The 54388-nt window shown below is 68.5% G+C and carries 53 protein-coding genes and 1 riboswitch (2 of these 54 only partly in view); of the genes, 24 read left to right on the forward strand and 29 right to left on the reverse strand.

Going from position 1 to position 54388, the window contains the following annotated elements; all coding sequences use genetic code 11:
- Together NNJEOMEG_RS05340 and NNJEOMEG_RS05345 are read left to right on the forward strand one after the other, a co-directional pair.
- Positions 1-739, forward strand: the 3' portion of a protein-coding gene (locus tag NNJEOMEG_RS05340; RefSeq protein ID WP_173082045.1) for an amino acid ABC transporter permease. Its footprint begins 311 nt before the window's first position; the window shows 739 of its 1050 coding nt (coding positions 312-1050); the start codon falls outside the window, past its left edge; its stop codon occupies positions 737-739.
- A gap of 1 nt (position 740) precedes the next feature.
- Positions 741-1505: an amino acid ABC transporter ATP-binding protein gene (locus NNJEOMEG_RS05345; RefSeq protein WP_308464628.1), complete on the forward strand. Its 765-nt coding sequence runs from the start codon at positions 741-743 to the stop codon at positions 1503-1505.
- Between the two features lie 70 nt (positions 1506-1575).
- Here the strand turns inward: NNJEOMEG_RS05345 and NNJEOMEG_RS05350 are convergent, their stop codons facing one another.
- The 4 genes from NNJEOMEG_RS05350 to NNJEOMEG_RS05365 form a co-directional block, all read right to left on the reverse strand.
- On the reverse strand, positions 1576-2799 hold the full coding sequence (locus NNJEOMEG_RS05350; protein WP_173082047.1) for an aromatic amino acid transport family protein: 1224 nt from the start codon (positions 2797-2799) through the stop codon (positions 1576-1578).
- 2 nt (positions 2800-2801) lie between these two features.
- Positions 2802-4142 (reverse strand): L-cysteine desulfidase family protein, encoded by a 1341-nt coding sequence (locus NNJEOMEG_RS05355; protein ID WP_173082049.1) that lies wholly within the window; start codon positions 4140-4142, stop codon positions 2802-2804.
- A gap of 95 nt (positions 4143-4237) precedes the next feature.
- Positions 4238-5896 (reverse strand): aspartate:alanine exchanger family transporter, encoded by a 1659-nt coding sequence (locus NNJEOMEG_RS05360; RefSeq protein ID WP_173082051.1) that lies wholly within the window; start codon positions 5894-5896, stop codon positions 4238-4240.
- Positions 5897-5993: 97 nt separating this feature from the next.
- Positions 5994-9023, reverse strand: a complete 3030-nt coding sequence (locus tag NNJEOMEG_RS05365; protein ID WP_173082053.1) for a hypothetical protein — start codon at positions 9021-9023, stop codon at positions 5994-5996.
- 174 nt (positions 9024-9197) lie between these two features.
- Between NNJEOMEG_RS05365 and NNJEOMEG_RS05370 the strand changes: the two genes are divergently transcribed.
- The 5 genes from NNJEOMEG_RS05370 to NNJEOMEG_RS05390 all read left to right on the forward strand — a co-directional run bounded on the left by NNJEOMEG_RS05370 (position 9198) and on the right by NNJEOMEG_RS05390 (position 13236).
- Positions 9198-9830, forward strand: coding sequence for a LysE family translocator (locus NNJEOMEG_RS05370; RefSeq protein ID WP_173082055.1), 633 nt, complete (start codon positions 9198-9200; stop codon positions 9828-9830).
- Positions 9831-10112: 282 nt separating this feature from the next.
- Positions 10113-11324 carry a calcium:cation antiporter family protein gene (locus NNJEOMEG_RS05375; RefSeq protein WP_173082057.1) on the forward strand — a complete coding sequence of 404 codons (1212 nt, stop codon included), beginning with the start codon at positions 10113-10115 and terminating at the stop codon, positions 11322-11324.
- Positions 11325-11409: 85 nt separating this feature from the next.
- Positions 11410-11850 (forward strand): hypothetical protein, encoded by a 441-nt coding sequence (locus NNJEOMEG_RS05380; RefSeq protein ID WP_173082059.1) that lies wholly within the window; start codon positions 11410-11412, stop codon positions 11848-11850.
- An 11-nt stretch (positions 11851-11861) separates the two neighbouring features.
- Positions 11862-12059 carry a hypothetical protein gene (locus NNJEOMEG_RS05385; RefSeq protein ID WP_173082061.1) on the forward strand — a complete coding sequence of 66 codons (198 nt, stop codon included), beginning with the start codon at positions 11862-11864 and terminating at the stop codon, positions 12057-12059.
- Positions 12060-12360: 301 nt separating this feature from the next.
- Positions 12361-13236 carry an LAPAL motif-containing putative phage structural protein gene (locus NNJEOMEG_RS05390; protein WP_173082063.1) on the forward strand — a complete coding sequence of 292 codons (876 nt, stop codon included), beginning with the start codon at positions 12361-12363 and terminating at the stop codon, positions 13234-13236.
- A 22-nt stretch (positions 13237-13258) separates the two neighbouring features.
- Here NNJEOMEG_RS05390 and smpB read toward each other — a convergent pair whose 3' ends face one another.
- The 9 genes from smpB to NNJEOMEG_RS05435 all read right to left on the reverse strand — a co-directional run bounded on the left by smpB (position 13259) and on the right by NNJEOMEG_RS05435 (position 21822).
- Positions 13259-13729 carry an SsrA-binding protein SmpB gene (smpB, locus tag NNJEOMEG_RS05395; RefSeq protein ID WP_173082065.1) on the reverse strand — a complete coding sequence of 157 codons (471 nt, stop codon included), beginning with the start codon at positions 13727-13729 and terminating at the stop codon, positions 13259-13261.
- Positions 13726-15513 carry a phosphoenolpyruvate--protein phosphotransferase gene (ptsP, locus tag NNJEOMEG_RS05400; protein ID WP_173082067.1) on the reverse strand — a complete coding sequence of 596 codons (1788 nt, stop codon included), beginning with the start codon at positions 15511-15513 and terminating at the stop codon, positions 13726-13728. The genes smpB and ptsP overlap by 4 nt, the downstream gene beginning before the upstream one ends.
- Before the next feature lie 8 nt (positions 15514-15521).
- Positions 15522-15830, reverse strand: a complete 309-nt coding sequence (locus NNJEOMEG_RS05405) for an HPr family phosphocarrier protein (RefSeq protein WP_173082069.1) — start codon at positions 15828-15830, stop codon at positions 15522-15524.
- A 25-nt stretch (positions 15831-15855) separates the two neighbouring features.
- Positions 15856-16605, reverse strand: coding sequence for a PTS system mannose/fructose/sorbose family transporter subunit IID (locus NNJEOMEG_RS05410; RefSeq protein ID WP_173082071.1), 750 nt, complete (start codon positions 16603-16605; stop codon positions 15856-15858).
- 160 nt (positions 16606-16765) lie between these two features.
- Positions 16766-17869, reverse strand: a complete 1104-nt coding sequence (gene ald, locus NNJEOMEG_RS05415) for an alanine dehydrogenase (RefSeq protein WP_173082073.1) — start codon at positions 17867-17869, stop codon at positions 16766-16768.
- Positions 17870-18397: 528 nt separating this feature from the next.
- A complete protein-coding gene (locus NNJEOMEG_RS05420) occupies positions 18398-19456 on the reverse strand; it encodes a D-alanyl-D-alanine carboxypeptidase family protein (protein ID WP_217270482.1) in 1059 nt (352 codons plus the stop codon).
- Between the two features lie 44 nt (positions 19457-19500).
- A complete protein-coding gene (locus tag NNJEOMEG_RS05425) occupies positions 19501-20790 on the reverse strand; it encodes a DUF401 family protein (RefSeq protein WP_173082077.1) in 1290 nt (429 codons plus the stop codon).
- Positions 20791-20818: 28 nt separating this feature from the next.
- Positions 20819-21397, reverse strand: a complete 579-nt coding sequence (locus tag NNJEOMEG_RS05430; protein WP_173082079.1) for a hypothetical protein — start codon at positions 21395-21397, stop codon at positions 20819-20821.
- 44 nt (positions 21398-21441) lie between these two features.
- Positions 21442-21822 (reverse strand): carboxymuconolactone decarboxylase family protein, encoded by a 381-nt coding sequence (locus NNJEOMEG_RS05435; RefSeq protein WP_173082081.1) that lies wholly within the window; start codon positions 21820-21822, stop codon positions 21442-21444.
- A gap of 128 nt (positions 21823-21950) precedes the next feature.
- Between NNJEOMEG_RS05435 and NNJEOMEG_RS05440 the strand changes: the two genes are divergently transcribed.
- A complete protein-coding gene (locus NNJEOMEG_RS05440; protein ID WP_173082083.1) occupies positions 21951-22847 on the forward strand; it encodes a LysR family transcriptional regulator in 897 nt (298 codons plus the stop codon).
- Positions 22848-22887: 40 nt separating this feature from the next.
- Here the strand turns inward: NNJEOMEG_RS05440 and NNJEOMEG_RS05445 are convergent, their stop codons facing one another.
- From NNJEOMEG_RS05445 to NNJEOMEG_RS05480, 8 genes are all read right to left on the reverse strand, one after another.
- Positions 22888-25215, reverse strand: a complete 2328-nt coding sequence (locus NNJEOMEG_RS05445) for an ATP-binding protein (protein WP_173082098.1) — start codon at positions 25213-25215, stop codon at positions 22888-22890.
- 94 nt (positions 25216-25309) lie between these two features.
- Positions 25310-27046: a serine hydrolase domain-containing protein gene (locus tag NNJEOMEG_RS05450; RefSeq protein ID WP_173082100.1), complete on the reverse strand. Its 1737-nt coding sequence runs from the start codon at positions 27044-27046 to the stop codon at positions 25310-25312.
- Between the two features lie 4 nt (positions 27047-27050).
- Positions 27051-27599 carry a homoserine kinase gene (gene thrB / locus NNJEOMEG_RS05455; RefSeq protein WP_173082102.1) on the reverse strand — a complete coding sequence of 183 codons (549 nt, stop codon included), beginning with the start codon at positions 27597-27599 and terminating at the stop codon, positions 27051-27053.
- Positions 27600-27603: 4 nt separating this feature from the next.
- Entirely contained in the window at positions 27604-28329 is a 726-nt protein-coding gene (locus tag NNJEOMEG_RS05460) for an ABC transporter ATP-binding protein (protein WP_173082198.1), read from the reverse strand.
- Positions 28326-29093, reverse strand: coding sequence for an ABC transporter ATP-binding protein (locus tag NNJEOMEG_RS05465; RefSeq protein WP_173082104.1), 768 nt, complete (start codon positions 29091-29093; stop codon positions 28326-28328). Before NNJEOMEG_RS05465 ends, NNJEOMEG_RS05460 begins: the two co-directional genes overlap by 4 nt.
- A gap of 2 nt (positions 29094-29095) precedes the next feature.
- Complete coding sequence (locus NNJEOMEG_RS05470) at positions 29096-30112, reverse strand: branched-chain amino acid ABC transporter permease (RefSeq protein ID WP_173082106.1); 1017 nt, start codon at positions 30110-30112, stop codon at positions 29096-29098.
- A gap of 3 nt (positions 30113-30115) precedes the next feature.
- Positions 30116-31240: a branched-chain amino acid ABC transporter permease gene (locus NNJEOMEG_RS05475; RefSeq protein WP_173082108.1), complete on the reverse strand. Its 1125-nt coding sequence runs from the start codon at positions 31238-31240 to the stop codon at positions 30116-30118.
- Positions 31241-31332: 92 nt separating this feature from the next.
- Entirely contained in the window at positions 31333-32496 is a 1164-nt protein-coding gene (locus tag NNJEOMEG_RS05480; RefSeq protein ID WP_173082110.1) for an ABC transporter substrate-binding protein, read from the reverse strand.
- On the opposite strand from NNJEOMEG_RS05480, the gene NNJEOMEG_RS05485 reads away from it, so the two are divergent.
- From NNJEOMEG_RS05485 to NNJEOMEG_RS05505, 5 genes are all read left to right on the forward strand, one after another.
- Positions 32496-32750, forward strand: a complete 255-nt coding sequence (locus NNJEOMEG_RS05485; protein WP_173082112.1) for a hypothetical protein — start codon at positions 32496-32498, stop codon at positions 32748-32750. The genes NNJEOMEG_RS05480 and NNJEOMEG_RS05485 overlap by 1 nt on opposite strands.
- A gap of 134 nt (positions 32751-32884) precedes the next feature.
- Positions 32885-33502: a D-sedoheptulose 7-phosphate isomerase gene (locus NNJEOMEG_RS05490; protein WP_173082114.1), complete on the forward strand. Its 618-nt coding sequence runs from the start codon at positions 32885-32887 to the stop codon at positions 33500-33502.
- A 26-nt stretch (positions 33503-33528) separates the two neighbouring features.
- The gene (locus tag NNJEOMEG_RS05495) at positions 33529-33771 is read left to right on the forward strand and encodes an FmdB family zinc ribbon protein (RefSeq protein WP_173082117.1); all 243 of its coding nucleotides are present in this window, start codon (positions 33529-33531) and stop codon (positions 33769-33771) included.
- Positions 33762-34697: a hydroxymethylbilane synthase gene (hemC, locus tag NNJEOMEG_RS05500; protein WP_173082199.1), complete on the forward strand. Its 936-nt coding sequence runs from the start codon at positions 33762-33764 to the stop codon at positions 34695-34697. Before NNJEOMEG_RS05495 ends, hemC begins: the two co-directional genes overlap by 10 nt.
- Before the next feature lie 513 nt (positions 34698-35210).
- The gene (locus NNJEOMEG_RS05505) at positions 35211-36506 is read left to right on the forward strand and encodes a DUF2142 domain-containing protein (RefSeq protein WP_173082119.1); all 1296 of its coding nucleotides are present in this window, start codon (positions 35211-35213) and stop codon (positions 36504-36506) included.
- A 7-nt stretch (positions 36507-36513) separates the two neighbouring features.
- On the opposite strand, the gene NNJEOMEG_RS05510 is transcribed toward NNJEOMEG_RS05505, so the two are convergent.
- From NNJEOMEG_RS05510 to NNJEOMEG_RS05520, 3 genes are all read right to left on the reverse strand, one after another.
- Positions 36514-36708 carry a hypothetical protein gene (locus tag NNJEOMEG_RS05510; protein WP_173082121.1) on the reverse strand — a complete coding sequence of 65 codons (195 nt, stop codon included), beginning with the start codon at positions 36706-36708 and terminating at the stop codon, positions 36514-36516.
- Positions 36709-36794: 86 nt separating this feature from the next.
- Positions 36795-37865, reverse strand: a complete 1071-nt coding sequence (gene cobT, locus NNJEOMEG_RS05515) for a nicotinate-nucleotide--dimethylbenzimidazole phosphoribosyltransferase (protein WP_173082123.1) — start codon at positions 37863-37865, stop codon at positions 36795-36797.
- A gap of 128 nt (positions 37866-37993) precedes the next feature.
- Positions 37994-38109, reverse strand: a riboswitch (cobalamin riboswitch).
- A gap of 49 nt (positions 38110-38158) precedes the next feature.
- Positions 38159-39484 carry an ATP-dependent 6-phosphofructokinase gene (locus NNJEOMEG_RS05520; protein ID WP_173082125.1) on the reverse strand — a complete coding sequence of 442 codons (1326 nt, stop codon included), beginning with the start codon at positions 39482-39484 and terminating at the stop codon, positions 38159-38161.
- A gap of 67 nt (positions 39485-39551) precedes the next feature.
- Here NNJEOMEG_RS05520 and NNJEOMEG_RS05525 point away from each other — a divergent pair, with 67 nt between their 5' ends.
- Positions 39552-40547, forward strand: coding sequence for a glycosyltransferase family protein (locus NNJEOMEG_RS05525; protein WP_173082128.1), 996 nt, complete (start codon positions 39552-39554; stop codon positions 40545-40547).
- A gap of 11 nt (positions 40548-40558) precedes the next feature.
- Positions 40559-42547 carry an O-antigen ligase family protein gene (locus NNJEOMEG_RS05530; protein ID WP_173082130.1) on the forward strand — a complete coding sequence of 663 codons (1989 nt, stop codon included), beginning with the start codon at positions 40559-40561 and terminating at the stop codon, positions 42545-42547.
- Between the two features lie 6 nt (positions 42548-42553).
- Here NNJEOMEG_RS05530 and NNJEOMEG_RS05535 read toward each other — a convergent pair whose 3' ends face one another.
- Positions 42554-43009: a hypothetical protein gene (locus NNJEOMEG_RS05535; protein WP_173082131.1), complete on the reverse strand. Its 456-nt coding sequence runs from the start codon at positions 43007-43009 to the stop codon at positions 42554-42556.
- 287 nt (positions 43010-43296) lie between these two features.
- Between NNJEOMEG_RS05535 and NNJEOMEG_RS05540 the strand changes: the two genes are divergently transcribed.
- Positions 43297-44337: a polysaccharide deacetylase family protein gene (locus NNJEOMEG_RS05540; RefSeq protein WP_173082134.1), complete on the forward strand. Its 1041-nt coding sequence runs from the start codon at positions 43297-43299 to the stop codon at positions 44335-44337.
- Between the two features lie 2 nt (positions 44338-44339).
- Positions 44340-45500, forward strand: a complete 1161-nt coding sequence (locus NNJEOMEG_RS05545) for a glycosyltransferase (RefSeq protein ID WP_173082135.1) — start codon at positions 44340-44342, stop codon at positions 45498-45500.
- 490 nt (positions 45501-45990) lie between these two features.
- Here NNJEOMEG_RS05545 and eboE read toward each other — a convergent pair whose 3' ends face one another.
- Positions 45991-47088, reverse strand: a complete 1098-nt coding sequence (gene eboE / locus NNJEOMEG_RS05550) for a metabolite traffic protein EboE (RefSeq protein ID WP_173082137.1) — start codon at positions 47086-47088, stop codon at positions 45991-45993.
- Positions 47085-48224: a 3-dehydroquinate synthase gene (locus NNJEOMEG_RS05555; RefSeq protein WP_173082139.1), complete on the reverse strand. Its 1140-nt coding sequence runs from the start codon at positions 48222-48224 to the stop codon at positions 47085-47087. The genes eboE and NNJEOMEG_RS05555 overlap by 4 nt, the downstream gene beginning before the upstream one ends.
- A gap of 256 nt (positions 48225-48480) precedes the next feature.
- On the opposite strand from NNJEOMEG_RS05555, the gene NNJEOMEG_RS21090 reads away from it, so the two are divergent.
- The 6 genes from NNJEOMEG_RS21090 to NNJEOMEG_RS05585 all read left to right on the forward strand — a co-directional run bounded on the left by NNJEOMEG_RS21090 (position 48481) and on the right by NNJEOMEG_RS05585 (position 52270).
- On the forward strand, positions 48481-48984 hold the full coding sequence (locus NNJEOMEG_RS21090; protein ID WP_173082141.1) for a hypothetical protein: 504 nt from the start codon (positions 48481-48483) through the stop codon (positions 48982-48984).
- Positions 48985-49202: 218 nt separating this feature from the next.
- Positions 49203-49358: a hypothetical protein gene (locus NNJEOMEG_RS05565; protein ID WP_173081700.1), complete on the forward strand. Its 156-nt coding sequence runs from the start codon at positions 49203-49205 to the stop codon at positions 49356-49358.
- Between the two features lie 156 nt (positions 49359-49514).
- Positions 49515-50177 carry a CBS domain-containing protein gene (locus NNJEOMEG_RS05570; protein WP_173082147.1) on the forward strand — a complete coding sequence of 221 codons (663 nt, stop codon included), beginning with the start codon at positions 49515-49517 and terminating at the stop codon, positions 50175-50177.
- 2 nt (positions 50178-50179) lie between these two features.
- The gene (locus NNJEOMEG_RS05575) at positions 50180-50644 is read left to right on the forward strand and encodes a hypothetical protein (protein ID WP_173082148.1); all 465 of its coding nucleotides are present in this window, start codon (positions 50180-50182) and stop codon (positions 50642-50644) included.
- 19 nt (positions 50645-50663) lie between these two features.
- Positions 50664-51233, forward strand: a complete 570-nt coding sequence (locus NNJEOMEG_RS05580; RefSeq protein ID WP_173082149.1) for a hypothetical protein — start codon at positions 50664-50666, stop codon at positions 51231-51233.
- Positions 51233-52270 carry a DUF1786 domain-containing protein gene (locus tag NNJEOMEG_RS05585; protein ID WP_173082150.1) on the forward strand — a complete coding sequence of 346 codons (1038 nt, stop codon included), beginning with the start codon at positions 51233-51235 and terminating at the stop codon, positions 52268-52270. Before NNJEOMEG_RS05580 ends, NNJEOMEG_RS05585 begins: the two co-directional genes overlap by 1 nt.
- Positions 52271-52291: 21 nt before the next feature.
- On the opposite strand, the gene ppnP is transcribed toward NNJEOMEG_RS05585, so the two are convergent.
- Together ppnP and NNJEOMEG_RS05595 are read right to left on the reverse strand one after the other, a co-directional pair.
- Positions 52292-52615, reverse strand: a complete 324-nt coding sequence (gene ppnP, locus NNJEOMEG_RS05590; RefSeq protein WP_173082151.1) for a pyrimidine/purine nucleoside phosphorylase — start codon at positions 52613-52615, stop codon at positions 52292-52294.
- A 36-nt stretch (positions 52616-52651) separates the two neighbouring features.
- Positions 52652-53593: a hypothetical protein gene (locus tag NNJEOMEG_RS05595; RefSeq protein WP_173082153.1), complete on the reverse strand. Its 942-nt coding sequence runs from the start codon at positions 53591-53593 to the stop codon at positions 52652-52654.
- 179 nt (positions 53594-53772) lie between these two features.
- Between NNJEOMEG_RS05595 and NNJEOMEG_RS05600 the strand changes: the two genes are divergently transcribed.
- Positions 53773-54388, forward strand: the start of a protein-coding gene (locus tag NNJEOMEG_RS05600) for a sigma-54 dependent transcriptional regulator (RefSeq protein WP_173082155.1). 890 nt of this gene lie beyond the right edge of the window; only the first 616 of its 1506 coding nucleotides appear in the window; its start codon is at positions 53773-53775; its stop codon lies beyond the right edge, outside the window.

Raw genomic sequence — 54388 nt, forward strand, 5'->3', positions numbered from 1 at the left:
CGACGTGCTCGAACATTTCGCCGGGCACGCCGAGGCCCAGAACTTCATCGTCGCCGTGGAGCGCGACCGTCTGCCCGCCTGGGAGCGCTTCCTCAGGGACTGCTGGCGCTTTTTGCCCTCGCTCCTCTCCGGCGCGGGCATGACGCTGCTCCTGGTGTTCTGCACCATGCTCATTTCGCCCCTGGGGGGGCTGGTCATCGCCCTGGGGCGGCTCAGCTCCTACAGGGCGCTGCGCGCGCCGTGCTGGTTCGTCATCTGGCTGTTCCGGGGCACGCCGCTTCTGTTGCAGCTCTTCTTCATCTACTACGGTTTGCCCTCCCTGGGCGTGACGCTCAAACCGCTCACGGCGGCGCTCATCGGGCTGGGGATCAACTATTCGGCCTACCTGGCCGAGATCATCCGCGCGGGCATCGAGTCCATCCCCTCGGGCCAGATGGAGGCGGCCAAGGCCCTGGGCATGACCTACAGCCAGGCCATGCGCCGGGTGGTGGTGCCCCAGACCTACAAGCGCCTCATCCCGCCCGTGGCCAACGAGTTCATCGCCCTGATCAAGGACACGGCCCTGGTCTCCACCATCGCCATGGTGGAGCTGATGCGCGCGGCGGACCAGATGTTCAACACCTATTTCAACGTCACGGCCATCGTCCTGGCGGGCGTGATCTACCTGTTCTTCACCACCGTGTTCACCTTCGTCTTCGAGCGCATCGAGACCAGGGTGGGCATCTACGAGAGGCGCTGACATGGCCGGGCTGATCGAATGCGTGAACCTGCGCAAGAGCTTCGGCGCGCACCGCGCCCTGGACGACGTGAGCCTCGCCGTGGAGCGCGGCGAGAAGGTGGTGATCATCGGGCCCTCGGGCTCGGGCAAGTCCACGCTGCTCAGGGCAATGAACTTCCTGGAGACCGTGGACGAGGGCGAGATCCGCTTCGAAGGCGTGCCCGCCGGCTACCGTCGGGTGGCGGACAAGCTCGTTCTGGACCGCCAGCGCAACCTCTGCGCCCTGCGCACGCAGATTGGCATGGTGTTCCAGCAGTTCAACCTCTTCCCGCACATGACGGTGCTGGGCAACGTGATGGAAGGCCCCGTGACCGTGCTCGGCCAGGACAAGGCCCAGGCGCGCGGCCTGGCCATGGAGATGCTCGCCAAGGTGGGCATGGCCGACAAGGCCGGGCGCTTTCCGGCCACGCTCTCGGGCGGGCAGAAGCAGCGCGTGGCCATCGCGCGCGCCCTGGCCATGCGGCCCAAGCTGATGCTCTTCGACGAACCCACCTCGGCCCTGGACCCCGAGCTGGTGGGAGAGGTGTTCGAGGCCATCAAGACCCTGGCCCGAGAGGGCATGACCATGGTGATCGTCACGCACAACATGGGCTTCGCCCGCGAAGTGGCCGACACGGTGGCCTTCATGGACGCCGGGCGCATCCTCCTGGCCGACCCCCCCGCCAAATTCTTCGGCCAGGACTGCGAAATGCCCCGCATCCGCGCCTTCATGGACAAGATCATGTAGGGGGATGCTCCTTGCACCCCAGCCTTCAAGAAGAAAGGGCCGGTCGACCGGCCCTTTCCATTTGATCAACTCACTCCAGGAACTGCGCCCAGTACTCCCAGTCCGGCTTGATGTGCGTGAGCCCCAGTTCCTGGCCCATCTCGAACACCAGGATGAAGGCGAAGCACGCCAGGGCCGCACCGGCCAGAAGCTTTGCGCCGCCCTGGGCCTTGCGCAGCGTGAGCAGCCCGGGCAGCACCCCGAAGAGCAGGCAGATGCCCACTCCCCCCACCAGGTTCATCACGGCCAGGAAGATGTCCGGGTAGACCAGCGACACCACCAGCGGTGGCGCGAAAGCCAGCAGCCATGCCGTCGTGTGGCCTGGCCTGCGCCCCAGGCCGTCGCCCAGGTCCTTCAGGAAGTCCAGGAGCGCCGTGCCGTTGGCCAGGAAGGCCGCGCTCATGGAGAGCAGGGCGAACACCAGCCCGATGTCGGTGAAGGTGCGCGAATCCAGCAGGATGGAGAGCGGCACCGTGGCCGGGAGGTTCTTCTCGAAGGCGTTCATGAGCGTGGCCGGACCCTGGCCCTCCATGGGCAGGGCGCAGAACACGGCCGCCGTCCAGGCCACGTTCATGGCCAGGCCCAGGAGCGATCCGTACAGGATGGATCGGCGCACCGCGCGCACGTCCCCCCGCATTTCCCGGCAGAGCGTGGGCACGAGATTGTGGAAGAGAAACGCCGTGAGCGCCACGGGCATGGCCGCGGGCAGGAACTCCGGGCGCATGGGCAGGGCGCGTTCGGGGTCCGCGTGGCCCAGGGTCATGGCGATGAGCGCGGCGAAGCTCACGCCCATGAGCAGAAGGATCACCGCGTTGCAACGGCGCAGGATGGCCATGCCGAACCCCGTGAGCCCGGCCACGGCGCAGAAATAGAGCGTCGTGACCGCCCAGCGGGGCACGGGCACTGCGAAAAGGCTGTTCACCACCGTGGACGTGCCCACCAGGTAGGCCGTGAGCACCCCGTAGAAAATCACCATGTCCGCCGCCACGGCCAGCCACTTGGCCGAGGGGCCGAGCTTGGAACCGAAGAAGGCGGGCAGGCCGCCCGATCCCTCCTGGGAAAGCTCCGGCTGATCCGCCAGCACGTAGGCGCTGAAGAGCATGAGCGCCCACACCAGCACGATCCCGGCCAGGGAGGGGATCATCCCCGCTGGGCCCAGGTTCACCGGCAGGGCCAGGATGCCGGCCCCCAGCAGGTTCCCCGTGACCATGAGCGACATGGTGAGCACGGGGGCCTTTCCGCCCGGGACGCCCATGGCTAGGCCCCGGCCTTCTGCTTGGCCAGCATCACGTCCAGGATGGCCGGATCGAGCCCGGTGAGGCCCGTGCGCACCACCTGGGAGAGGTTGCGCATGGTCTGCTCGGGGCTCGCGTCCACGATGCCGTCGGTGGAGCGCACCACGCAGCCGCTGATGGCCAGCAGGGCGTTGCGCACGGCGGCCCCGGCCAGTTCGCCCACCTTGAGGGCGCAGCTGGTCTTGGCCCCGTCGCAGACCACGGGGGTGAAACAGGCGATGTGGTTCTTCACGGCCCCGCCCACGGCCTCGGCCGATCCGGCCATCATGTAGGCCACGGCGGCGGCCACGCCCGCGCCACCCGCCACGCCGCTGCCGCACAGGCAGGAAAGCCTGCCCACACCGGCCTTGATGCAGCAGGTCACCAGATAGCTGAGCATCACGGCCTTGAGGGCCAGGCCTTCGTCTTCGAGCGTCAGGTACTGGGCGGCCGAGATCACGGGGATGCCCGCCGCGATGCACTGGTTGCCCGATCCGGCCAGGGTCATGGCGGGCAGGGGCACGCCGCCCATGCGCGAGTCGATGCCCGCGGCGGTGCGGATGGCCGCCCACTGGGCCATGTCCTTCTGCAGCAGGCCACGGCGCAGCAGGCCCAGGAGCGTGCGGCCCACGGCGATGCCAGGTCCGCGCGAGAGGCCGTGGTCCACCAGGGCCAGGTTCAGGTCCAGGCCCTCGCGGACGTAGCGCAGGTCCGAGGCGTCCATGTCGTCGAGGATGTGCACCAGATCGGCCAGGGTCATGCCCAGAAGCCATTCCTGAAGCTCGGGCAGCAGGGTCTCGGAGGCCCCGCCAGCCTGGGCCGCGCCTGGCGCGGCCACCTCCTGGCCGTCGAGAGTGCGCGAGGAGACGTTGTCGTGGCAGCCCGAGACCACGGCCTGGGCCGTGCGTCCGCCGGAGACCAGGGTGACCCGCACGAAGAGCCCCTGCGCGTCCGGGGCGATGGAGGCCGTCACCCGGCCCTGGGCCAGCAGCCTGCGGGCGCGGGCCAGGCCCTCCTTGTCCACGGTGGCGAACACCTCCAGCTTTTTGGCCGGGTCCCCGGCGGTCGCGCCCATGGCGGCGGCCAGGTCCACGCCGGAGGTCTCGTCGGAGTGGGGGATGATCACGCCCATGGCGTTCTTGTAGATGTTGGGGTCGGTCTCCACGGTAAGGGAGTCGATGTCGCCCGGCGGGAGGAGCGCGGCTGCCGTGGCCGCGCACAGGCCGATGGCGGCGGGTTCGGTGCAGCCCAGGCCCGGTTCGGTCTCCAGGTGCAGAAGCTGGCGTGCGTTGTTGTGCAGAATGTCCTTGATGGTGAGACCCATGGAAACCTCCGGGCGGTGGTGTTGGGCGCGGGCGCGCGAGCCGGTCTTTTCGCACGGCGCGGGCGCAAAGTCCATGAAGACGGCGGGAAAGAGGGCTAGAGCCGGGCGATGAGCGCGCCCAGCAGCGCCAGGAGCACGTTGGCGAAGGCGTAGGCCCCGGCGTAGCCCAGGGCGGGCAGGGAGCTGCGCGCGTGCTGGGTGACCACCTTGAGGGCCGGGGTGGAGGTCATGGCCCCGGCCATGGCCCCGAAGAGCAGGGTCGGGTTCATGCGCAACACGAAGCGCCCGAAGGCCAAACCGCCGAAGAGGCTCACGGCCGAGATGGTCACGCCGCAGGCCAGCAGCTCCAGACCCGAGTCGCGCAGGGCCGCCACCACCCCCTCGCCCGCCTTGAGGCCCACGCAGGCCATGAAGAAGAGAAGCCCCAGCTCCGAAAGGAGCCAGCGCGCCGCCTGGGGCATGCGCCCGAAGCTGGGCAGCGCCGAGCGCGCGAAGCCGAACACCAGCCCCGAGGCCAGGAGCCCCCCGGCCTGCCCGAGCCCCACCGTCACCTCGCCCAGCCGGAACTTGAGCGCCCCCAGCCACAGCCCCAGGAGCACGCCGCAGACGAAGGCGATGAGGTCGGTCTCCACCATGGAGCGCTCCACGTAGCCCAGGGCCTTGACCACCACGTCGAGCCGGTGCTTGAGCCCCGCCACGGTGAGCAGGTCGCCCTTTTCCAGCACGATGTCGGGCCTGGGCGCGATGGGAATGTGCGAGCGCACCAGGCGCACGGGGGTGCAGCCCTGCCGGGCCAGCACGCTCAGCTCGCCCAGGGTCCTGCCTGCCGCGTCCTGGCTGGTGACGGTGATCTCGGCGGTGTCGATGACGTCCGAGAGCAGGTCCGTGTCGAACACCTCGCGGCCGATGCGCTCGGCCGCCAGGGGGGCCATGCCCACGGGCATGGAGAGGGCCACCAGGTCGCCCGCTTCGAGGGGGTCGCCGGGGGAGGGCACGAACACCTCGCCGCCGCGCTTCACGGCCTGGAGGGCGCAGCGGCCGCCCCGGCAGATGTCCAGGCGCTCGAAGGCCTGCCCGGCCAGCTCGGGGCGCTCCACCTGGAAGGCGCGCAGCTGGGGCGGGGGGAAGGCGGGCTCCAGGTCGTCGGCGTCGTCGCGGAACTGGCGCTCGCGCGAGAGCATCTTGGCCTCGGCGGCCAGGTCCACGCGCAGCGCCACGGGCGCGAAGCGGATGAGCGCCAGGATGCTGAAGAGCCCCACCAGGTAGGTGAGGGCATAGGCCGAGCCCATCTGGGCCAGGGCGGTGTGGGAGTCCGGGTTGGACTGGATGAGCGCCTCCTGGGCCGCCACCAGGGTGGGCGAGCTGGTGAGCGTGCCCGCCAGCATGCCCGCCGAGGAAGGGGCGCTGAAGCCCCAGAGGTGGCCCAGGCCCAGGGCCGTGGCCCCGGCCAGCAGGGCCACCGTCACCGTGAGGGCCAGGTAGCGCGAGCCGTCGGCCAGCAGGATGTTGAAGAAGCGCGGCCCGGCCGTGAGGCCCACCGAATAGATGAACAGCGTGAAGCCGATCTCCTGGAGCATGGGCGGAGCCTTGAAGCCGAAGTGCCCGAAGAGCATTCCCGCCACGAGCACGCCCACGGGCGCGGAGAGGTGCACCCCCCGGAAGCCCAGCCTGCTGACGGCGTAGCCCGCCGCCAGCACCGCGAAGAAGAGCAGCAGGGGCTGGAGCTCGAAGAGTTGGGCGAGGTCGATGACCATGGACGGGTTTTCCTCCGCGCGCATTCCCGCCGGGACGCCGGGTTGACGGCTTGCCGGGGAGGACGCCGCGCTGCTGCGGGGCGTGTTCTGTGTCCGGTCAGGCCCCGCGTTCCAGGGGGGCCAGTTCCTCCAGGGCTTCCAGGTAGCCTTCGGAGTGGTCCAGGTAGAAGGCCAGGCCCTTGGAAAAGTTCTTGCCCAGCAGGCCGTCCAGGAAGAGCTGGCTGATCTCGCGCTTGCGCACCAACACCTGCTGGGAATGGGAGAAGATCTGTCGCGTCTTGGGGTCCATCTCGGCCAGCACGCGGGCCAGGGCCTGCCGACCCCGGGGCTGGTACATCCAGAAATAGAGGAAATCGAGCGAGTTGACGATGACGGCGTTCACGAGGTCCGGCCTGTCCTTGCCCACGTCGGCCACGAAGCGCTTGGGTTCGGCCAGGATGTCCAGGCCGTCCACGGTGGGGTGGAGGATCTCCAGCTTTTCCTGGACGGCGAGCATCTGTTCGATCTTGTCGCGGTAGTCGCCCAGGCGCTGGGCCATGTTGCTCTCGCGGTCGGCCAGGCCCTCGATGATCCCGGCCACGCAGTCGGAGGCCAGCTTGGAGATCACGGCGGCCCACTGCTGGAGGATGGGGTCGGCCAGGGAGGGGTCGTGGGCGGAGATGGCCGCGCCGAGGGCCGCGCTGAAGCCCATGGCCAGGGGGATGGAGAAGGCGCTGCGCAACAGGTTCAGGAAGGCGGCTTTGCGCGGCAGGCCCCGGTAGAGGTTGTGGGAGCAGATGTAGAGCCCGTTGACCATGGCCATCACGGTGTAGAGGAGCGTGGGGCTCGTGGCCACGCTCACGCCCAGGCCCCGGTCCAGGAAGAGCGTCTTCACGAAGAAGTCCAGCAGGGGCACGGAGAAGCCCGTGAACATGAGCGATTCGCAGAGGCGGTCCACGCTTACGTAGTCGTTCCACTTGAGTAGCGGCGTGCGCGAGATGCCCCCGCCGCCCAGCACCGACTGGATCACGTTGCGCAGCCCCGTGATGGCGAACCAGATGACGGCCCCGAACCAGGAGAGCACCCACCAGTCCTTGGTGAGCAGGAAGGTGAGCATGGCGGGCAGGAATCCGGCCAGCACCTTGAGGGTGTTCTTGAGTCCCGTGGTCAGGTAGGTCCAGGAGAGGCCCTTGCGCGGCGCGGGATCGGCCTGGGCCTGACGGCCCAGGGCGTTGCCGCAGCCCTTCTTGACTCCGCCCATGATGAGGATGTTGCTCTCGCCGGGCCTGGCCGGGAAGAACCCCCGGGACTTGAACTCCTCGCGGGCCTTGAAGCCCAGCCAGCGCATGCCCCGGGTGCGCCTGGCCCAGGCGTAGAGGGAATCCAGGGACGTGTGGGAGCTTTCGCGGGGTTCGCGCACGGTGCGCGGGTCCACGCGCAGGCCCACCACCATGGCGCGGCCCGCGTCGCGGGTGAAGGCCCAGGAGGCCTTGCGCGCGGCGGGGGGCAGGGTTTCGCGGGCCACCATGCCCATGCCGTAGCCCCGGCAGGACTGGCCCGTGGAGTCCGAGCCCATGGAGGTGCGCAGGGGCCTGTCGCGGTACTGGGCGTGCAGCGAGGGCAGGGCGCGCAGGGCGGTTTCCAGGCGCTCCAGTCGCGCCGGGGCTTCGGGGGCGTCGCTCGCGCGCAGGGCGTCCATGCGCCCGAGCACCCAGCGCTTGAGGGGGATGAGGCTTTGCCGGTTCATCAGGTGCTGGAGGCGGGCGATCTCCACGGGGTCATTGGCCTGGCCCATGGCGGAGTTGCGCAGGTTCACGGTCTCCAGGTGGGTGATCCTGCCCCGGCAGAGGCGCAGGATGTCCAGCACGTCCTCGGAGTCGAGGCAGCAGAGGTTCAGGATGAAGCGGTTGCCCGCGCGCAGGCGGGTCACCTCCTCGATGAGCTGCATGGGGCCCTGGGAGGCGCAGTAGAGGGGCGCTGCCTCGCCGTCGTCGGGGATTTCGCGGCTCACGAGGCTTTCGAGGTAGTCGTCCATGAGCGCGTCGGCGTCGAGGAGGTCCAGCTCCTCCATGAGCTCTGCGATGGCCGTCCGGTCGTCGGGCGCGGCGGCGGCCAGTTCGGCTTCCAGGGTCTGGTGGCGGGCCTGGAGGTGGGGCATCAGGCCCGCGTGGAGATACTTGCCCAGGTGCACCAGGGAGGCCTGGCCCGAGCCCACGGCGGCCAGGAAACCCTCCGCGCCGAAGGGCTGGGCGTTCAGGCCGAAGTAGGAGTTGAAGTCGGGCAGGACGGTGTCGTTGAAGGCCCCCAGCACGTGGAGCAGCTGCTCCTGCTGGAGCTGGGCCAGGCGCTGGCCCTGGCTCATGAAGCGCACCACCTCCTCGTGGCGCAGAAAGGCCAGGAAGTCCGAGCGGCCCGAGAAGCCGCGCGGCACCCAGATGATCTTGGCCTGCTTCTCGCGGTAGCGGGTCTGGAACTCGATGCCGATGCGCACGGTGATGCCCATGATTTCCGCAGCCGAAAGCAATTCCTCGGCAGCGCCCTCGGGCACGAAGTTGTAGTAGATCACCGTGAGGTGGCGGATGCCCTTGATCCAGGCGTCCATGATCAGGTGCGTGGCGGACTTGCGGCCCTTGGTGTTGGCGTCGTGGACGTGGTTGTCGAAGCTGACCTGGTTCCACTCCTCGGGCATGAGCGCCAGGTGGCTCTGCCGGAGCTGGCGGGCCACCACGCGGGGCTTGCCGGTGGCGGCGGCGCGGAAATCGCGGGCCAGCTCCAGCTGGCGTCGCGGGTCGCCTTCGGTGCGCACCAGTTCCTTCATGATCTGCATGAGCACGCGGGCGGTGTTGCGCTTGAGGTGCGTGGCGGCGGTGCTCATGGCCTCGGCCTGGAGGGCGCGCAGGGCGTTGATGCGGTCGTGAGCCTTGCCGATTTCGAGCGATCCCAGGAGGTTGGCTGCGGCGTAGGCCGTGCGCAGGCCCTGGCTGGCCGCCGTCTCCTTGATGCCGCGCGGGTGGAGATAGGGTGTGAGCAGGTGCTTGACCCCGGAGAGGTCTTCGCGGCCGAGCACATCGTGGACGATGCCCAGCAGTTCATGGTCTTTGCGGTCGAAGAGCAGACGGTCTTCGAGCGTGCGCGCGCCGTGACGCATGGATGGCCCCTACCTTGCGGTCATTTTCCTAACACCCCGGAATGAAAACAAACACGCGGTGGGAACCTTGTCAAGCCGCGCGAAGGCTCCCTTGACGCAGCCGCGCGCCGGGGCTAGCCAGGGCCACCGGCAACAGGCCGGGAGGCGCGGCCATCGGATCGCGCGGGGGGCATCATGCTTGGCATCCACGACTTCTGGCTCTTCGTCGCGTCCGGGATCCTGATGAACATCGCTCCCGGGCCGGACAACCTCTATGTGGCCGGGCGGGCGGCGTCCCATGGGTTCCGGGCGGGCGCGCTGGCGGCTTTCGGCATCGCCTCGGGGTGCGTGGTGCACATCCTGGCGGCGGCGTTGGGGCTCTCGGCGGTGATGGCGGCCTCGTCCACGGCCTTCACGGTGGTGAAGCTTGCGGGCGCGGCCTATCTGGTCTGGAGCGGGCTCTCCCTGCTCCTGGCGCGCGGCGGCGGCGAGGCCCGGTCCGTCGCGCACGAGGACCTGGCCCGGCGCAAGGTGTTCACCCAGGGTTTTTTGACCAACGTGCTCAACCCCAAGGTGGCGCTGTTCTTCCTGGCGTTTCTGCCCCAGTTCATCGACCAGTCCGCGCCGGGCAAGGCCCTGGCGTTTTTGGCCCTGGGGTTTGTCTTCAACCTGACGGGCACGGCGTGGATGCTCTGTCTGGCGTGGTCCTCGGCCAAGGCCGCGTCGCTGGTGCGCGGCAACGGGCGCACGGGGGCGTGGCTGGGCCGGGCCACGGGGGCGCTCTTCGTGGGGCTGGGCGTGCGCCTGGCCCTTTCGGACGCACGGTAGCCGCCCAGGTAGCCGGGGAGCGTGCCGCGCAGGCGGCGGGACAAGGCCAGGGTGAGACTCCCTGGCCGGGGGGAGGGGGGCTTGCGCATCGGGACGTGTTGGCGTAGATTTTCCAAATCCAAGGGGGAGTAGCTTCCCAAAGGCAAAGTCAACATCCTGGCGTGCCCCGCCTGGCTTTGCCGTCGGTCCATCCGATGAGCGAGACCTTTGGCATGAGTCCACTCATGCCGGAGGTTTTTTCTTTTGAAAGCCTCCGGCGAACCGAAGACCGCTGGAGGCTTCATGAACGCCGCGAAACGTCTCGTCCCGCTCTGGATCGCCGCCCTGGCCGCCCTGCCCGGGCTCTCCCTGCGCCTGACCGGCATTGAACTGCCCGCTCCCGCCGTGACCCTGCTCACGGGGATGGCCGTGCTGGGGGCCTCGTTCCTGCTGCTTTGGGCCTGCGACGTGGCCCAGAAGGACATCCCCCAGACCCTGGCCCTGGCCGTGGTGGCGCTCATCGCCGTGCTGCCGGAGTACGCCGTGGACATGTACTTCACCTGGCAGGCCGGGCAGCATCCCGGGTCGGACTATTCCCACTACGCCATCGCCAACATGACCGGGGCCAACCGCCTGCTCATCGGCGTGGGCTGGGCGTCCATCGCCTTGATCTGCTGGCTGCGCACGCGCGGCCCCGTGCACCTGGAGGAGGAGCGTTCCACGGAGGTGGCCTTCCTGGGGCTGGCGACGGTCTACGCCTTCACCGTGCCGCTCAAGGGGAGCCTGACCTGGTACGACGGCCTGGTGTTCGTGGGTCTTTACGCGTGGTACATCGCGGTGGTCAGCCGCCGTCCGTGCGGTGAGGTGGAGCTGGAGGGGCCTGCCGAGGTGTTGGGGCATCTGCCCCAGGGGCAGCGCCGGGCGGCCACGGCTGCGCTCTTCGTCTACGCGGCCGGGGTGATCCTGGCGGTGGCGGAGCTGTTCAGCGAGGGGCTGGTGGCAACGGGCAAGGTGTTCGGGATCAACGAATTCCTGCTGGTGCAGTGGCTTGCGCCCGTGGCCTCGGAGGCCCCGGAGTTCGTGCTGGCGGTGATGTTCGCTCTGCGCGGTCAGGCGGGCGTGGCGCTGGGGAGCCTGCTTTCGTCCAAACTCAACCAGTGGACGCTGCTGGTGGGGATGATCCCCGGGGTGTATGGGGTGTCCTCGGGGGACTTGACGGCTTCCATGCCCCTGGACGGCGTGCAGATGAACGAGGTGCTGCTCACGGCGGCGCAGTCTCTGTTGGCGGTGTTCCTGCTGGTGCGGCTGCGGCTGACGATCCGAGGAGCGGCGGCGCTCTTCGGGCTGTTCGTGCTGCAGTTCGCGTGGCCAGCGCTGGCTGGGCTGACGGGCCTGGCCCATGTGACGGCCGTGCCGGAGCGGGTGGCGCTCTCGGTGCTCTACGCTGCGTTCGCGTCGGTGCTGCTTGCGGTCAACATGCGCCGGACGGCCGGATTCGTGCGCGCGTTGCGTTAACTCGTTGGATTTGAAACAACAGGCGCGCGGATGCGTTGCACCGGCCCGGGGCGAGTCCCAGGGCCGGGAAACCGAAGGAGGCTCCATGGGACGTTTGGGATGCGGGATAGCCGGAGCGGCCCTGGCCGCGCTGATGCCCTTGTGCGAGGCGTTGGCCGAGGAGCGCAAGGCGTGCCGGCAGTTTCGCGTGACGTTCCAGACGGAGCTTGCCGCGCCGCCGGGCAAGGTGATGCTCGGCAAGCGCCAGGTGGGCGTGGTGGAGGGCGCATCGGGCGGGCGCGAGCTCGCGGTGTGCATCGACGCGCGCTTCGCTGGGGAGATGGAGCGCAACACGTTCTGCTTCGTCTCGGGCGACGAGCTGATGATCTACAACGTGTGGTCCACGGGCGAGGACCTGCCGGAGGGCTCGAGCGTGCCCGGCTTCGCCACGCGCTGGGGCGCGGCCCTGCACGAGGCCAAGGAGATGGGCGCGGCGTTTCTGGGCAAGCTGCTGGAGTTGCTGCGGCGGGTTCTGGGGAACGGATAGGAGGGCGCGCCATGCGGAGCGCGAAGCATTCGAAAAACTACTCGGCCGATGAACTGCGTGTCCTCAGGGCCGGGAGCCGGACGGACTTGGCCCGGCTGGACGCCCTGAGCGACGAAGACTTGGAGCGTCTGGCGGTGGACGACGCGGACGAGCGCGGCCTGCGGCCCGACTGGACCCGTGCGGAGTTGGTGCTGCCCAGAGTGGAGTAGCCCGGGCATTTGAGTTGGGCGAGAAGGTCGGCGGGTATTTCAAAGTCTATGGCAAGGAGGATATGTCTCGCTATATGGAGTTGGCGTGGGCTGCCAGGGACTCGAACCGGCTGGGGTGTTTTCAAGGGGCGAATCCCTGTTAGAGGAAGTGTGTCTAAGGTAGGCGTATTGAGTTCGCTTGATATATTCAAGGTTGTTGAGTAGTCTTGGGGCGCTGGTTGCTGGATTCGCTGGGGTGTCAGTATGTTTTGCTAGTCTATATATTCCCGTGTAATATTGGGGGGTAGTAATGAATGTCAATATGAAACTACCTGGCATAGGCGAGTCTAGCGAAGAGTACTTCGTTCTTGAGTTCTCAGGCGGTAGTCCTGTCTTGTCTGCACATCAGATTGCAATTCGCGAGTACGCTAGATCTCTTGCTGGATATGATTTTTTTGTTAGGCATATTGCTCGAGAAATGCTGCGCACGGATGTAAATATTTGTGTTTCGGCGCAGAAGAGTGGGTCATATGAGTCGCATTTACATGCGTTTATTGATACTATAGGTGCTGTTTCGTCAATTCTTGGAATATTGTCGTTTTTTGGAGTGTCGGCCAAATCTGTTCGTGAGGCGCTTTCAAGGTTGCAGGCTGTTATAGTGCGTAAATACAAGCACTACTCTGGCGATATGCAGCAATATATTGCCGAATTGGCCGAGTATTCGATTCTTTCGGATGGGGATAAAGACATGCTGCTGAAGGCGCTAGAGAATGAACCATTTCTGGAAGCTCTGGATGATTTTACTTCGCCTTTAGATTCAGATGGTTACGACATGATTAGAGTGGTTGGAGGAGGGGAGGAACTGTTTGCTGTAAGCAAGGCAGATCGTCAGTTTTTTAAGTTCGTTCCTCCTGCGGGTGAGAAGACCGAAGATTTTGAAGATACTGTTGAACTCTTGTATATATCGCCGGAGTTAATCAAATGGAAATTCAAGGGGCAGGAAACATTTTGGGCAGATGTATTGGATGTTTCTTTTTTAGAGGCCACCGGGAATGTGAGGTCTACGGAGTTGAAGGGTGTAAAGTATGACTGTCAAGGAAGAAAGGTTCTGCGACGTAAAAGAGGTTCAAAAAAGTGGATATCTACGTACTATATCGATAAAATAGAGGAGCGACAACAACAAATGTCGGTTTTTTAGTCCCCGTAGGAAGCGCGTCTCCTCAATACCTCTCCCTCTCCCGCTGCGCCTCCCGCTCTAGGTCCCGTTCCTTCAGCACGTTCTTCTTGTCGTGCACGTTCTTCCCTCTCCCCAGCCCGATCTCGACCTTGATCTTGCCGCGTTTCAAATAAATCTTCAGGGGCACCACGGTCAGGCCCTTTTGCTCCACCTTCGCCTTCCAGGCCCTTATTTCGTGGTCGTGAAGCAAAAGCTTGCGGTCGCGCTCGGGTTCGTGCTGGGCGTAGCCCGCGTTCTCGTACGGGTTCACGTGCAGGCCCTTCAGGATGGCCTCGAAGTTCCCCGTGAACTGCACGTAGCAGTCCTTGAAGCTCGCCTTGCCCGCCTTCAGGCTCTTCACCTCCGAACCCATGAGCGAGATGCCCGCCTCCATGGTGCCGAGGATTTCGTAAAGATGCCGGGCCTTCTTGTTGGAGGCGATCACCTTGACGGGTTCGCCGGACTTGGAACTCACTGCGTGGGACCCTCCTCGGAATCCAGCAGCGAATAAAAGAACGTCAGCTGGTCCGGGAACTGTTGGAAGATGGTCTCGCGCACCAACTGGTTGGTGCGCGCCACGGTGGGCGACTCCAGCACCTGCTTCAGGAGCTTCTTGCAGTCGTCCATGGTGGTCTGGCGGATGATGTGCTTGATGCCGGGAATGTTCTGCGGGTTCAGACTGATGGCGTCGATCTGCATGCCCATGAGGATGGGCACGCAGAACGGGTCGGAGGCCATCTCGCCGCAGAGGTTGCACTCGATGCCCGCCTGATGCGCCGAGTCCGTGACGTGCTTGATGGAGCGCACCACGGCGGGGTGCAACGGCTGGTACAGGTACGACACGTGCCGGTTGGTGCGGTCGATGCCCAGGGAGTACTGGATCAAATCGTTGGTGCCTATCGAGAAGAAGTCCACCTCGCGGGCCATGATCTCGGCGGTCATCACGGCCGAGGGCAGCTCCACCATCATGCCCACGGGCATGCCGGGGTTGTGGGGCAGTCCCTGGGCGGTCAGCTCGGCCTGGCACTGGCGCAGCAGGTTCATGGACTGGCGCAGCTCCTTGAGCCCCGAGATCATGGGGAACATGATGGAGATGTTGCCCACCACGGAGGCCCGGGCGATGGCGCGCAGCTGGGTGCGGAACAGCTCGCGGTTGCGCAGGCAGAAGCGCACGGCGCGCAGGCCCATGGCGGGGTTCTGCTCCTCCAGGCGTCCGAAGTGGGCCATGAACTTGTCCGCGCCCAGGTCCAGGGTGCGCAGGATCACGCGCCGGGGCGCGAGGATGTCCGCCAGGTCGCGGTAGTGCTCGAAAAGTTCTTCCTCGGTGGGCAGCTCGGTGCGGTTGAGGTAGGTGTACTCGGTGCGGAACAGGCCGATGCCGTCGCCGCCGTTGTCGATGACCTGGGCCACTTCCTCGTAGAGTTCGATGTTGGCCTTCACCTTGAGGCGGTAGCCGTCCAGGGTCTCGCCGGGGAGGTGGCAGTTCTTGATGATGGCCCCCCGGTAGGACTCGAACTGGTACTTGAGGTCGCCGTAGGCCGCCAGCTCCTCCTCGGTGGGCTCCACGAGCACCACGCCCTTGAGGCCGTCCACCACCACGATGGCGCCGTCCTGCACGGCGTCTTCCAGGCCGTCCACGCCCACCACGGCGGGAATGCCCAGGGACTTGGCCAGGATGCCCGCGTGGGAGGTCTTGCCGCCCTGCACGGTGGCGAAGCCCATGATCTTGTCCACCTGGAGTTCCACGGTGTCGGCAGGGGTGAGGTCGTGCGCCAGGAGCACGGCGCGGCTGCCCATGGCCTTGAAGTCCACCTTGCGGCCCATGAGCTGCCCGCGCACGCGGTCGCAGACCACGCGCACGTCCTGGGCTCGTTCGCGGAAATAGGGGTCGTCCAGGGCGTTGAAGGCCTCTTCCAGGTCGGCCACGGCCTTTTCCAGGGCCCATTCGGCGTTGATGCGCAGTTCGGTCAGGTGGCGTTCGGCCGCGCCCTGGAGCTTGGGGTCGCTCATGATCATCAGGTGGGAGTCGATGATCAGGGCGTGGTCCTTGAGTTCGGCGGGCACGCGCTGGCGGATGCCGGAAAGCTCGTCGCGCGCCTGCTGGAATGCGACGCGCAGGCGCTCGCGTTCCTCGTCCAGGAGGCTTTCGGGCACCGTGTGGCGCGGGGCCTGGGCGAAGTGCGAGCGGTTGAGGAAAAAGGCCTTGCCGATGGCAATGCCAGCGGAGATGGGGATGCCGGCGAGCTTGGCGGTGGCCATGGCGGGTCTCACTGGAAGCGGTGTTTGAACATGTCGGCCAGGGAATCGAGGGCCTGTCGGGCGTCGTGCCCCTTGGCGCGCAGCTCCAGGTTGGCCCCGTGCCCGGCGGCCAGGGTCAGGATGTCGAGGATGGATTTGGCGTCCACGGTCTGCGAGCCCATGGTGATGGCGATGTCGGCCGCGAAGGTCTGGGCGGCCTGGGCCAGGCGTGCGGCGGGTCGGGCGTGGAGGCCCTGCTCGTTGAGCACGCAGACCAGCCGGACGCATTCGTCGGCGCATTCCGAGTCGAGAGGGGGGGGCGATGTTGTATCGGGCATTGTGGTCACCGTGAAAACCGGCAGATCATACGTGAATCCAGAAAAAAAACAAACAGGCGACGATGGCCAGAGCAACCAGGAGCTCGCGGGGGATGCGGCTTCGCCCGGCGGCGAAGGCCAGGGCCAGCACGGAGGCCACGCCCAGGGCCCAGGCGGCGGGGCCCATGCCGCGCGGCCAGACCAGGGCCCAGAGCACCACCAGGAGCGCGCCGTTCAACACCTTGATGCGCCGCCCCCAGTTGATCAGGTCCCAGTTGCGGATGCGCGTGAGCGCGGCGAAGCCGTGGCGGTAGCCCAGGATGAACGTGCCCAGCTTGAACAGGTTGAGCGCCGCGAAGAGCGCGCCGCCCAGCAGGAACGCGGCCCAGGGCTGCCCTGCGGCCAGCAGGCAGGCCGTGGCCAGGGACCAGCACACGGCGAGGCTGCCGCCGAAGAAGGAGTCGCCCACGGCGGAGAGCGTGTAGACCACGGTGCTCTTCACCTGGTCAAGCATGGTGTCGGGGAACTGGCGGCGGGCGATGCGCGCCTCCAGGGCCAGGAACACCCCCACGAGGAACGGGGTCCAGAAGGGGTGGGTGTTGTAGATTTTCAGGTAGCGCCGCCAGACGTGTCGCCTGGCCTGCGGGTCCGGGTAGAGGATTTCGAGGCCCGGCTCCATGGCCAGGGCCAGGCCCACGGTCTGGAGCCCGCGCGTGTTGAAGGAAGCGCCCACGAGATAGCATCGGAGGTAGGTCCGGATCAGGGTCCGGGTGGTGAGGGCGCCTGGGGTGTTCATGCCTGCACGGACCGAATGTTTGCCCGGATAGTGGCAAATCGCGAAGGAAATGACAAGCGCGGCGCGTCCCGGAGGGGCTTCGCGACGCCCGGAAGGGGGAAAAGAAGCGCCCCCGGCGGGCGTGGACCTGCCGGGGGCGCGGAAAGCGGACTTTATCCGTCTAGAACACGTCGGCGGGGGCCACGGTGGCGATGTTGAAGGCCTCGCCCACGGCCTTGCAGGTGAGCAGGCCGTTGTGGACGTTCAGGCCGGGCAGCAGGCTGGCGTCGTCCTGGAGGGCGTCCAGGCCCTTGGCGGCCAGCTTCATGGCGTAGGGCAGGGTCTGGTTGGTGAGGGCGAAGGTGGAGGTGCGGGGCACCGCGCCGGGCATGTTGGCCACGCCGTAGTGCACCACGCCGTCCACCACGTAGGTGGGGTCCTTGTGGGTGGTGGCCTTGATGGTCTCCACGCAGCCGCCCTGGTCCACGGAGACGTCCACGATCACGGAGCCTTCCTTCATCACCTTGAGCATCTCGCGGGTGACCAGCTTGGGGGCCTTGGCGCCCACGATGAGCACGCCGCCCACCACGAGGTCGGCCTTGGCCACGGCGTCCCAGATGTTGGGCTCGGTGGAGGTGATGGTGGTCAGGCGGCCGCCGAATACGTCGTCGAGGTACTGCAGGCGCTTGTGGGAGACGTCCAGCAGGGTGACGTTGGCGCCCAGGCCCAGGGCCATCTTGGCGGCGTTGGTGCCCACCACGCCGCCGCCCAGCACCACCACGTTGCCGGGGGCCACGCCGGGCACGCCGCCCAGGAGCACGCCGCGACCGCCCTGGTACTTCTCCAGGTAGTGCGCGCCCACCTGGGTAGCCATGCGGCCGGCCACTTCGGACATGGGGGTGAGCAGGGGCAGGGAGCCGTCGGGCAGCTGCACGGTCTCGTAGGCCACGGCGGTGCACTTGGAGGCCAGCAGGGCTCGGGTCTGGGGTTCGTCGGCGGCCAGGTGCAGGTAGGTGAAGAGCAGCAGGTCCGGGCGCAGGTACGGGTATTCGGCCGCGATGGGCTCCTTGACCTTGATGACCATCTTGGCGCCCCAGGCCTGGGCGGCGGTGACGAGCTTGGCCCCGGCCTTGACGTATTCGTCGTTGGTGAGGCCCGAGCCCGCGCCCGCGCCGTCCTCAACGAGCACTTCGTGACCGGCGCGCACCAGGGAGGCGACGCCGCCGGGAGTCATGGCCACGCGATTTTCCTGAGGTTTGATCTCCTTGGGGATGCCGATGATCATGGGAGTCTTCCTTGTTTGGGGTTGAAAGCTGTCAGATGTTCCTTTAAGCGGAACGGCCGTTAGTTTCAGCGAAATCTATGCAGCGTTGAACCGAACGAAGAAATCTCTCAAAGCAACAAAGATGTCAATATCTCGTGCGAAGGAGAAGTGAGAGGAGATGCCGTGCCCGTGAGGAAAACAAGTTGCGGCGCGGGGTTGCCGGACCGGGGAAAATCGGGTCAGGAGGGGCCGGGCGTTTCGTCAGGGTTGGAGGTGGCGTTGGTCAGAGCCGGGAGGCGTCGGAGACGGGTGGATCCGGCGCGTCAGGGGCGGGCGCGGCGCACGTCTCGGGCAGGATGCGGGGGCTTGTCGGCATCGACGCGCAAGGCTGGGGAGGACGATCGAGCGGCGGCCCGGAGAGGGAGGCGGTCCGGGGAGGGAGGCGGCCGGGCGTCCCGGAGGGTGATGGCCGCCCCGGGGCGGGCGCGCGGGACCGGCGGAGCCCCGCGGGTCAAGGCGGGGGAGGGTGTGCTCCTGGCGGCGCGGGCGTCAGCTTTCGCCGTCCCGCTGCCGGCGGGGCTTCCGGGCGGGCTTGGCGGGCGCGGAGGCGTCCTCGGAGGCCTTCTGGAAGCCGTATTCCAGGAGCCGGGCCGTCTCCACCTCGCGCACGATGGGGTTGCGCGCGCCAAGCACCACGGCGATCAGGCGGGTGTTGCCGCGCTTGGCCGTGGCCGAGATGTTGTAGCCCGAGGCGCAGACGAAGCCGGTCTTCAGTCCGTCCACGCCATCGTAGCGCCCGAGCAGGGAGTTGGCGTTGCGGTGGGTCACGCCGTGGTAGGTGTGGGAGGTCATGGAGTGGATCACCAGCGATTCGGGGAAGCGGCGCAGGTAGGCGGCCGAGAGCCTGGCCAGGTCTCGCGCGGTGGTGAGCTGGCCCGAGGCGGGCAGGCCGTTGGGGGTCATGAAGGTGCTGCGCGTCATGCCCAGGCTCTTGGCCTTGGCGTTCATCAGGGCCACGAAGCGGCGCACGTCGCCCTTGCCCATGGTCTCGGCCACGGCCACGCAGGCGTTGTTGGCCGACACCACGCTGATGCCCTTGATGATCTCCGAGAGCGGCACCTTCTCGCCCTTGTGCAGGGACATGGTGGACCCGCCCGTGCGCACCGCCGCCGTGCTGATCGGGATGGGCGTGTTGGGGCCGAGCCAGCCCTGGGCCATGGCCTCGCGGATAAGATAGAGGGTGAGCACCTTGGTCACGGAGGCGGGGGCGATGCGCTCGTCGGCGTCGTGCTCGTAGTATATCTTGCCGTTGTTCATGTTCATCAGGATCGCGGCCTTCACGTTGAGGCGCAGTTCCTGCTTGTCTTCAGGGGCGGGAGCGCGGGACGCGGCGGCGCGCTCCGCAGAGCGCTTCTTCCTGGAGGACTTGGAGCGCGGGCTGGAAGCCGAGACGGACTTCTCCGCCTTGGATCGCTTGACGCTCTGCTCCTTCTTTGAAGAGGAGCGTGCCAGGGATTCCACGGGGCTGACTGATACGGCGAGAAACGAAGCCAAAGCCAGGCACAAGAGTACGGGCCAGGCGGTTCTCCAGTGAACGGACGCCTTCATGCGCCGGGTTCTTACGTGCTGGGAACGGTTTGGTCAACGCGCGATCAGAGCGCGCGCAGCACCGCGAACCATGCGCAGCCGAAGACGAAGAGCCCCAGGCACGGAGCCATCACCTTGCGCCAGGAGCGGGCGGGGTCCACCCCGAAGTACTGGCAGGTCATGACGAAACAGATGTGCAGGGGCGAGGCCATCACGCCCGTGAACCCGGAAACCAGGGCCAGCACGGCCCAGGCAAGGGCCTGGTCGCGCAGGCCCAGCTGGTCCAGCAGGCCCAGGATCAGCGGATAGGACGCGCCCACGAAGGCCATGGTGATGCCCGCCACCATGCCCACCAGCAGCGGCACGAACACGGCGGCGGCCAGAAGCGCCGCGTCGCCGCCCAGCTTCACCAGCTCGCGCACCACCGAGGCTTCGGTAAGCACCTGGTTGAAGGCGAAGATGGCCGCCACCAGCACCAGGGTCTGGCGCAGCTCCTTCTGGAGCAGGCTCTGCACCAGGAAGTCGCGCCCGGCCCGGTTCTGGACGAAGGCCACCACGATGGCCACGGCCAGGGCGGCGATGATGCCCACCTCGAAGGAAGCCTCCGGGAAGGAAGAGGCAACGGCCGCCTCCAGCAGGAAGGAGCCCGCGATGGCCACGATCAGGGGCGCGCCCAGGCGCAGGGCCAGGAGCGGGTCGCGGGCCGGGGGCGTCTGGTCCTGGGCGGTCTGGTCCAGGGCCTTGAGCCTCGGGCCCATGGGCCGCAGGATGAACCACCAGCCCAGGAGCGCGAAGGCCAGCGAGCCCGCGCACGTGTGGACCACCACGGTGGAGAGGGGCAGGCCCAGGAGCCCGGCGGTCATGATGATGCCGGGGTAGAGGGGCCAGCAGAGCTCCCAGACGTGGCGGAACCAGTAGTTCACCAGGGACATCTCGTCCTCGGTGACGCCCAGGGGCGTGCCGGTCTGGCGCACCATGGGCGCGGAGAAGGCCGCGCCGCCGGGCATGGGCAAAAGCCCGATGAGCACCGGAAAGAAGATGAGCCGCAGCCTGCGGCTGGGCAGGAAGCCCGCCAGGGCGTCCATGAGCCGCAGCGACTGCCCCGTGCGCTCCAGCACGTGGGAGAGCATGAGGATGAGCACCACGATGGCCGCCAGCGACAGGCACTGCCACGTGAGCGCCGCCGAGACCGCAGCCTCGGCCCACGCGCCCGGCCCCATGCCGAAAAGCAGGGCCAGCAGGAAGCCCCCCGCCAGGATGGAGGGGCCGATGCCAAGCTTCAGGCGCATGCCCGCCAACATGCAGCCGAACACGCCGAGAACCTTCGCCAGGGCCAGGAGGCCTTCGAAAACCATGGTCGCTTCCTTTCCCGGCGGACGTCGGCTAGCGGGGCGGTCCCGCCAGGATCATCTCGGCCAGGGTCATGTCCACTTTTGGGGTCTGGTTGCGCCGACTCCCCAGGAATTCCATCTCCAGCTGGGCCAGCTCGCGGTAGAGGGGGGTGCGGTCCACCACGGGGGGCTTGGCCGGATCGGCCAGGTCCATGCAGCGGGGGCAGCCCGGGAACTGGCGCAGGCCGTCGCGGCCCAGCACCACGTTGGGCACGCCGTAGAGGCGGCAGATCATCATGCGGTGTTCGTAGAGGCCGCAGCCGCCCTCGTCGTTGAGCGGGCACATGGCGTCGGGCGTGCGGCCTTCGTCCAGGGCCTGGCGGGCCTTGGCCACGTAGTCGCGGGCGCGCTCCACGTAGGCCTCGCGGCGCTCGGCGGGCAGGGCGTCCAGGCCCTCCCAGAGGTAATGCCATTCGATGTGCGTGTGGTGCTGGAAGTAGCTGACGCAGCAGTTGCTGGCGCAATCCCGGCAGGTGAAGCCCTGGGGGGCGGCCTGGGCATAGGCCTGGGCCATCTTGCCGTAGAGGGCGGCCAGCCGCCGGGACAGGGTGCGTTTGCTCACGTGTTTCATGGGTGCCTCCGGAGGCGTCCCCCTACTCCCATCGGCCGCGAATTTCAAACCTTCCCGGCAGGGCGGGAGGCCGCCAGGGCCTCGCGGCCGAACACGTCCTCCATCACCTCCAGGGCGAAGCGCGCCGACACCGTGGCCGGTCCTCCGCCCATCTCCATGCCCACCTCCACGGCCTCCAGCACCTGGCGCACGCCCGCGCCGGACAGGGCGGCCTGCTCCACGTGCCACTGCATGCACGAGCGGCAGTCGATCACCACCGAGATGCCCACGGCGATCAACTCCTTCACCTGCCTTGAGAGCGCCCCGTCGGCATAGGTGGCGCGCTCCATGTCCAGGAAGGCCTTGTAGACCGGGGAGTCCATGTCCAGCAGGCGCTTGTGGGCCTTTTTGCGGGCCAGGGAGAGGGATTTCAGGGAGTCGTCCATGAGGGAATCCTTTGTTTTGGTTTGCCGAACGTTGCCAGGCGTCCTCAAGGCTTGATCCAGGAGGTAGCCTCTGGCATGTTGAGTGACAAGCGAATCGTTTCGCACTGTCTGTTCGGAGATGATGAACAATGCTCGAACTGCGTCTGCTCAAGACCTTCCTGGCGGTGGTTTCGGCCGGGTCCGTGCGCGGGGCGGCCGAGGCCCTGCACCTCGCGCCCTCCACCGTGACGGCCCAGCTCAAGGGTCTGGAAGACTCCCTGGGCGCGCCGCTCTTCGACCGCGTGGGACGCGGCGTGCTCCTGGCCGAACAGGGCAGGCGGCTCCTGGCCCACGCCCGCAGGCTGGTGGACCTGGAGGCCGAGGCGCGCCGGGCCCTCTCGGCCCGCGACGACGAGGCGGGCGAGCTGGCCCTGCGCGTCTCCGAGAGCCTGGGGGCCTGGCGTCTGCCCGGGGTGCTGCGCCGCTTCCGGGAGCGCTTCCCCCAGACGCGCCTGCGCGTGGACAAGACCTCCCGCCAGGGGTTGGCGCGCGACCTGGCCCACGGGGTGACGGACGTGGCCCTGCTCCTGGGCGAGCCTTTCACGGGGCCGTCGCTGGCGGTGGAGGTTCTCGGGCGCGAGCCGCTCACGGTGATCCTGCCGCCGGGATCGCCCCTGGACGGCGGCGTGGCCAGGCCCGAGGACCTGGCGGGGATGCCCCTGTTCCTCACGCGCTATGTCTGGAGCGCGCGGCGGCTCATCGAGGAGGCCCTGAGCCGGGCCCACGTGCGCCCGGAGGCGGTGGTGGAGTGCTCCAGCGTGGAGATCGTGAAGCGTTGCGTGGCCTCGGGGCTGGGGGCCTCGGTGTGCCCGCTGTTCGCCGTGCGGGCCGAGGCGGCGCGGGGGGAGCTTTCCCTGGCCGGGTTCAGCGGCGGGCCGCTCTGGGCCAGCGTGCTCCTGGTGCGCCACGAGGGGCGCTGGCTCTCGCCCGCGGCCGGGGCCTTCCTGGAGGCGGCGAGGGAGTGCTTCACCCCCGCGCGGGCGTGAGGGGGCAATCCACCCGCGTCCAACCAGCACCTAACCAGTTTCACCCCCGCGCGGGCGTGAGGGGCGCGCCGGATTCCGCGTGTTCGGGACCTGCCAGGGGCAGGCGCACCACGAAGCGCGCGCCGCGCCCGGGGCTCGATTCCGCGCGGATGTCGCCCCCGTGGCTGTTCACCACGATGAACCAGGCCACGGCCAGGCCCAGGCCCGTGCCCTCCCCGGGGGGCTTGGTGCTGAAAAGGGGCTCAAACACCCGCAGGCGAACGGATTCCTCCATGCCGGGGCCGTTGTCCTCAATCTCCAGCACGCCCATGCCGTCGGCGGCGTGGACGCGCACCACCAGCCGGGGCGGCGCCGGGGGCGCATCCCTCGAGGCCATGGCCTGCGCCGCGTTGACCAGCAGATTGTAGACCACCTGCTCCAGGTCCGAGGCGGAACAATGCACGAGCGGCATGTCCGGAGCGTATTCCCGGACGATTTCTATGGAGCGGAAGTCGTACTTCTTCTTGAGGTCGTAGTCCGTGGCCGCGATCTCGATGGTCTTGTCCGCCAGTTCGGGCAGGGACACCGGCACGCGGGCCGATGCGCTCTTGCGGATGAACCCCAGCATGTTGCGCACGATGCGCGCCGCGCGCTCGCCGGATTCGCGCACCGTGTCCAGGAAGGTGAAGATGCCCCGGCGCTGGAGGTAGTCCCGGAGGATTTCGAGGTCCGCGCCGGAAGCCAGCGCCGCGGCGCGGTTGGCTTCGGCGGACGGATCGAGCCTGCGCTGGATGATCTGCACTGCCTGGAGAATGCCCGAGAGGGGGTTGTTGATCTCGTGGGCCATGCCCCCGGCCAGGCTGCCGATGCTGTTCATCTTCTCCGACTGGATGAGCAGGGCTTCCAGGCGAACGCGTTCGGTCACGTCGTCCACGCGCACCACGGCCCCGTCCACCCCGTTGGCCACCAGGGGGCTGGCCAGGATGTCCATGTAGCGCGTCCCCTCGGCCCCGGGGAGGGCGCTGGCCGTCAGCTCGAGGGGGGCGACGTCCCGGGGGCCGCGCTCCACGTGGTCCACCCGCTGGGCGAGCCAGGGGAACACCTCGGTGAGGGTCCTGCCCAGGGCCTGCCCGGGCTCCAGGCCCGTGAGCTTCTTCGCGCCCCGGTTCCAGTGGGTGATGCGCTCCCGCGCGTCCATCCCGATCACCGCGGAGGGCATGGACTCCAGGAGGTTGGCCAGCAGGTTGCGCATGGCGGACAGGTCCCGGGCGGAGCGTGTCACTTCGTCCTGGCGGCGCTGGAGCGCCTGGGCCATGGCGTTGAAGCGGCCGGCCAGTTCGCGGAATTCCAGGCAGCCGCGCGCTTCGTCGGCGCGCGCCTCCAGCTCTCCCTCGCCCAGGCGCGCCGCGGCCGCGCGCAGGCCCTCCACGCCGTCCAGGATGGCCCTGCGTCCCAGCCGCCGCGAGACGGCAAGGGCCAGCAGGCCCGCCAGGGCTGTGAGCAGGAGGTTGCGCGCCAGGTTGCGTTCGGCCCTGCCGAAGATGTCCTCGTTGGAGAAGGAGACCGCCACGCTGACGAAGGGTTCCCGATCCCCCTCCAGGCGCAGCCTGGAAAAGACGAACAGGCCCGGCGCGCCGCCGGTTCGCCTGTCCGAGAACCAGCCCTGGTCGCTCTGTGCCGTGCGGATGCGCCCCCACACCGCCGGGGAAACGGCGGTGCCCACCGTGCGGTCAGGTTCCGTGGGGAAGGCCAGCATGCGCACGCCCTTGGAGTCGATGAAAGCCACCCTGGCGGAAGAGGGCATGGGGTAGCCCTCCAGGAAGCGCTCGTACATGGAGAGCTTGTAGGACAGGACCAGCACCGCGTCCGGGCGGCCGTCCGGGGCTTTGAGCGGCATGGCGAACACCTGGATGGGCAGGCCGGAGGATCGCCCGTGGATGTGATCCCCGGCGCTGAAGTGGCCGGAAGCCATGGCCCGCTGGAAGTAGGCGCGGTCGGAAACGTCGGTCCCCGTGAACGGGGCCAGTCCCGAAGCCACGGCCCTGCCCGGGGCGTCGGCCAGGAAGACGTTGGTCAGCTGCGGGTTGTCGGCCAGGATGCCCGCGAACACCTCGGCGCAGTTGGGGAGATCGCGCGTTTGCACTATGTTTGTGCGGGCCAGGGCCGAGAGCATGGCCCGGGCCTCACCGGCGGAGGCCTTGTGCAGGGCGGCAAGGCTCCTGGCCAGGCCCTGGGCAGTTTCCAGGGCGTCGCGTCGGGCGATGTCGCGCTGCTCCAAGCCGGTCAGCACCAGCATGATCGTGGCCGGGATCAGGGCGGCCAACACCACCAGGGTCAGGGCCCGGGCGAGGGTCCGACGGGATGCGGTGGTGCTGCCGTGGGCTTCCATAAGCTCCCCGGAGGATGGATCGAAAGAATGGGATGGTGTTTGATCGTAAATACCAAATAAGGGGGGAAGTCCAGTGAAAGGATCGGGCGGCCGGTCAGGGCGCGGGCCTGAACAGATAGCCCGAATGGTAGAGGCCGCCCTCCACCGCGCGCACGGCCTGGCCGGTACCCACCCCCGCTCCGGCGATGACCGCCTCGGCGTCCGAGACCGGCAGCAGCGGGAACACGGCCGGAGGCCCCGGCGGCGCGGACCCTGCCGCCAGGAAGAGCCGTGCAGTGAGCACGCCGTCCTGGGCCTGGGCCAGCTCCAGGCGCACGTAGCACAGCCCCTCGCAGGGGCCGTCCGGGGCGTAGTTTCCCAGGCGGGCGGTCCAGGCGGGCGGCAGGGGGGTGCGGGGCAGCTGCTCGAAGGGCAGGGGCATGGCCTGCCCCTGGAGCACCAGGAAGCGTCGGCCGTCCGTCTGGGCCGGGCGCACGGAGAGCTCGCGGTCCAGGCGCGGGAAAAGCCCGGCCAGCGTGTCGCGCTGCACGGCGAAGGCCCCGTCCAGCAGCGGGACCATCTCGAAAGCCCGGCCCGGGATGTCGGCGTAGAGGCCGGCCCCGGCCAGGCGCACGTGGCCCAGCTGCGCGCCCACGGTGGCGTAGGGACCGGCGAAGGAGGCCAGTTCCTCGGCGGCCAGGCGCACGACCCTTGGCGGCGGGACGCGGGGAGGGGGCGGGGCGCGCCGCCTGGTCCTGGCCTCCAGGGCCATGTCCAGGGCCATGAGCGCCGCCTGGGGCAGGAAGCGCGAGGCCTCCATGGAGTTGGAGAGGAGCGCCACCCCCAGGTCCTCGTCGGGCTGGACCACCATCAGGGTCTGGAAGGGGGCGGCCGCGCCGCCGTGCCACCAGAGCCTGTGGCCGTCTGCCATGGAGAGCCCGGAGACCATCCAGCCCAGGCCCATCTCCAGGCCGAAATCCAGTGGATGGCCGGGGAACTGCACCACGCCCATGCGCTGGGTCCACTCCTCGGTGAGCAGGCCCCGTCCGCCCGAGAGCGCGAAGCTCATGAAGCGCGCCATGTCCCCGGCCGTGGAATAGAGCGACCCGGCGGGCTGGTCGCGCAGGGGCGGGCTCGGGGCCGGGCGACCCGCCACGTAGCCCTGGGCCAGACGCCGGGCCAGGGCGGGAGTGAGCTCGAAACCCGAGTCCGCCATGCCCAGGGGGGCCAGCAGGCCCCGGCGCATGGCCTCGGCGAAGGGCAGGCCCTCCACCTCTTCGATTGCCCGGCCAAGCAGCGAAAAACCCACGTTGGAATAGCGCCACTCGCGCCCGGGCGGGCTGCACAGGGACTCCCCCGCGATGCGGGGGATGAAGGCCTCCAGGCTCTCGGGGCGGTCGGTCCACATGCCTGCCAGGATGTCCGTGGGCAGCCCGGAGTGGTGGGTCATGAGCATGCGCGGGGTGATGGCGGCCTCGGGGAAGCGGCTGCGCACGGCGAAGGCGGGCACGTGGCGGCGCACGTCGCCGTCCAGGTCCAGGCTACCGGCCTGGGCCAGCATGGCGGCGCGGTAGCTTGTGACCACCTTGGAGATCGACCCCATGCGCCACACCGTGTCCGGCCCGGCGGGCGCGTCTTGCGCCTCGTCGGCCCAGCCGAAGCCCTGCATCCAGGCGATGCGCGGTCCGTCCAGCAGGACCACGGCCAGTCCCTTGACCTGGTTGGCGCGCATCTGGCGCGTGAGGAATTCCGTGAGGCGCTTCTTGAGGGGAGCGTAGGGGTCGGCCGCGGGCGCGGACGCGGGGAGGAGCAGAAGGACGCACGCCGCCAGAGCGAGGGCGAGGCGTCCCATGGGGTCAGTCTCCGGCGAGCAGCCCGGCCAGGAGGCCGGCGCACTGCTCCACGCTGGCGTCCAGGTCCGCGTGGGAGGTGTCCAGGGAGAAGTCGCAGGCCTGGCGGTAGAGGGGTTCGCGCTCGGCGAACACGTCGGCCAGGGAGCGTCCGTCCGGGCGCACGAAGGCGCGGCCGTCCGCGCCCTGCACGCGCTCCAGGAAGTCGTCCAGGCCGATGCGCAGGTGCACCACCGGCCCCAGGGACTTGAGGCGGTCCACCGCCTTGCGGCTGTAGACCACGCTGCCCCCGGTGGAGACCACCGTGCGCTTCACCCCCAGGGTGGCCACCATGGCTTCCTCGGCGGCCAGGAAGCCCGTGAGGCCGCGCTCGTCCAGGATGGCCTGGAGGGGCTGGCCCAGGGTGGCCTCGATGAGCCGGTCCGTGTCCAGGTGCGCCCATCCGAGCCGGGCGGCCAGGGCCTTGCCCAGGGTGGTCTTGCCCGCTCCCGCGATGCCTATGAGGCTCACGCAGCGCTCGTCGGAGATGCGCCCCAGGGGCGCGAAGGGAGTCATGGCCTCAACCGCCAAGATAGGCCTTCTTCACGTCCGGGTTGTCGCGCAGTTCGTCGCAGGGGCCCTGGGCCACGATGCGTCCGGTGTCCAGCACATAGCCCCGGTGGGCGAAATCCAGGGCCAGACGGGCGTTCTGCTCCACCAGGAGGATGGTCATGCCCTGCTGGTTGAGCTTCTTGAGGGTGCGGAACATGTCGTACATGAGCAGGGGGGCCAGGCCCATGCTGGGTTCGTCCAGGAGGATGAAGTCGGCCCCGCTCATGAGGGCGCGTCCCACGGCCAGCATCTGCTGCTCGCCGCCCGAGAGCGACTCGGAGCGCTGCTTGCGGCGCTCCGACAGCCTGGGGAAGAGCTCGAAGACGAAGTCCAGGTCTTTGGCGGCGCGGTCTTTGTCCTGGCGGGCGTAGGTGGCCAGGGTGAGGTTGTCCATCACGGAGAGGTTGCCGAAGATGTGGCGTCCTTCGGGAACCAGGGCCATGCGCAGGTTGGCCACCACCTGATGGGGCGGCACGGGGAGCAGGCTCTGTCCGTTCAGGGTCACGTCGCCCTCGGTGACGCGGGGTCCTTCGGGCGGCCCCAGGCGGGCGATGGTCAACAGCGTGGTGGTCTTGCCCGCGCCGTTGGCGCCGATGAGGGTGACGATCTCGCCCTTCTCCACGGTGAAGCTCACGCCGTGCAGGGCCTCGATGTTGCCGTATTTGACCTTGAGATTGGAGACGCAAAGCATCAGATGGCCTCGTCGCCCAGGTAGGCTTTGATCACCGTGGGGTTGTTGCGGATGTCCTCGGGGTTGCCCTCGGCGATGGTGGCGCCGAAGTCGATCACCTTGATCCATTTGCACAGGCTCATGACCACGGTCATCTGGTGTTCGATCATCCAGATGGCCAGGTCAAACTCCTTGTAGATCCATTCGATCAGGCGGATGAGCTCCACCACGTCGGAGGAGGGCAGGCCCGCGGCGGGCTCGTCCAGGAGCAGGAGCTTGGGCTTGGTGGAGAGGGCGCGCGCGATCTCCACCTTGCGCTGGGTGCCGTAGGAGAGGTTGGGGGGGAACTCGTTGGCCAGGTCCTTCATGCCCATGAATTCCAGCAGCTCCATGGCGGTGCGCTCGATGGCGGCTTCGCGGTCGGCGTAGCGCTTCGTGCGCAGGATGGAGTCGGCCAGGGAGTAGCCCAGGCGGGAGTGCTGGCTCACGCGGATGTTGTCGAGCACGGTCATGTCGTTCCAGAGGCGGATGTTCTGGAAGGTGCGGGCCACGCCCAGGCTGGTCACCTGGTGGGGCTTCATGCCCCGGGTGTTCACGCCGTTGATCGTTATGGAACCCGACGAGGGCTGGTAGAAGCCGCTGACCAGGTTGAACACGGTGGTCTTGCCCGCTCCGTTGGGTCCGATGAGGGCGTTCAATTCCCGGCCTTCAAGGCGCACCGAGAAGTCGTTGACCGCGATGAGCCCGCCGAAGCGCTGGGTGAGATCGGTGATTTCGAGCAGGGCCATGGCTATTTGAACCTGTAGTAGCGCTTGAGTTTGGGGAAGATGTCCGAGAGCTCGCGGTTGCCCATGATGCCTTCGGGCCGGAACTGCATGAGCAGGATGAGCAGCAGGGGGATGGCCACCCATTTGAGCTGCTCCAGGGGCTTGAGGAATTCGAGCATCACCGCGAAGACGATGGCCGAGAGCACCGACCCCGTGAGCGAGCCCATGCCGCCCAGGTAGACCATCACCAGACACTCGGTGGAGCGCAGGATGGTGAAGGAGGCCGGGTTCACGAAGCTCACCATGTAGGCGAAGAGCCCGCCCGCCAGGCCCGCGAGCCCGGAGGAGAGCATGAAGGCGATGAGCTTCATCTTGTTGGTGTTCACGCTCATGATCTCGGCGGCCACCTCGTCCTGGTGGATGGCCATCACGCCCTTGCCGAGCGTGGAGTAGACGAAGCGGCGCAGAATCCAGATGGTGAACACCACGCCCAGGAAGATCCACACGAGCATCCAGGGGAGCTTGGCCACGGCGTCCATGCCCTGGACGATCTTGCCCATGCCCATGAATCCCCGTGGGCCGCCCACGGCCTCAACGTTTTCGATGGCGCTCTTGATGATGTAGCCCGCCGCCAGGGTGATCACGGCCAGGTAGTCGCCGCGCGTCTTGAAGGAGGGGATGGCCACCACGAGCCCGGCCAGGGCGGCGGCCACGAAGCCAGCCGCAAGGACGATCGGGAAGGCCCATGGGCTCCATGCCATGGAGAGCAGCGGCTGGCCGAACACCTGGTCCGGCACGAAGAGGAACACGCCCAGGATGGAGGAGGCGTAGGCCCCCACGGCCATGAACCCGGCGTGGCCGCAGCTGAACTCGCCCATGTAGCCGTTGACGAGGTTCAGGCTGGCCGAAAGGATGATGAAGATGCCCATGCTGCACAGAAAGGTGATGGCGTACTGGCCCAGAATGCCCATCTTGGCGGCGGCCACGGCCATCAGCAGCAGGGCTGCCAGGAGAGCCGGAACGGTGAGTGACTTGCCCATGGCTTAAATCTTCGTGGTTTTGGGCTTGCCGAAAAGCCCCGTTGGCTTCCAGGTGAGGATGCCCAGAAGGATGGTGAAGCTGATCAGGTCGCGCAGTTCGGAGCTGAAGGTGGCGGCCACGGTCACTTCCAGGAAGGCCAGGAGGAAACCGCCCACGAAGGCGCCCCGGATGTCGCCGATGCCGCCCACCACGGCGGCCACGAAGGCCTTCCAGCCCACCAGCGCGCCCATGAAGGGGTCCAGCACGGGGAAGTTCATGGCGTAGAACATGCCCGCGAGGCCGGCCATGGAGGAGCCCAGGAAGAAGGTGAAGATGATCACCGCGTCCAGGGGGATGCCCATGAGGGGCACGGCGAATTTGTCGTAGGACACGGCGCGCATGGCCATGCCGAGCTTGGTGCGCGTGACGATCCACTGGAGCAGGGCGAACACCAGGAAGCTCACGGCGATGCCCGAGAGCTTGGTGATGGTGATCTTGGCCCCCAGCACGTCGAACACGGTGCGCGGCAGGAGCGTGGGGAAGGAGAGGCGGCTCGTGCCCAACAGCGACAGGTTGCCGTATTCCAGGATGATGCCCATCATCAGGGCCGTGATGACCACGTAGAGGCGGTTGGCCCCCTTGAGGCGCAGGGGCTTGTAGGCCACGCGCTCGATGAACACGCCCACCACGGAGGTGAGCACCATGGTCAGGGGGATGGTCACGGCGAAGACCACCAGCTTGTCCGTGCCCGAGGCGATGGAGACGCTCTGGCCGAAGTAGAAGACGGCGGCCGAGAACACCACGAACACGCCGCCGACCACGGCGGGGTAGTTCACGTTGAGGGCCTGGCCGTGACTTCGCTTCCTGCCCAGCCACCAGGCCATGGCGAAGGTGGGCAGCAGGGCGAAGAAGCCCGCGAAGGCCAGCTTCACCGCAACGGGCGAGGCGGGCGGGATGAGCGCGTGCTGGCCCATGAGGAAGGTGGCGGCAAAGAAGGCGATGTAGGCCCCCACCATGAAGATGTCGCCGTGCGCGAAGTTGATGAGCAGCAAAACGCCGTAGACCAGGCAGTAGCCCAGGGCGATGAGGGAGTAGTAGCTCCCCAGCTGCAAGGCGTTGAGCGCCTGTTGGATGACGGTGTCGAGCATGTTGGTCCCGAGGCTGACGGATTAAGGGCCGCTGGAAGGGAACGTCGGGGGCGCGGGCGTGCAGCACGCCCGCGCCCCATGGGGTCGATCGGTTACGGGCAGACGGACTCGTGGAAGGAGAACTCGCCCTTGTCGGTGATCTTGACGATCACGGCGCACTTGACCGGGTCGCCGGTCTTGCCGTCGTAGCTCATCTTGCCGGTGATGCCATCGTAGCCGCGCATGGAGGCCATGGCGTCACGCAGGGCGGTGCGGTCCTTGGCCAGGTCGCCGGAGGGGGCGCCCATCTTCTGGACGGCGGCCAGCACCATGCCGGTGGCGTCCCAGGTGAGGGCGGCCACGTCGTCGGGCACCTGCTTGAACTTGCCGGTGAAGGCGTCGATGAACTCCTTGGTCGCGCCCTTGGCGCCGGCAGCGGCGTAGTGGGTCACGAAGTACTGGCCCTTGCAGTCGTCGCCGCAGAGGTTCATGAGTTCGGCGGAGCCCCAGGAGTCGGAGCCCAGGATGGGGCCCTTGAAGCCCAGGTCGCGGGCCTGCTTCACGATCAGGCCCACTTCGTTGTAGTACTGGGGCACGAAGAGCATGTCGGGGTTGGCCTTGATGATCTTGGTCAGCTGGGCGGAGAAGTCCACGTCCTTGGTGGTGAAGGTCTCGTAGGCCACCACGGAGCCGGCGCCGTTGGTCTTCTCGAAGTCCTTCTTGAAGAACTCGGAGATGCCTTTGCAGTAGTCCTGGTCCACGGCGTAGAGCACGGCGGCCTTCTTGGCCTTGAGCTGCTCGGCGGCGAACTTGGCGGCCACGGGGCCCTGGAAGTCGTCGAGGAAGCAGGCGCGGAACACGTAGGGGCGGTCAAGGGTGGTCTTGGGGTTGGTGGACCAGCCCGAGATCATGACGGTCTTGTTGTTGTTGGCCACTTCGGCGGCGGGGATGGCGCGGCCGGAGCCCTGGGGGCCGACCATGGCCAGCACTTTCTCGCCCTCGATGAGCTTCAGCGCGGCGTTCACGGCGGATTCGGGCTTGGCCTCGTTGTCCACGTAGACGAATTCGAGCTGGTACTTTTTCCCGCCCACGTCCAGGCCGCCGGCGCCGTTGATCTTTTCCTTGAGCATCTCGGCGGCGTTCTTGCTCATCTCGCCCACTTTGGGGATGTCGCCCGTGAGCGGGATGTTGAAGCCGATTTTAATGGTGTCGGCGCCGAATGCGGCCGCCGGGAAGGCGAAGGCCGCGACCAGCAAGGCAACGAGGAATTTTTTCATTGACCGCTCCTGTGGTTGGGTTGGGCGTGATTGCCCGCAATGAAGCCTCTCCACAAACGTCCGCCGCGATGCTGCGGCAGGCATCTGATAGCGTAACCGGCAATGAAAAAAAAGTACAAAATTGCAAAAATATCGTTGTTCCGGCCAGAGGAACGCCAAAAACGTGCATCGTTTCGCTCAGCGGAACCGTGCCGGGCCGCACTGCGCCCGCGCCCGGAATTGTTGAAGATGCCCGGCGTGCCCACGAAACCTGAATCGAAGCAATGAGCTTGATTATCCTGGATTTCACACCATTGCAACAGTCACTCCCCGTCTGGCTGCCGCCGTTGTCATTGGAGCGCGTTTTGGTTAGGTTTACGCCCCCGGTTCGACCAACAACGGAGGCCACATGTCCACCGACGCCCTCGAGATCGTCCACGAGCACGCACGGGAAGGCGCTCAGTTGCGCGAACGTTTCTTTCGCGAGAACGGACAGGCCGTGGTCGCCGCCGGGCGCACACTCGCCCTGTGCCTCGCCAAGGGCGGAAAAATCCTCTTCTGCGGCAACGGCGGCTCCGCGGCCGACGCCCAGCACCTGGCCGCCGAGTTCGTCAACCGCTTCCAGCTCGAACGCCCGCCGCTCCCCGCCCTGGCCTTGACCACCGACACCTCCGTCCTTACAGCCATCGGCAACGACTACGGCTTCGACCAGGTCTTCTCCAAGCAGGTGCAGGCCCTCGGACGCCCCGGCGACGTGCTCGTGGGCATCTCCACCTCGGGCAACAGCCCCAACGTGGTGGCCGCCATGCGCCTCGCCAGGGAAAAAGGGCTGACCACCATCGGCATGGCAGGAAAAAACGGCGAGATCGTCCAGTTCAGCGACCTGGCGCTCCTGGTGCCCCACGGCGTCACCGCCATGGTCCAGGAGATCCACATCGCCTGCGGGCACCTGCTCTGCAAGCTGGCCGACCACTACCTCTTCGAGGCCGTCATGGAACTCAAGCCATATCTCGACGCCGCGCCCTGAAAGCGCGGCCCCAAGGAGCTCACCCAATGCCCATCTACGAATACCGCTGCAACCAGTGCGGCGCGGACTTCGAGGAACTCGTCTTCGGAGACGCCAAGCCCCCCTGCCCCCAGTGCGGCTCCCAGGACACCGGCAAGCTCATGAGCGCCTGCCGTCACACCGCCGGACACAACCCAGGCGGCTACCAGGGGTCCACCGTTCCCGCCTCCGTCCCCAGGAGCGGAGGCTGCGCCGGATGCTCCGGCGGGAGCTGCTCAACGTGCAAATGAGCCTCACCATCGCCACCCGCGGCTCCAAGCTGGCCCTCTGGCAGGCCCACCACATCAAGGGACTCCTCGAAGCCCGCCACCCGGGCCTGGGCGTCCAGCTGCTCATCCTCAAGACCCAGGGCGACAAGATCCTCGACGTGCCCCTGGCCAAGGTGGGCGGCAAGGGCCTCTTCGTGAAGGAGATCGAGGAAGCCCTGGCCGACGGACGCGCCGACCTCGCCGTGCACTCCATGAAGGACGTGCCCGTGGAACGCCGCCCGGGCCTGGTCCTCGGCCCCATCCCCCGGCGCGAAGACCTGGCCGACGCCCTGCTCGCCACGCAGTACCCCTCCCTCGAAGCGCTCCCCCGGCGCGCCGTGGTGGGCACCTCCAGCCTGCGCCGCCAGGCCCAGCTCCTGGCGCTGCGCCCGGACCTGGAGATACGCATGCTGCGCGGCAACCTCGACACCCGCGTGGGCAAGCTCCTCGACGGCCAGTTCGACGCCATCGTCGTGGCCGCCGCAGGTCTCAACCGCCTGGGACTCACCGCGCCCCACAACGTCCGCCTCGGCCCCCCGGACTTCCTCCCCGCCGTGGCCCAGGGGGCCCTCGGGCTTGAATTCCGCGCCGACGACGCCAAGACCCGCGACCTCACCGCCTTCCTCGACCACCCCGACACCCGCGACGCCGTGGACGCCGAACGCGCCTTCCTCGCACGCCTCGAAGGCGGCTGCCAGGTGCCCATAGCCGCCCACGGACGCCTCGAGGGCGACCAGGTGGCGCTCACCGGACTCGTAGCGGACCCCGACGGCAAACGCCCCGTGCGCGCGGAACGCCGCGCGCCCCGCGGGCAGGCCATGGAACTGGGACGCCTCGTGGCCGAAGACGTGCTGGCCCAAGGAGGAGGCGACATCCTCCGTGCCGTCTACGGACAAGGCAAAGCCTAGAATGCACGCGGCGGGGACGGCGGAGAGGAGGGGGGGAGCGCCTCCGGCGGGCAAAGAGGGCTCCGCCCTCTCTGCACTCTCCCGCCAGGGGGAGAGCCTCCCCCCGGACCCGGCGATTGCTTCGCGGGTTTCACCGGCCACGACTTCGGGTGCTGGTCCGTACGCGGCACGGCAGCAGACACCCGCCGGGAACGCGCCTCAAGGCAGGCGCTTATCCCGGCGGACTGCCATCGCCGCAAGCGGCGATGCGCAAGGAATTTGTCTTCAGAAACCCAAAAGAGTTCTTGATCCAACCCCTTGCGCGAAGCGCCACGGCCCCCCGCGCGGGGATTCGCGGCTTTGCGCGAATTCCCGCGCGACAGGCAACGCATGCGCATCCGGTGAAGCCCGCGAAGCCGAAAGGGAGTGCAGAGGGCGTAGCCCTTTGCCCGCCGGAGGCATATTCTCCTTCCGTCCTTCCGCACCTCCTTTCGCCGTACTTCCCGCCCCTCTCCCTTCTGTCCGAGGCTTTTCGTGACCTCGCCTGATCGCCTTTGGACGCTGCTTTGGCGCGCCGCCACGGCGGGAACGTTGGGGCTGGTGGTGGCGATGGCGTTGCTGAGCGCTTTCGCGGCGCATCCCGACGAGAAGGATCACGTGGGCGCGGGGGAGTACTACATGCGGTACTGGGATCCTCCGGCGGTGGGCGACGAGCGTGCCAGGGGGGCCTACAGCAACTACGGGGTGTCGTACCTCAACCAGTTGGACGCGGTGTATTTCTTCGCGGGCAAGTTCGCGGTGCTGGCGCGGCCTCTGGTGGGGCAGGATCATGTTGCTCTGCGTCTGTTCAACGTGCTGCTGTTCGCGTTGCTGACGGCGATGGCATGGAGCGTGCCCGGGCGGTGGCGTCTGGCGTTGCTGCCTTTGTACCTGACGCCCCAGGCCTGGTACGTGTTCAGTTATTTCAACGGCGACGCGTTGCCGTTGGCGCTGAGCATGGGCGCCGTGTGGCTGTGCGCGGTGCGCCTGGCGTCCGGATCGGAGTCCGTGGGGCGCGGCTGGGTGTGGGGCATGGGGTTGCTGCTTGGACTTTTGACGGTCTCCAAGCAGAATTACTATGTGTATCTGGTGTTTTTCGTGGCGTTCTGGACCATGGCGGCGGGCGCGCGCAGGGGCTTGCCGGGGGTGGGCGGCCGGGAGGCGTGGCTGGCGCTGGGGCTGGCGGCGTTGATCTTCGGCGCGCGATACGGGGCGCACCTGATGGTGGCGGCGGCGCAGCCGCCGGACGCGCAGCACAGGCTGGCGGAGCAGATGGCCGCGCCGGAGTTCAAGCCTTCGGCGCAGGTGGACGGCAAGGGGTTCTGGGGGTCGCGGATGCGCTCCAAGGGCGTGACGCTGGCGGAGATGTTCACGGGCGAGTGGAAGTGGCACGTGTTCACGTTCCGCAGCGCGTTCGGCAAGTACGGGGCAATGGACGTGGAAGCGCCGCTCTTGTTCTACCGGTGGATCGGCCGCGCGGCGGCGGTGTTCGGGCTGGCCTACGCGGCGGCGCTGTTGCGGGCGGGGATGTGGGCGCGCGGGGCGTTCGCGCTGTGGTTTGCGTTCGCGCTGCTCACGGTGGGGCAGTCCTTGTGGCACTCGTGGAACAACGATTTCCAGTCGCAGGGGCGGTATCTGTTCCCGATTTTGCCCATGACGGGCTGCGTGCTGGCGCTGCTTGGCCCGGAACTGGGGCGCGGCCGGGCGTGGCTGTGGGGCCTGGGGGCGATCTTGTGGGTGATGTCCGCGTGGTCGTTCACGGCGGTGGGGCTGGCGCGGATACCGTGCTGACCGGAGACTAGACGATTTCGTTGATCACGTGGCCCACGAAGTTCTCGGTGATGGTGTGGATCACCTGGTCGGCGGGCGGTGTGGGGATGATGACGTGCCCGGGGTCGTGGGCCCAAAAATGCCCCGGCGGCTGCGCCACGATGGCGTCCGGCGAGTGGACCAGGCCGTCATAGCCTGCGAAGTGGACAAGGCCGTCGTTCATGACGGACTCCGGGAGAGAGCGCGGGGCGGCCGGGAAGGCCGCCCTTTGCTAACTTAATAACTCCGCTGGCCGGGTTTGTCGAGCGTTCAGCCGTCCTGGCGGCTCACCCCGGCCTGGGAGAAGGTGGCCATTTCGTTGAGCACGGCGGCCGAGGCGCGCAGGAGCATCAGGGCCAGGGCCGCGCCAGTGCCTTCGCCCAGGCGCAGGCCAAGGTCGAGCAGGGGGTTTGCGTCCAGGGCGCGCATCACGGCCTTGTGCCCGGGTTCGGCCGAGGCGTGGCTGAAGAAGCAGTAGTCCTTGACGGCGGGGGCCATGCGCATGGCGGCCACGCAGGCGGCGGTGGAGATGAAGCCGTCCACCAGCACGGCCTGGCGGTTGGCCGCGCCGCCCAGGATCAGCCCGGCGATGCAGGCGATCTCGTAGCCGCCCAGCGCGGCGAGGATGGCCAGGGGGTCGCCCGAGGCCACGGCCTCGCGGTTCACGGCGAGGCAGGTCTCGATCACCCGGGCCTTGCGGCTGACGGCCTCGGGGGCGAGCCCGGTGCCGGGGCCGGCGACGGCTTCGGGGGTCAGATCCAGGAAGGCGCAGTAGAGGGCGGTGGAGGGCGTGGTGTTGGCGATGCCCATGTCGCCGGTGCCGATGACGCGCACGCCGCGCCCGGCGGCCTGGCTGGCCAGGGAAGCGCCCAGTTCCAGGGCTTGCAGGCATTGTTCGATGGTCATGGCCGGGCCTTTGGCCATGTTTTGCGTGCCCGGGGCCACCTTTGCGCGCACCAGGCCCGGGTGTTCCGGGAAGTCCGGCCCGGCGCATCCGGCGTCCACCACCACGAGTTCCGCTCCGGCCTGGCGGGCCAGCACGTTGATGCCCGCGCCGCCGCCCATGAAGTTGAGCACCATCTGCCGGGTGACCTCCTGCGGGAAGAGGCTCACGCCCTCCTGGGCCACTCCGTGGTCTCCGGCGCAGGTGAAGAGCGCGGCCGGGTCTGCCTGGGGTTTGCCGCCGCCCTGGATGAGGGCCAGGCGCAGGGCCAGCTCTTCCATGCGTCCCAGGCTGCCCTGGGGCTTGGTGAGGTCGTCCAGGCGGGCCTGGATCGCGGGGACGAGGGAGGCGTCCACGGGGGCGATGGGGTCGGTGAGGGCCTTGAGGCGAGAGTGCATGGTGAAATCCTTGTGAAGGGCGGTCCTGGGCCTGCCGGTGCAATAAAAAAATCCCCCGGCCCCCCGTGAGGGGGGACAAGGGATTGCCGTTGCCATGGGATCAATCCGCGGATCGGGTCCGGCCGTTCGTCTTCAGGCTCGCGGGTCGTCCTCCGCCCGCCCTTCCCATCCCCAGGGACAGTGGTTACGCGGGCATCGTCTCCGCTTACTGCGGCGGGTCCGCCACGGAATCGCACCGTGTTCCGTAACGGCCGGGATGCGAGGGGCGGCTTAGCGCGGCCCCGGGCGCGGCGTCAAGCGGGCTCCGCGCGCAGCCTGCTCTGGCCCGTGGTGTCGAGCACCTGCTGCCAGGCGCTGGAGCGCACGTCCATGACCTTGCGGCCCACGGTGACCAGGGGCAGGGGCACGTGCACGGGAATCTCGTGCAGTCGGCTGACCATGATCCCGGTCTTTCCGGCCATGCCCGCGTGCACGGCCATGGCGCCCAGCATGTTGCAGTGGGCGCGGTCGGCCCCGCTGGCGGGCACGGAGCGGATGATGTAGCTGGGGTCGATGAACTTGAGGTTGATGGGCAGGCGCTCCTTGAAATAGGCCTTGGTGCGGCTGATGAGCAGGCCGCAGATGTCGCCCAGCACCTTGTTGCCCGAGGCGTCGGTGAGCCCGGATTCGGGGAGCAGGTCCTGCCCCGCGCCCTCGGCCACCAGCACCACGGCGTGGCCGCGCCGCCGGAGCCTGGCCTCCAGGGCGGGCAGGAAGCCGCCGGGGCCTTCGAGCACCACGGGCTCCTCCGGGGCCAGCACAAAGTTCACCTCCTTGATGGAGAGCGCCGCCGCCGCCGCGATGAAGCCCGACTCGCGCCCCATCACCTTCACCACGCCGATGCCGTAGGGCGCGCCGGTGGCCTCCACATGGGCGCAGCGCACGGCCTCGATCACCTTTTCCACGGCCGACTCGAAGCCGAAGGTGCGCGAGACGAAGTGGATGTCGTTGTCCACGGTCTTGGGGATGCACACCACCGCGATGCGCAGCCCACGCGCCGCCGTGACCGCCTGGATGGCCTGGGCCGCCCGCATGGAGCCCACGCCGCCCATCACGAAGAGCATGCCCACGTTGAGCCGCTCCAGGGCGTCCACCACGTCCTCGGGGTCCTGGGGGCCGCGCGAGGTGCCCAGCACCGTGCCGCCGAACTCGTGGATGTCGGCCACGGAGGTGGGGGAGAGCTCCATCACGTCGGGGTCGGTCTTGGGGATGAACCCGGCCAGGCCGTAGCGCACGCCCAGCACCCCGGAGACGCCGTAGCCGTGGTGCGCCTCCATGACGATGGAGCGGATCACGTCGTTGGTGCCCGGACAGATGCCCCCGCAGGTGACCACGGCGCACTTGGTCTTGGGCGGGTCGAAATAGATCATGCGCCGGGGGCCGGCCTGCTCCAGGGAGGCCACCGAGGGCCGCTTGCCGTGGCCCGGGTGCAGGATGTTCACGAGCACCCCCTGCTCGTCGTCCACGAAGAGCGAGTGGCGGCGAGGGTTGGGGATCTTGGCCGCGCCCAGGCTGGGGGTGCGGGTCTTCTCGGCGTCCAGGTGGGGCCAGGGCTGGCCTGGGTGTTCGCTTTGGTGCATGATGGCCTCGCGCGCGGTTTCCGGTGACTTGCCCCCAACCTAGCCTCCCGCAAGGCGGTGTGACAAGATGCAATCAAGACCCGAGAGGACCTTCTTCTTCATCCCCCCGGTGCGCCGGGCGGCCGGGGGCGTGGCCGTGCTCTGGCGCATGGCCCGCTTCCTGCGCGAGGCCGGGCGCGACGCCCGCGTCGTGCTGCGCGAGGCCGGGGACTGGCGGCCCGACGACGCGGCCCAGAGCGTCCCGGAGGAGGACTTCCTCGCCGTGGAGCCCACGGAGCGCGACGCCTGGGTGGTCCCCGAGGGCTGGGTGAACGCCCTGGCTCCGGGCCTCAAGGGCGGGGCTCGCTGCCTGGTGTACGTGCAGAACTGGGCCTATCTCTTCTCGGGGCTGCCCCAGGGCGTGGACTGGCGCTCGCTGCCGGTGACGTTCCTGGCGGTGTCGGCCCCGGTGGCCTGGTTCATCCGGCAGAGCCTGGGCGTGGACGCCCCGATCCTGCGCCCGGGCATCGACCCGGAGCTCTTCCGCGCCCCGGACGAAAAGCCCGGCGAGCTGACGGTGGCCTACATGCCGCGCAAGAACAAGGCCCTGGCCGACGAGATCATGGCCGTGGCGGAGGCGCGTGGCCGCTTCAAGGCGCGCTTCGAGCCCATCGCCGGGCTGGACCAGGCCGGGGTGGCCCGCGTCCTGCGCGGCAGCCACGCCTTCCTGGCCACGGGCTTCCCCGAGGGCTGCCCCCTGCCGCCCCTGGAGGCCATGGCCAGCGGGGCCGTGCCCTGCGGCTTCGCGGGCCTGGGCGGCTGGGACTACATGCGCCAGGCCGCCCCAGACCGCCACCGGCCGGACTGCCCCCTGGAGGAGCGCCCCTGGGGCGGCAACGGCTTCTACGTGGCCGACAACGACGTGCTGGGCGCGGCCCTGGCCCTGGAAGAGGCCCTGGAGCTGCACCGCGCGGGCGGCGAGGCCCTGGCCCGCGTGCGGGAGGCCTGCGCCGCCACGGCCCGGGCCTATTCCCTGGAGGTCCAGCGTCGATCGGTCCTCGATTTTTGGGATCGCCTGGGCTAGAGCACCACCCCATGGCCTCGACCGTCCTGCATCTGCTCAAGCTGGCGTTCTTCGCCGCCAACGCCCTGGCGGCCGCGCTTTTGTGCCTGGAGATGGGCCCCGCGGCCCGGAACCTCACGGCCTTCGCGCCCCTGGTCTTCGCCCTGTGCGTGCTGCGCCCGGCGCTGTGGACCCATGCGCTCTCGGGCCTAGGGGCCGTGCTGATGTTCTTCGGGTTCCAGTCCTATTCCGTGCACGCCCAGGCCCTGGCGTATTTGGCGGGCCTGGCGGGGCTTGCCCTGGCGGTCTCCTCGGGCAGGGAGCCCCTGCCCGGGGAGCGCGGGACGCCCCCCTCGCCCCTGAACCTGTGGCTGGCGGCCTTCGTGGGCGTGATGCTCTGCGGGCTGCCGCTCATGCCCCTGGGCGAGGCCTGGGCCGCCCTGCGCGAGCTTGGCCCCCTGGGGCTGGCCCGGATGCTCGGCTATTCCCCGGCCAAGAGCTCCTTCTACGCCCTGGCGGGGCTGGACCGCCTGGTGCTCTACGCGCTGCTGGCCCGGGAGCTGGCCCGCCTGCGGAGCTGCGACGCGCCCCGGGCCGTGCTCGTCGGGGCTGCCGCGTCGCTTCCGGCCTCCATGGCCTTCGGGTTCAGCGAGTTCTTTCTGGCCAAGGGCAAGGCCTTCGCCATGAGCGACCGCCTCACGTCGCTTTTCCTCAATCCCGGGTGGTACGCCGAATACCTCTGCGTGGCCTTTCCCTTCCTGCTGCTCCTGGGGCGCGGACGGGCGGGCCTGCTGGCGTGGCCGCTCACGGCGGCGGGGGTGGCGGCCATGGTGCTCACCATGGCGCGCGGGGCGTGGATCGTCTTCGGCTGCCTGGCCGTGTCCCTGGCTGTGCTCGGGGCCGCGCGCTTCGACCTCTTCGCCCTGGACCGCCGCCGCATGGCCCGGGGCGCGCTGGCGGGGCTGGCCCTGGCCGGGGTGGTGGCCCTGGGCCTCTACGGGACCCTGGCCGCCACGCGGGTGTCGCTCATGAACTTCCCCCTGGCCGTGATGATCGGCGAGCGTCTGGAACGCTTTCTGGAGAGCCCCCGGCCCATGGTCTTCAAGAGCGGCGTGCTGGTGGGGGCCGAGGCCCCGACGGCGGGCATGGGCTACGAGACCTACGCCTGGCACTATCCCCACCTGATGGCCGCGCCCGAGAGCGCCCTGGCCCGGGGCGTGCCCGCCACGGCCGAGGTGTTCGAGGCCACCCACAACCTCTTCATCCAGATTTTCGCCGGGGGCGGCGTTCTGGGCCTGGCTGCGTGGCTGCTTCTGGCCTGGCGGGCCTTCCGGGTGGCCCTGGCGCGCCACGGGCTCCGGGCGGACGCCCTCTCGCTGGCGGCGGCGCTTTCTCTGACGGTGTTCCACGCTTTCGGGCTTTTCCAGGAGATGGTCTACATCCCGGCGGTGTGGCTCCTCTTTTTCGTGGTGCTGGCGGCGTGCCTGCGCATGGAGCGCGAGGTCCCGGGCTGGAGCGCGCCCTGGACGGGCCGCCTGGCGGCGCGCGGCGCGGCCCTGGCCCTGTGCGCGGCCCTTGCGCTGCAGCTGGGCAATGCGGGCTTCGCGGGCACGGCGCGCTCGCTGGGGCTGGCGTCCTACCCCGCGCCCGGCGTCCAGGACACCCAGGGCTTCTACGGGCCGGAGCTTATCGACGGCCGGGTGGCCCTGTGGAGCGCCGGGGCGGCGTCGTTCGTGCTCACGGGCCAGGGGCCCTGGACTTTCGATGCGGGGGCCTCGCGGCCGGACCTGGAAAAACCCGTGGAGGTGCGGCTCTCCTCGGGGGGCGCGGTGCTGGACCGGGCGCTCCTGGGGGGCAAAGGCCCGCGCCGGGCGACGCTGACGATTCCGGCGGAGGCGGCCCGGTCGGGGCAGCGGGTGTGGCTTTTCGCGGCGCGCCCCTATTTCCCGCTGATGGCCCACGGCATCAAGGACCACCGCGCCCTTGGGGTGTGGCTGGCCGGTCCGGGGCTGGGGGAGTAGGGGGGCTCACTGCCTTGCGGCGGTGTCCGCGTTGTGGCTGAAGACGCGCACCTCGTTGACCAGGCGCATGCCCAGGTCGTGGATGCGGGAGTTTTCGGAGGAGGCGGCCAGGCTCTCCAGGGCCTTGAGGTCGTTGGTCAGGTGTCGGGCGGCCACGTTCTTGGTTTCCACGATCTTGGCGCGCACCAGGGCCAGGTCTTCGGGCTGGCGCAGGCGTTCCTCCACGGCCGCGAGCTGGGCCAGGGCGTGGGCGCGCAGGGCGTAGAGCATGGCCGTGGCGGTGTAGTAGTTGCAAAGGTTTTTCTCGCCGGGGTTGTCCATGGAGGCGGAGAGGTCCGCAGCCTTGTTGGCCAGGTCCTCGAAGTGGCGCTGGGAGGCCGCGAAGTGTTTGGCCTGGGCCATGGCCAGTGAGGGCAGGGCCAGGCAGGCCGCGACGATCAGGACTCGGACGAAAAAGAGCATGGGCACCTCCTGGGTCCTGGCCTCGTAGCAGTTTGAGCGGCGGGGTCAAGTAACCGCGATGACGGATTTTGCGCGCCATGCGCAGGAAACGTAACCGGCGCGACTTGCGCGAGGGGATTGTTTGATTTCGACGTAGCTTTTCATTATGGTAAGGTTTCTGGCATGGCATACCGGACTTGGCGCGCATGCGTCTGCTCCTGTCTTGGCCCGCTTTCTGCAAGCGAGCCTTTCCTGGCAGGTCCCGCGTTCTAGGCCAGGAGTCAAAGGCTCGTGAGGTTTTCCATCCGATGAAACGTCGCAATTTTCTTTCGTTTTGCGCCGCCGCGGGGGCATGCGCCGTCCTGCCCGGCATGTCGCTGGCCAACGTGGCGCGTCCTTTTCCCAAGGGGATGGTCACCTTCACCTTCGACGACGGCATCGTGAGCAACCACCGCTATGCCTTGCCCATCCTCAAGAGCAGGGGCCAGGTGGCCACGGCGGGCATCGTTGTCTCGCGCATGCTCTCGGGCAACGACGACTACATGAACGTGGAGCATGTGCGCGAGCTGGCCGCCAGCGGCTGGGAGATCGCCTCCCACAGCCTCACGCATTCGCGGCCCACCCAGATTCCCAAGACCCTGGCCCAGGAGCCCGTGAGCGGCTGGCATGTGGACGAGCGCGACCCCGCCCGTTACCAGACCCAGTACGAATACGAGCGCATCGCAGGCCTCTACCAGGACGGCAAGCCCCTCACCGAGGCCCCGAGCCTGGAGGCCATGGCCAGCTGCCAGGGCTGCTACTGGCTCGACAGGGCCATCGCCGAACTGCACGTGCGGCCCCTCAGAGGGGGCGACCCCTCCACGCTGGACATCCTGGCCGGCTCCTACCAGCGGGAGATGGAGCAGTCCAAGGCCATGCTCCTGGAGCTGGGCTTCGACGTGGACACCTACATCGCTCCCCACAACTACTGGACCGACGACGTGGAAGTCCTCTCGCGGCGCTCCTACGCCCGGGCCTGCACGGGGCGCGATTCGGACAACAGGCCCGGCACCTTCAACGCCCACGCCATCCGCCGCTTCATGGTGCACGAGAAGGACTCGGCCCAGGCCCTGGCGCGCATCATCACCGACCACAGCCTCGAACACGGCGGGTGGGTGGTCTTCTGTTTTCACGGCGTGGGCGACAAGACCGGCTGGGAGCCCTATCCCGCCGACAAGCTCGACCAGCTCAGCGCCTGGGTGGCCGAGCAGGGCATCCCCATGGTCACGGTGCGCGAGGGCGCCAAGGCCATGCAGGCCGCCCGGCAGAACGACACGAAGCAAAAAACCATCGCCAAGAAGGGTTCATAAGGATGCGTAAACTGAAGATCGCGGTCGGAGGCTATCTGGTCAGCTTTCCCCTCGGGGGCCAGGTGTGGATGTTCCTGCACTACCTCAAGGGACTTGAGCGGCTGGGCCATGAGGTGATCTTCGTGGAAGACACCGCCGAGTGGGCGCTACCCTTCGACCCCGTGAAAGGTTACGCCTCCGCCGACTCCGCCTACGGGCGCGGAGTGATCGGCCAGGCCTTCGAACGCCTCGGCCTGGGCGACCGCTGGGCCTACAGCACCATCTTCGAGGGCAAGCACTACGGCATGTCCCGCGAGGCCGTGGACGCCTTCTGCGAAAGCGCCGACCTCTTCCTGAACGTCTCGGGCGTGATCCCCCTGCGCGAATCCTTCATGAAGGCCAAGGTGCGCGCCATCATCGACACCGACCCCATCTTCACCCAGTCCAAGATCGCCGGGGACGACTGGACCAGGGACTACTTCAAGCGCCACGACGTGTTCTTCACCTGGGGCCGCAACATCCCCACCGGCTCCACCGGCGTGGAACTCTCCGGCATCGACTACATCCCCACCAACGTGCCCATCGTCCTGGACCTCTGGCCCAACGTGGAAGGCCCCGGCACCGGCTTCACCACCATCGGCAACTGGGACGCCCAGGGCCGCGACATCGTGCACGAGGGCAAGAAGCTCTCCTGGCGCAAGTGCGAAAAATACGAGCGCATCATCGACCTGCCCGGCAGGCTCCCCGGCGTGACGCTCGACCTGACCATGAGCGGCATGAAGGAAGACGCCAAGCGCTTCGCCGAGCACGGCTGGGTGGTGAAGAACGCCCTGGAGCTCTCCCGCGACATCTGGAACTACCACGACTACATCCTGGGCTCCACGGCCGAGTTCACCGTGGCCAAGGAGCAGAACATCCAGCTCAAGTCCGGCTGGTTCTCCGACCGCTCCGCCAGCTACCTGGCCTCGGGGCGTCCCGTCATCGTGGAGGACACGGGCTTCGGCACCTACCTGCCCGTGGGCGAGGGACTCGTCACCTTCGACGGCGTGGACAACGCCGCCTCGGCCATCGAGCACGTGCTCTCCGACTATCCCCGCCACCGCAAGGCCGCCCGGGCCATCGCGGAGGAGTATTTCGATTCCGACAAGGTGCTGGGGGACATCCTCACGGCCTGCGGCTTCTAGCTGCCCCATTGAGCGAACGCGCGGGCTGCCCGAGTCGGCGCACGACGCAGCGAGAACGCCCGGCAGGGAAACCCGCCGGGCGTTTTCGCGCGAGGCGCGCGGGCGTCGCGTCCCGGTGGGCGGAGGTCGGGCAGAGCAGGAGGTGGCGGCCGGGCGGGATGTCGGCGGCCGGGCGGGCAAGCCGACGCGGCCCGGCGGGCATGCCCCGGAAAAATCGGGCCATGTGCCCCGCGCCCCCTTCCCTCCGGAGAAAGCGGACTTATAGTGTGTTTACGGGCGAAGCGGCCCGGAATCCAGCGGAGGGGTGAGCGAAATAAGCCTACATTCCCATACGCCGCGCCAAGGGCGCGAAGAAGGATTCGCGAAAGCGCGTCACAAGAGCCACACCTGAAGGAAGGGGAGGCTGCCGGACGATCCGGCTCGTGCGCCAGCGAATCCTTCGCATTTTTCGAGCGGTCCCAGGGGCCGCTTTTTTTTTGCCCGTCGGCCCCTATCCCCTGTGCCCCTCCACCCAGCGGATCTCGCGCTCGATGGAATCCACCACGTCCTTTTCCTTGAGTTCCTCGGGGAGCACGTCGAAGGTGTAGGTCTCCACCTCCAGGGGCACGTGGCCGGGCACGCGGGGCAAAAAGCCCTCCAGGTAGTCCCGGGTGCTCAGGCAGCCGGGCAGCTCCCTCAGGAACACCGGCACGTGGAAGTGCACGCGCCAGCTCTCCACGCCTTCGGGGCGCGCGGCCAGGGCCTTGTCCAGGTCGTCGAAGCGCAGGATCGCGCCGTCCTCCAGGCGGGCCGCGCACTGGTGCAGGTAGACGGGCTCGTGGAAGCGCGCCAGGGGGGTCAGGTCCGGCCCGTCCAGGTGCAGGGCCGAGGAGACCTGCACGTGGCCGATCTCCAGGTCCGCGCGGGCCAGGGCGGCCAGGGTCTCGGCCGGGGCCTCGTACTGCAGGGCCTGGTGGCAGCAGTCCACGCAGGCGGTGAAGTGGGGGGCCAGCCCGGGGGAAAGCTCCAGACGGTCGCGCAGGGCCGCAAGCTGGGGGGTGGTCTCCACCAGGCAGCCGGGCTCTGGCTCCACGGCCAGGCGCACCGTGCGCCCGGTGCGCTGGGCCAGCTCCCGCAGGGCGCGCAGGGTCCCGCGCAATCCTTCCAGGGCCAGGGGCTCCTGGGCCGGGTCGAACCCGGCGCGGAAGCCCACGGGCACGGTGGACACCGAGCCCGTGTCGCCCTCGGGCAGCCACAGGGCCAGAAACTCCGCCAGACGCAGGGTGTAGGCAGCCCGTGCCGGGTCGCGCCAGTCGGGCAGGTAGACCTGCTCCTTCACGGGCGCGGCATGGAAGGTCCCGTAGGGAAAGCCGTTCACCGTGGAGACGCAGAGGCCGTGCTCCTCCATCCAGTCCCTGAAGCGCAGGGCTTCTGCGTGGTCCAGTTCGCGCGCCGCGCGCCCGGAGAGGCGCAGGCCCATGGGAAAGGGCGCGTCCGGGCTGAGCCGGTCCTTCACGCGCAGGGTGTGGGCCTGGAGGTTGGCGAAGGTTTCGGCCCAGGATTCGCCCGGATGGATGTTGGTGCAGTAGGTGACGGGCTGGCGGCTCACGCGAAACGCTCCCGCAGCTGGTCCGAGGCGCGGCGCATGAGCGCGAAGTCCACGGCGTTCACCTCCACCCGCGAGCCGATGCCCGTGAGCAGGCTCAGGAACAACCTGCCGCCCAGGTGCTCGCGGAAGGCCTCCAGGGCGGCCTCCATGTCCAGGCTGTCGAGGCCCGCGTGCCAGGGGGTGAAGCCCAGGGCGGGCAGGACCTCCAGGATGCGTTCCAGGTCGGCCTCCGGCAGGAGCCCGGCCAGCCGGGAATAAACGCTGTCCAGGGCCACGCCCACGGCCACGGCCTCGCCGTGCCCCAGGCTGCCGCCCGAGGCTTCCTCCAGGGCGTGGGCGCTCCAGTGGCCGAAGTCCAGGGGCCGGGAGGAGCCGAACTCGAAAGGGTCGCCGCTGGTGGCGATGTGCTCCAGGTGCAGTTCGGCGCAACGCTCGATGGAATGCTCGTAGGGGTCGGGCTCGAAGCGGCCCAGGGCGTCTCTTTGCACGTGCAGGCGGTCGAAGAAGGCCCTGTCCTTGATCAGGGCGATCTTCACGGCCTCGGCCAGGCCAGCGCGGCGTTCGCGCGCTGGCAGCCCGTCCAGGAAGGCGAAGTCGCTCAGCACGGCGAAGGGCGGGGCGAACGTGCCCAGGAAGTTCTTGCGGCCGAAGAAGTTCACGGCGTTCTTCACGCCCACGCCCGCGTCGTTCTGGGCCAGCGCCGTGGAAGGCATGCGGATCAAGCGCACGCCCCGGTGGGCCGTGGCGGCGGCGAACCCGGCCGCGTCCAGGAGCGCGCCGCCCCCGGCCACCAGCAGGAAGGACTGGCGGCACAGGCGCGCCGCGAAGATGTGCTCCAGCGTGGCGTGGAAGACCGAGAGGTCGTTCTTGGCCGCCTCGCCCCCGGGGAGCGCCAGGGGGGGCGCGACGTTCAACGCCCCGGGCCTGGCCCGCAGGTAGGCCTCCAGGCGCTCGGGCAGGTCCGGGAAGGCCCGGAGGAGCCCCTGGTCGAAGACGGCGGCCAGACGGTGCGGGCCGCCCGGGGCCAGGGCCAGGATGTCCGCCAGGGCGGGGTTTTCGGGGTCGAAAGCGTCGCGCGTGAAGACGACGGGGAACTCGTAGGGCACGGCCAGGGCCTGGCGGATGGTCTTGCTCATGACCGGAGGGTGTAGGCGCTGGGGCGCTTGGCCGTCAATCGGGAGGCTCGCGCGGGCAAAAAACGTACTCGCGTGCGTTGTGGAGCGCAAAAAGCGTACTTTCGGGGGGGTGATGTCTTGAGGATGACCGTGAAAGGCCGGTCTGCGGGTATTCATGCGTTGGCACGCCTGATGCTATAGACTGCATATTCGCGTCGGGCGTCCGGTGTGGATGGCCGAATGAGCGAAAATGCAACGCATCATGGAGAGAAATAAAATGAAACGCATCGTTTCCGTTGGTGTTCTTGGCGCTGTTCTGCTGACGGGATTCAGCGCTTTCGCATCGGACAAGGCCGATGCGGTCCAGGCCGCGAAACCTGCGCCGGTTTCGGCCCCGGCCCTGGAAGTCAAGAAGCCGGAGGCCCCCGCCGCGACCGCAGCCGCGTCTCCCGCCAAGGAGACGGCGCTCCCGGCCGCCAAGAACGGGACGCCCGCCAAGGCCGTGCACGCCAAGACCCCGGCCTCGCTGGAGAAGTCCGCCCATCCGGCCAAGCCCGAGGCCGTCAAGGCAGACCCCTCCGCCACGGCCGCCAAACCCGAGGCCAAGCCCGTCGCCAAGACGGACGTGAAGCCTGTGGCCGAGACGGCCAAACCCGATGCCAAGGCGGACGCCAAGGCCGACGTGAAACCGGTCGCCGAAGCGGCCAAGCCCGTCGCCAAGGCCGACGCAAAGCCCGAGACGGCCGCCAAGCCCGCCCCGGCCGCCACCCGCGTCAACTGATCCTGGAGGAAGCCGCGCCGCGCCTCACCCCGTGAGGCCCGGCGCGGCCAGGGACCCCCGGCCGGGGACGCGGGCCCCGGCCGGGCTAAACCCTTTTCCCGGGGCGTCCGATAAGCCTTTCGGAGCGGGCGGAAGCCCTTTCCGCGCAAAGCGTCCGGCATGCGGTATGCATTGATCCGGGCATGAAGAGAGCCGATCGGCCACGGCGGGAGGCGGCCATGAACAGACTGAGAACACTGAGACACTACCTGCAGCACAGGCTCAACCCGGCACACATCTATTGCAGGCTCTGCGAAATCGGTTTCGGCAGGCTCCAGGCCAGGAAGGTTTCGACCGTCTACGCCAGGTTCTACTCGCTCACCTGGCTCGGGTAGCCGCGCCTCCGGGCCGTCGCGCACGGCGGCCCCGCGCCCCTCGCCACCAAGGCCCGGGACGTTTCTTCCGACCCACCCTGGGTCCTTCCCTCCGGGCGGCCTTGTGGGTTATGCACCCTGCCCACGGCACGCGCCATCACATTCCAGGAGGGCCCCATGTACGTAGGCCTGAAGATGCTCAAGGATTTCCACCCCGTCACCCCGGCAACGCCCCTCTCCGAAGCCAGGAAAATCCTGGAAAAAGAGGAGTACTGGATGCTTCTCGTCACCGAGGGGGAGCGCCTGGCGGGCTACGTCCGCCACGAGGACCTGGCCGCCGCGCTGCCCTCCCTGGTCTCCACCCTGGAACGCCACGAGGCCAACTACCTCATCTCCAAGCTCACCGTGGGCATGGTCATGCGCCGCGACATCACTACCGTGCCCCCGGAAATGGAAATCGAGCAGGCCGCCCAGATCATGCACGACAAGAACCTGGCGGGCCTGGGCGTGGTGGACGAGAAGGGGCGGCTGGTGGGCTACATCAACCGCACCGTGATGCTCGAAGTGCTCGTGGAGGAGATGGGCCTGGCCCTGGGCGGCTCGCGCCTGGTCTTCGAGGTGGAGGACCGCGCGGGCGTCATCCTGGACGCGGCCGGTGTCATCGCGGCCCACGGCGCGAGCATCCTTTCCACCAGCACCTTCTTCCACAACGGACGGCGCATGGTGATCCTGCGCGTGAACGCCCTGGACGACGCGCCCATCCGCGCCGACCTGGAGGCCAAGGGCTACCGGCTGGAATCCGCGGCGGACTTTCGGCGCGAATGGGCCGAGGGAGCCTGATCGTGCGCCGCGCCCTCGCCGCCCTGACCCTGCTGGCCCTTCCGCTGGCATCGGCCCTTCCGGCCCAGGCCGCCATGCAGGCCGAACCCAAGGATTTCCTGGGCATCCCCTTCGCCAAACCCTACGAGCCCGACCGCACCTTCTCCTGCCAGCGCGATTCGGAAGAGGGCCTCAACTGCGCCCGCGCCACGGACCAGCTCGTCCTGCTGGGCGTGCCCCTGAAGAACCTGCGCTACGTCTTCATGCAGGGCTACCTCTACACCGTGGACGCCGAGGTGGCCGGGCGCGAAAACCACGACCGCCTGGTGGCGGAACTCACCGCGCGCCACGGCAAGCCCGAGACGCTCCAGGGCGGCATGCTCTCCTGGAGCGGAACCAACGTGGACATCCTTCTGCACTACGACGCCTCCCGCAAGACCGGCGAGGTGGACTACATCTACAAGAACATCCCCTGCGGACTCGAATGAGCCGTCCGAGGAGCGCCCCATGGTCCTGAAACTGATCCTGCGCGACACCGTGTTCTGGCTTATCCTGGCTGGTTGCGCCCTGGCCGTCGCCACGGGGGCGGCCCTGCGGCCCACCGGGCCGGGCAGCGAGGGCAAAGCCCCCCTGACCGGCCAGCCCGTGGTGGTCCACCCTGCGGACGACCCGGCCCTGGCGGGCATCGTCAACGGCACGTTCCCCAAGGTGGACGGGCAGCTCACCCTGGGGCAGGCCTTCTCGCGCTATCCGTGGTTCACCGGCCCCGCCAAGTGGATCGCCCGGGGGGCGGCCGCCTCGCGCACGGCCGTGGTCACGGTCCCCCTGCGCATGCCCCTGGAGGCCGAGGCCCTGGGCGCGGGTTCCGATTCCTACCGCGTGTTCTACGTGGCCGAGTTCGGCTACTCGGGGGATTTGAAGTCCTTCCGGCCCCTTTCGAGCGCCGTGGAGGTGCGCGACGCCGAAAACAAGCTGCGCGCCCGAGTGCCCGACCCCGAGTTCATCCTGGTGCGCCGTGTGATGCGCGGAGTGGAGCCCGGGGTGAGCCTCGGGAACGGCGTGGCCAAGGGGCGCTGATGGCGGGCATTCTCTGCGTGGACGTGGGCAGCGGCACCCAGGACGTGCTCTGCTGGCAGCCGGGGCTCTCCATCGAGAACTGCCCCAAGTTCGTGCTGCCCTCCCCGGCCAGGAGGGTGGGGGCGCGCATCCGGGAGCTCACGGCCCGGGGCGCGGGCGTCCACCTGTGCGGCGCCAACATGGGCGGCGGCTTCGTGCGCGCCGTGCGCGCCCACCTGCAGGCCGGACTCGGCGTGAGCGCCACGCCCCGGGCCGCCCTGGCCCTTACCGACGACCCCTCCACCCTGGAGGCGCGCATGGGCGTGCGCGTCCTGGAGCGCTGCCCCGAGGGGCACGTCCCCGTGCACCAGGCCGATTTCGACCCCGGCTTCTGGCAGGGCCTGCTGGCCCAGGCGGGCGTCGAGGCCCCGGACATGGTGCTGGCCTGCGCCCAGGACCACGGCTGCCACCCGGGGCAGTCCAGCCGCCTGGGGCGCTTCCGGCTTTGGGAGCGCTTCCTGGCCCAGGGGCCGGGGCGTCTCGCGGATCTGCTCTACGTGGAGGTTCCCGCGGAACTTACGCGGCTGGCCGAGCTCCAGGAGGCCATAGGCGGCGGCCCCGTCATGGACACAGGCCCGGCGGCCGCCCTGGGCGTGCTCCACGACCCCGAACTGGAGGCCCTGGTGGACGGCGAGGGCGCGCTGGTGGTGAACATGGGCAACAGCCACGTGCTGGGGCTTCTGGTGCGCTTCGGCCGCCTGCACGGGGTCTACGAGCACCACACCGGCATGCTGGAGGCCCCTGAACTGGCCCGTCAGCTGGAGCGCTTCCGCACCGGAGCGGTGGACTGCGCCGAGGTGTTCGGCGCGGGCGGGCACGGCTGCGCCTTCCACGGCGGCGGCGAGGCCTTCCGGGAGACGCTGGTGATCGGCCCCAGGCGCGCGGAGCTGGCCGGGCATCTCGCGGCGCGCTTCCCGGCCCCCCTGGGCGACATGATGCTCACGGGCTGCTTCGGGCTTCTCAAGGCCTGGCAGGAGCGGGGCAGGCCCACGGGCTGACCCGCCCCGCCTCGACGACTGCTAGCCGAAAGTGCACACGTACTGGGCCACCGCGCCCTCCACCACCATCTCGAAAGAGGTGTTGGCGGGCACGTTGAAGGCCTGTCCGGGGCCGTAGACCCCCCATTCGTCCTCGCCGTCCACCTTGGCGCGCACGCTGCCCGCCGTGATCTCCATGATCTCGGGGTCGGCGGTGGTGAAGGTGTAGGTCCCGGGCTGGCACACACCCAGGGAGCGGCGCACGCCCGAGGCGTCCCAGATGGAGTGGCTGACCACGTTGCCGTTGAAGAAGACGTTGGCCACGGCCTTGGCCTTGACGTTCTCGAAAAATTCCGGGCTTTTCATGGATGGACCTTCAAAGGTTGAGGGTTTGCGCGGGGGTTAAAGGCCGCAGTCGTAGCGGATGGGCGCGAAGAGGCCCTCCAGGAGCCTGCCCACCGTGAAGCGCGCGGTGTCCAGGGGAAAGGCCGGGGCGGGGTCTTCCCCCAGGAGCGCCGCGCCGCCTTGGAAGCGCACGCGCAGGGGCTTCACGTCCTGGACGCGTTCGTCGCAGAGATTGGGCACGCGCGTGGGGGCGAAGCGCCGGGGTTTGCCGTCCGGGAGCGCCGCCTCCACGGTGTTCATGGGCGTGGAAAGGGCCACGGGTTCGCCGTCCGGGCCGAACTCCAGGGAGCAGACGTCGCCGTGTATGCCCAGGGCGTCGGGGTCGAAAGCCTCCAGGATGCCGATGGGCGTGGGCACGGGGGTGAGCGCGGCGGGCTCGAAGGAGCGCAGCGCCCCGGACTCGTGGAAGGAGATGCCGATGCGCGCTTTCTGACGCCCCAGGGGCGTTTCGATCTCCACGCTCTCGCCCGGCCAGAGGGTCACGCTTTTCAGCGCCCCGCCCGGGAAGAACTGCACCCCCGCGATGCGGGCCGTGATGCTTCCGGCCGGTGTTTCCAGGGTGAGCGGGTCGTTGAGGGTGGCCTCCTCCTTCTCGGTCCAGTAGCCTGAGAGCTTGCCGTAGACCGGGAAGACCCGGCGCAGCTCGCCGTCCGGGTGGAAGCTCACGAATTCGGCCGGGAGCGGCCCCAGGGGGGTGGGAAGCACGGTGCGCTCCTCCAGGGCCATGGATTTGAGCGAACCGTCCGGATGGAACTCGATGGGGTGCACCTTGGGGCGGCGGGCGTCGTCGGTGGAGTGTTGCGCGTTCAGACGCCCCAGGGGCGTCTCCAGGGCGAGAGGGGCGGCCGGAACGCAGCCGATCAGCGCGCCGTCCGGGCCGTATTCGGGAAAGTCCACCGGCCCCAGGGGGCCGTAAAGGGTCTGCACGGTGAGCGTCATGGGATTCCTCGTTTGAAGATTCCGCGCATCCTAGCGGATTTGTCAAAAGAGGCAAACCACCCGCTTGGAGGGTCCCGCGGAAGGCCCCCGTTGTCGCCGCACGGGTTAATTCCCGCGAATCCGTGCAATTGTGGACGGTTGCCGTTGAAATACGTTTGACTTGCGGATATGGGGTTTTCATGCCCGGGAAGACCATACTTTTCGTGGCCCAAGCCCACGCGATCACGTCCCTGTTCCCCATGTTCAAAGGGGCGGGGATCGAGGCCGGCATCGCCGACAGCCTCCCGGGGGCCATGGCCTGGATGAAGAAGAACCGCCCCGCGGTGATCTTCACGCAGGCCAAGATCGGCGGGGCCTACCAGGCCGAGACGCTGCTCGCGGCGGCTCGCGAATCCGGCGACTTCCCTCCGGTGATCGTGTTCACGGCGCGCGGTTCGGCCCAGGAGGCCCAGAGCTTCATGGAGCAGGGCGCGCGCGACTACTGGCTGGAGCCCCTCGACTGGGAGAAGATCGAGGCCGTGCTCCCGCGCGACGCGCAGGACGACCCCGCCCCCTTGGCGGCCCCGGCCGCTCCGCTGGCCGCGAAGGCGCCGGTCCAGGCAGCGGCGGCCGTGCCTGCGGCTGCCCGGGCCATGGCCGCGCCCCAGGGGGTGCAGGGCGAGCGTTTCTCCATCATCGGCGGGCATCCGGCCATCCTGCGCGTGCTGGCCTTGGCGCGGCAGGTGGCGCGCTCCAAGGCCACGGTGCTCATTTCGGGCGAGTCCGGCACGGGCAAGGAGATGTTCGCCCGCTTCC

This window comes from Fundidesulfovibrio magnetotacticus, from assembly GCF_013019105.1.
In the GTDB taxonomy this organism is placed as follows: Bacteria; Desulfobacterota; Desulfovibrionia; order Desulfovibrionales; family Desulfovibrionaceae; genus Fundidesulfovibrio; species Fundidesulfovibrio magnetotacticus.

Bases quoted from the DNA above. Each gene is read 5' to 3' on its own strand.
- NNJEOMEG_RS05540 (WP_173082134.1), top strand. From the start codon at position 43,297: ATGAAACGTCGCAATTTTCTTTCGTTTTGCGCCGCCGCGGGGGCATGC.
- NNJEOMEG_RS05535 (WP_173082131.1), bottom strand. From the start codon at position 43,009: ATGCTCTTTTTCGTCCGAGTCCTGATCGTCGCGGCCTGCCTGGCCCTG.
- ptsP (WP_173082067.1), bottom strand. From the start codon at position 15,513: ATGGCCACCGCCAAGCTCGCCGGCATCCCCATCTCCGCTGGCATTGCC.
- NNJEOMEG_RS05380 (WP_173082059.1), top strand. From the start codon at position 11,410: ATGGGACGTTTGGGATGCGGGATAGCCGGAGCGGCCCTGGCCGCGCTG.
- ppnP (WP_173082151.1), bottom strand. From the start codon at position 52,615: ATGAAAAGCCCGGAATTTTTCGAGAACGTCAAGGCCAAGGCCGTGGCC.
- cobT (WP_173082123.1), bottom strand. From the start codon at position 37,865: ATGCACTCTCGCCTCAAGGCCCTCACCGACCCCATCGCCCCCGTGGAC.
- NNJEOMEG_RS05425 (WP_173082077.1), bottom strand. From the start codon at position 20,790: ATGGTTTTCGAAGGCCTCCTGGCCCTGGCGAAGGTTCTCGGCGTGTTC.
- NNJEOMEG_RS05355 (WP_173082049.1), bottom strand. From the start codon at position 4,142: ATGGGTCTCACCATCAAGGACATTCTGCACAACAACGCACGCCAGCTT.
- NNJEOMEG_RS05495 (WP_173082117.1), top strand. From the start codon at position 33,529: ATGCCCATCTACGAATACCGCTGCAACCAGTGCGGCGCGGACTTCGAG.
- NNJEOMEG_RS05350 (WP_173082047.1), bottom strand. From the start codon at position 2,799: ATGGGCGTCCCGGGCGGAAAGGCCCCCGTGCTCACCATGTCGCTCATG.
- NNJEOMEG_RS05510 (WP_173082121.1), bottom strand. From the start codon at position 36,708: ATGAACGACGGCCTTGTCCACTTCGCAGGCTATGACGGCCTGGTCCAC.
- NNJEOMEG_RS05385 (WP_173082061.1), top strand. From the start codon at position 11,862: ATGCGGAGCGCGAAGCATTCGAAAAACTACTCGGCCGATGAACTGCGT.
- NNJEOMEG_RS05345 (WP_308464628.1), top strand. From the start codon at position 741: ATGGCCGGGCTGATCGAATGCGTGAACCTGCGCAAGAGCTTCGGCGCG.
- NNJEOMEG_RS05525 (WP_173082128.1), top strand. From the start codon at position 39,552: ATGCAATCAAGACCCGAGAGGACCTTCTTCTTCATCCCCCCGGTGCGC.
- NNJEOMEG_RS05390 (WP_173082063.1), top strand. From the start codon at position 12,361: ATGAAACTACCTGGCATAGGCGAGTCTAGCGAAGAGTACTTCGTTCTT.
- thrB (WP_173082102.1), bottom strand. From the start codon at position 27,599: ATGACTCCCTTCGCGCCCCTGGGGCGCATCTCCGACGAGCGCTGCGTG.
- NNJEOMEG_RS05520 (WP_173082125.1), bottom strand. From the start codon at position 39,484: ATGCACCAAAGCGAACACCCAGGCCAGCCCTGGCCCCACCTGGACGCC.
- NNJEOMEG_RS05530 (WP_173082130.1), top strand. From the start codon at position 40,559: ATGGCCTCGACCGTCCTGCATCTGCTCAAGCTGGCGTTCTTCGCCGCC.
- NNJEOMEG_RS05470 (WP_173082106.1), bottom strand. From the start codon at position 30,112: ATGGGCAAGTCACTCACCGTTCCGGCTCTCCTGGCAGCCCTGCTGCTG.
- NNJEOMEG_RS05545 (WP_173082135.1), top strand. From the start codon at position 44,340: ATGCGTAAACTGAAGATCGCGGTCGGAGGCTATCTGGTCAGCTTTCCC.
- NNJEOMEG_RS05430 (WP_173082079.1), bottom strand. From the start codon at position 21,397: ATGAAACACGTGAGCAAACGCACCCTGTCCCGGCGGCTGGCCGCCCTC.
- NNJEOMEG_RS05445 (WP_173082098.1), bottom strand. From the start codon at position 25,215: ATGGAAGCCCACGGCAGCACCACCGCATCCCGTCGGACCCTCGCCCGG.
- NNJEOMEG_RS05555 (WP_173082139.1), bottom strand. From the start codon at position 48,224: ATGAGCAAGACCATCCGCCAGGCCCTGGCCGTGCCCTACGAGTTCCCC.
- NNJEOMEG_RS05475 (WP_173082108.1), bottom strand. From the start codon at position 31,240: ATGCTCGACACCGTCATCCAACAGGCGCTCAACGCCTTGCAGCTGGGG.
- NNJEOMEG_RS05595 (WP_173082153.1), bottom strand. From the start codon at position 53,593: ATGACGCTCACCGTGCAGACCCTTTACGGCCCCCTGGGGCCGGTGGAC.
- NNJEOMEG_RS05580 (WP_173082149.1), top strand. From the start codon at position 50,664: ATGGTCCTGAAACTGATCCTGCGCGACACCGTGTTCTGGCTTATCCTG.
- NNJEOMEG_RS05480 (WP_173082110.1), bottom strand. From the start codon at position 32,496: ATGAAAAAATTCCTCGTTGCCTTGCTGGTCGCGGCCTTCGCCTTCCCG.
- NNJEOMEG_RS05375 (WP_173082057.1), top strand. From the start codon at position 10,113: ATGAACGCCGCGAAACGTCTCGTCCCGCTCTGGATCGCCGCCCTGGCC.
- NNJEOMEG_RS05410 (WP_173082071.1), bottom strand. From the start codon at position 16,605: ATGAACACCCCAGGCGCCCTCACCACCCGGACCCTGATCCGGACCTAC.
- NNJEOMEG_RS05465 (WP_173082104.1), bottom strand. From the start codon at position 29,093: ATGGCCCTGCTCGAAATCACCGATCTCACCCAGCGCTTCGGCGGGCTC.
- NNJEOMEG_RS05365 (WP_173082053.1), bottom strand. From the start codon at position 9,023: ATGCGTCACGGCGCGCGCACGCTCGAAGACCGTCTGCTCTTCGACCGC.
- NNJEOMEG_RS05570 (WP_173082147.1), top strand. From the start codon at position 49,515: ATGTACGTAGGCCTGAAGATGCTCAAGGATTTCCACCCCGTCACCCCG.
- NNJEOMEG_RS05490 (WP_173082114.1), top strand. From the start codon at position 32,885: ATGTCCACCGACGCCCTCGAGATCGTCCACGAGCACGCACGGGAAGGC.
- NNJEOMEG_RS05370 (WP_173082055.1), top strand. From the start codon at position 9,198: ATGCTTGGCATCCACGACTTCTGGCTCTTCGTCGCGTCCGGGATCCTG.
- NNJEOMEG_RS21090 (WP_173082141.1), top strand. From the start codon at position 48,481: ATGAAACGCATCGTTTCCGTTGGTGTTCTTGGCGCTGTTCTGCTGACG.
- NNJEOMEG_RS05435 (WP_173082081.1), bottom strand. From the start codon at position 21,822: ATGGACGACTCCCTGAAATCCCTCTCCCTGGCCCGCAAAAAGGCCCAC.
- NNJEOMEG_RS05450 (WP_173082100.1), bottom strand. From the start codon at position 27,046: ATGGGACGCCTCGCCCTCGCTCTGGCGGCGTGCGTCCTTCTGCTCCTC.
- NNJEOMEG_RS05360 (WP_173082051.1), bottom strand. From the start codon at position 5,896: ATGGTCATCGACCTCGCCCAACTCTTCGAGCTCCAGCCCCTGCTGCTC.
- ald (WP_173082073.1), bottom strand. From the start codon at position 17,869: ATGATCATCGGCATCCCCAAGGAGATCAAACCTCAGGAAAATCGCGTG.
- NNJEOMEG_RS05440 (WP_173082083.1), top strand. From the start codon at position 21,951: ATGCTCGAACTGCGTCTGCTCAAGACCTTCCTGGCGGTGGTTTCGGCC.
- NNJEOMEG_RS05585 (WP_173082150.1), top strand. From the start codon at position 51,233: ATGGCGGGCATTCTCTGCGTGGACGTGGGCAGCGGCACCCAGGACGTG.
- NNJEOMEG_RS05405 (WP_173082069.1), bottom strand. From the start codon at position 15,830: ATGCCCGATACAACATCGCCCCCCCCTCTCGACTCGGAATGCGCCGAC.
- NNJEOMEG_RS05565 (WP_173081700.1), top strand. From the start codon at position 49,203: ATGAACAGACTGAGAACACTGAGACACTACCTGCAGCACAGGCTCAAC.
- NNJEOMEG_RS05420 (WP_217270482.1), bottom strand. From the start codon at position 19,456: ATGAAGGCGTCCGTTCACTGGAGAACCGCCTGGCCCGTACTCTTGTGC.